The sequence below is a fragment of the Geobacillus sp. CAMR5420 genome, assembly GCF_000691465.1.
GTDB classification, from domain to species: Bacteria; Bacillota; Bacilli; order Bacillales; family Anoxybacillaceae; genus Geobacillus; species Geobacillus thermoleovorans.
The window spans coordinates 1-55126 of sequence record NZ_JHUS01000062.1 but is presented as its reverse complement, the minus strand read 5'-3'; the positions used below and the strand labels follow the sequence as shown (position 1 = coordinate 55126).

Sequence of the window (55126 nt, the reverse complement as noted above, 5' to 3'; positions counted from 1 at the left end):
ATTCGGATGAAAGCTCCAGTAATGAATATCAGTCAATGTTCCCGAGAATCCCTTGGTGGTCAAGGCATCGACAATATGAATGAGATGCTTGATGACCGGTTTGGAAAGCTGCAGCGTCAACCCCAGCGTGAAGAAAAACTTGTGGATTCCTTGGTGATGTGCTAATCTATTCATGAGACATGAACCTCCTTGTGTGAATGGGTTTTGTGCACATCTATTTTACCCAAGGAGTCCGGTTCATGTCTCCTTTTTTGTTTGGTTGTCAATTTATGTTAGTGAATTTGCTCATCTACAGTCATCAAGTTTCTTTGGGCTTTAAGGGGGCCGCAGAAGGCTTCGGTTTCTTCTCGTATCTTTTGGGAAGAGAGGGGCGAGAGTACGTGAGTTGAGGATGGTGGAAGGAAAGAGAAAAGCGGTCATGGAAATGGATCATTCCTGAAACGAGCATTCCCGTTAGGAGCTTTTCCGGGGACTTGATCAAAAAAAGCCCTCTTGGTATGATGCAGGGGTGTCAAACAATACCTACCATCATGCCAAGGAGGACTTCAGATGAATTGTACACAAAATTGTAAATTAGCACATTATTTCAGAATTCACCGAAAGTTGTACTTGACTATTTCAGAACATGCATTCTTTGTACTTATAAGGAAAAATCAGTAAATCAAATTTTACGTACACGGTGGCTCAAGAAAATCCCCTTTTAACCGAAGGCGAATAGATGGATGTGGCGGATTCGGCCGACGGAACACCAAGGAGAATCTTTATGATCAAGAGAATAAAGTTTATACTGTCCACTTTGAAGAACAAGTGCTGCGCTTTTTAGACTACAAGGCGGTCAAGCTGACGATGTTGATTTCTTTGATTACGATCATTGTCGGGGATATCATCTATCGACGCACGTAATCGGATGCGCAATGTGAACGAAAGGGGACGCCGGGCGTTGGTGCCCGGCAAGTTTGTTTAGGCGCCAGACGGCGATGAGACGATCGCTGTCTTTTTTTGGTTCACGAAGGTCGGCGGCGAGAACCGTTTTGGTGTGAAAGGAGCTTCTGGCCCAGCAAGGCGCAAACGACAACACCGCTTCCAGCGCCGTGCATCGTCTGGAAGCGGCGCTATCGCATCGGGCGCGGCCGTTGTGAACGGATGTTGGCAGCCGTCAAAGCGGCGAATGCGAAGAGTGAAGGCTGCTTGCCGCCGTTTTTCCCCTTTCGCCCGCCGCCGCGATGGCGAAGGCTATCCGTGAAAAGGCGGAAACACGTTCCAACGCAAGCCGATGACGAGCTGGCAGCACGGAAACGCGCCGGGGGGCGGCGACAACGTCAGGCGGATGCCGTCGGGATTGAAATACACATCGGTTTTCGAGCGGATGCCAAGCGAGCGGATCAGGCGCTTCACTTCATCCGTTTTTCCTTCTTGGGCGGCCGACATGACCGAGGCCGCGAACGAGCGCGATTCAGCGAGTTTTTTCAACACGGCGGCGGCGTCGTTCATGAGCGTTTGGGCGGTGGCGGCGGACTGGGAAAAGATGGCCGGGTCGATCGGGGGATATGGGCCGGCCGGCATCCGCGGGAACGGGGTGAACATGGCTGCTTGCGCCTCCTTTCCGAAAATGGAATCCGATATTACGATATGTGCAAACAGCCAAAAAGGAGCGAAGCCAAACGGCGATTTCGCTCCTTCTTTATGCATTGCGCAGGCGGGACGCTACAAATAGCACAGCCATAAATAGGCATGCGACAGGAGCAAGGCAATGAGCGTGAGCGGCGCGCCGATTTTCAAAAAATCAACGTACGTAAAGCCATGCCCTTCGCGCGATGCCATGCCGGCGACAATGACGTTCGCCGAGGCGCCGATGAGCGTTCCGTTTCCGCCGAGGCAGGCGCCAAGAGACAAGGCCCACCAAAGCACGTCAATCTGCGGGGCGTCTGGAGACAGCCCCATGCCGACTGCCATATCTTGAATGAGCGGGATCATCGTGGCGACAAACGGGATGTTGTCGATCGTCGCCGAAGCGATGCCGGACAGCCAAAGGATGAAATAGGCGGCTGTGGAAATATCGCCGCCAGTGACATCGAGCGTTTTTTCGGCCAATAATTTGATCAGGCCGATGTCAACGAGCCCACCGACCAAGACGAACAGACCGGCGAAAAAGAAAATCGTGCCCCATTCGATCGAATGAAAGACATCCTCCAGTTCGTGCTCCGGCACGGCGATGAGCATGAGCACGACCGCTCCGGTCATGGCGATGACGGCCGCATCGACATGAATGACCGAATGAAAAATAAAGCCAAGGACGGTCAGCCCGAGCACGGCGACCGATTTGCGCATCAGCTTCGCATCTTGAATATAATCGGCGTCGCGAAGCTCTATCAGCTTTTGAATCAACGCAGGATCGGTTTTCAGCTGCTTGCGGTAAACGAATGCGAGCAGCGCGACCGTCACAATGGCGATGACGATGACGATTGGCGTCAAGTTGAACAAGAAAGCGTTGAAATCGAGATGCTTGTTCGCCGAGCCGATCATAATGTTCGGCGGGTCGCCGATCAATGTCGCCGTGCCGCCGATATTGGATAAGAGCACTTCAGAAATCAAATAGGGAACGGGGTTGACTTGGAGCATCCGTGTAATTGAAAACGTCACCGGCACGACAAGCAGCACGGTGGTCACGTTGTCCAAAAACGCCGACAACAGCCCGGTCAACAGTGAAAGCATCACCAAAATGCGGACCGGGCGGCCTTTGGCGAGTTTCGCTGCTTTAATGGCCATGTATTGAAAAAAGCCGGACTTGCTCGTAATGCCGACCAAGATCATCATTCCGATCAGCAGCGTGATCGTTCCCCACTCAATATGGTGGGTGAACGCTTTTTCGATGTCAACGATGCCGAAGATGACCATGAGCGCCGCCCCGAGCAAGGCGATGACCGCGCGGTGGATTTTTTCAGAAATGATGATCGCGTATACAACCAAGAAAACGGCAATGGCAAAATAATATTGAAGATTTGACACGTGTGCGGCAGAATGATCCATTCGTACTCCTCCCTTTCCAGTTATGTCGTCATGTTGTGAAAACCGCTCCCGCACGCCGGGCATGTCCAATCACTGCGCTCGCTGGCGGCTTCACGAACATAAAACGTAAATGAACAATGCGGACAAGGGATTTCGCGCACCCGATCCATCAACATCCGCCGCCTCGGTTCGGCTGGAGCATTGGTGTCAATGATCTCGACATGGATGTCGTCGCGCGATTCGTCTTCCGCGATCACGTTTCCTTCCGCTTCATCTTTTGTGCGCCAGCGGCCGCCGAGCACATGCTGCTCAAGTTGGCTGTGCGAGGAATGTTCAAGCATTTCTTCAGCCAGTTTCATGTACTGGCGGTCCGTCAGCCCGCTGAACGGAAGGTTCTTCTTCTGTTTTTTCCAATACGCCCGCAGTTGGTCTTCGGTGAAAATCCATGTAACAATCTGATGAATCACGACATTTTTCATCCCATCCACCCTCCTTTTTCTTGATCATATCATAGAAGGCTGGTGATTTAACAGGAAATGCGGCTCAACCATAGCATTTCTTCAATGCATCAACCTTATAAATGCTGCTCTTCTCTTCACTCAAGAACCATCGGTTTAGGGGAAATGGTTGTTTTTCGCCGATCTTGTAAAGGGTGGGGGAGAAAAAACGATTGGCTTGAATGGGAAGCGTCCATCCGCCCTTCTTCTTTTTCGCCAAGGCTTTCGTTGATTCCTACGGCATCCGCCTCTTTTTCGCCATTTTCTGAAAAAAGAAATAAACAATCGCTTCTGCGTGATATAATAATAGTAAGACGGACGGCAACAGCGTGCCGGAAAGGGGGGAAGCGACGATGGACAGCCCGCAATATTTGTTTCTCGATTTTGAATTTACGATGCCGGAGACGAAAACAAACCCGAACGGGTTTTGCCCGGAAATTATTGAAGTCGGCCTTGTCGCGGTTGTTGACGATCAGATCATCGGCCAATTTTCTTCCTATGTGAAGCCGCTCCGCTTTCCGCAGCTCACGGAACGGTGCAAGTCGTTTCTCAACATCACCCAAGAACAAATCGACCGCGGAATGAGTTTTTATGAGCTGGTTTCCTTGCTTCGGCAATATGACCGCGAACGCCCGACGACAGTGATGACGTGGGGGAGCATGGATATGAAAGTGCTCCGGGAAAACTGCCAATCGGCGCAAGTGGAATTCCCATTCACGGGCGAGCATCGTGATTTAGCCATGGAGTATAAGCGGTTTTTCGGCAACAAAAACCAAACCGCGCTGCGCAAGGCGGTGCAAGAGTACGGCAATGAGGCGGTTGGAAAAGCCCATTGCGCGCTCGATGATGCGTTCACCGCGTATACGATTTTCCGGCTGGTGGAAAACGACAAAAAATATTTGGCGAAGACAAAGCCGCCGACGATTGGAGAACGGATTGATTTGACCCAGCTGCGAAAAAAATTCGCTTTATAGCCGGCTGCGTTGGCGGCGGCTTTTTTTATGTTATAATAGAAAGTGGACGATTTTTTAGGCAGAAAGGTTGTTTCCTTATGTGGCCATCGGTGCTGAATTTATTTTTGTACTTTCCAGAAGACAAACGTGAATACATTCCCGCAGCCATTTCGTTTGCTGTCTTCTTCTTGATGGCGGTGTTCACGATGCGGCTCATCATCATCATCTCCCGGCGGCAGGAGAAGGAAGCGAAGCGGCTCGAAGAACAGCTGCTTGGAAAACGAGAGGAACGGAAGGAGCCGCCCGGAGTATAAACGAGCCACCCTCCGGCAATACTGGCGGATAACAAGTGATGCTGGAGGGTGGTTCGTGTTGCGAAAAACGTACGGTGTGGTGCTGGCGGCAGCGCTCGTGTTGTCCGGCTGCGGCCAAGAGAATGGAACGAGCCGGACGGTGGAGATGATCAATGCGGATGGCGATTCGATCGGTACGATCGAGTTGACTGAACAGGCGGAAGGGGTGCGGCTGAAGCTTGACTTGGAAGGCCTCCCGCCGGGAGAGCACGCCATTCACATCCATGAAAACGGAAGCTGCAAACCGCCCGATTTCCAATCGGCCGGCGGTCATTACAATCCGGACGGGAAAAAGCACGGCCTTCTCCACCCGGAGGGGGCGCATGCCGGCGATTTGCCGAACATTATTGTGAAGGATGACGGCACGGTCAACGTCGAGTTGAAGGCGCCCAATGTGACGCTGAAAGAAGGAGAGAAAGGCTCGCTGCTTACGAAAGACGGAACATCGATCGTCATTCACGCCAAGAAAGACGACGGCATGACCCAGCCGGCGGGAGATGCCGGCGGACGGATCGCCTGCGGGGAAATCAAGTCGTCGTGAAACAGGGGCTCGCGCGCGGGCCCCTGTTTCACGTTGCCGGGGCAACGCTTCGCATGACAAATGCGAGAAAGTGACGGTTGCACAGCTTCTGCTGCACATGGATGGCGGAACGGAGCAACAGGTCCGGCGCTGCTTCTTTTCCCTTTCGCCATCCGCTTGGCCGCTCTTCTTTGGTGCAAAGCTATATAGATGCAACGAAATCGTTTAACATATCCTTGACGGAAAAGTGGCTCATCCATTTTTGACTGTCGAAGGCAAGCCGTAGGCTTGCCTCCGTCACGCTAAGGCGTGACGGAAGACCGAACAACGACTCGCTTAAAGACCCATTCATGGGTCTTTAAGCGGTGTTGTTCGGTCACTCGACAGTTGGATGAAATGACCGGTAAAAACGAAAAATGTTAAAGCTTTAAATTGCATCTATATAGCGCAGCGCCGTCGCCAGCCGCCGCAGCCCTTCCTCCAGCGTCGGGCGCGGGCAGGCGATATTCAAACGGATGAAGCCGACGCCTTCCTGGCCGAATTTGCTGCCGAACTCGACGGCGAGTTTTCCTGTTTCAAGGAGCCGACGCTTCAGCTCCGCCTCGGAAAGGCCAAGGCCGCGGCAGTCGATCCAGACAAGATACGTCGCCTGCGGCCGGACGGGGCGAAGCGGCGGCAAGTGTTCCGCTAAATAGGCAACCGTCATGTCGATGTTTTGCCGCAAGTAATCAAGCAAGGCGTCAAGCCACGGTCCGCCATGGCGGTAGGCCGCTTCCGCTCCGACGATGGCGAACGCATTCAGCGTAAAAAAGCCGTGCCGCTGCTGGACGCGGCGGAACGCCCGGCGCCGCGATTCGTCGGGAAGGATGACTTCCGCCGCCTGCAAACCGGCGAGGTTGAACGTTTTCGTCGGCGCGCGGAACGTGGCGCTTTGCGCGGCCAGCTCTGGGTGGAGGGAGGCAAACGGCGTGTGTTTGGCTGGCGGGAGCGTCAAATCGGCGTGGATTTCGTCGGAAAGGACGAAGACGCCGTGCTTAAGGCAAAGTTCTCCCAGCCGTTCGAGTTCTTCTTTTGTCCATGATTTGCCTCCCGGGTTGTGCGGATGGCAAAGGATGAGAAGTTTGGCATCGGGCAGCTTTCGCTCCAAGTCGTCCCAGTCGATCGCATAGTTGTCTTCCTCAAGGCGCAGCGGACTGAACAGAAGCGTGCGGTCATGGCGGCGGACGAGATCAAACAGCGGCCGGTAGACCGGGGAAAAAACGATGATGCGATCCCCTGGTTCGGAAAACGCTTCGATGGCGGCGGCGACCGCCGGCACGACGCCGTGGGCAAACACGAGCCAAGACGGATCGATCGTCCAGTCATGACGGCGTTCAAGCCATTGGCATACCGCTTCTTTGAGTGAATCGGGAATGACAGTGTAGCCGAACACGCCGTGCTCCACCCGTTGCCGCAGCGCTTCTTGCACTTCTTTCGGTGCGGGAAAATCCATGTCGGCGACCCACATCGGCCATACGTCTTCGCGGCCGAACACGCGATGAACGTCATCCCATTTCACCGACAGCGTGCCCCGGCGGTCGATGACGCGGTCGAACGGAAACATGATCGCGCCTTCTCCTTTCTCAGCACGCGAACGATGCGGTCCTTTCCCTTCATCGAATGGAAACATTGTTGCATCTTCTCCCTTCTTTTTTTCGAATCGATGGCTTATAATGGGTTATATCATAGCATCAAGAAAGGTGGATGGCGGCGGCATGGACGGACGACAGTTGAATCGGCTTCTTCTTGAATGGATCGGCGCCTGGGACCCGTTTGGCCTTGGAAAAGACGCCTACGACGTCGAGGCGGCCAGCGTGCTCCAGGCGGTGTATGAGACGGAAGACGCCCGCACGTTGGCCGCCCGCATTCAGTCCATATATGAATTCGCCTTTGACGAGCCGATTCCTTTTCCCGACTGCCTAAAACTCGCCCGCCGGCTGCTTGAATTAAAGCAAGCGGCGTCCTGTCCGCTCCCGTGATGACGACAGGGAGCCGGCTTGGCGAAACCGACTGATGAAATGGAGGGATGCTGCGTGAAATTGAGCGAAAAAGAGCTGGAAATTATCGAAATATTAGAAAAAGATGCACGAACGCCGATCGATGTGCTGGCGAAGATGATCGATTTGCCGGTCGAAGAAACGGAAGCGCTCGTCAAAAAGTTAGAAGAGGCGAAAGTGATCGTGCAATATACGGCGCTCATTGACTGGCGGAAGGCGGACGGACGCGAAGGGGTGACGGCGATGATCGACGTCAAGGTGACCCCGAAGCGCGGCGTCGGCTTTGACGAGGTGGCGGAACGCATTTACCGATTCCCGGAAGTGAAATCGGTGTACTTAATGTCCGGCGCCTACGACTTATCGGTCGTGATCGAAGGGCGTTCGATGGCGGAAATCGCCCAATTTGTATCGGAAAAACTGTCGACGCTCGATTCTGTCATTTCAACGACGACCCATTTCATTTTGAAAAAATACAAACACGATGGCATCGTCTTTGACCAAGGAGATCAAGATCGCCGCATCGTGGTGTCGCCATGAAGCCGCAAACGAGAAAAACGTACGTGTCCAAGACGGTTGCGGGCTTGAAGCCATCCGGCATCCGCCGCTTTTTCGACCTTGCTTCCAGCATGGACGGCGTCATTTCGCTCGGCGTCGGCGAGCCGGATTTTGTCACGTCCTGGAGCATTCGCGAAGCGAGCATTTTGTCGCTCGAGCAAGGCTATACGTCGTATACGGCCAACGCCGGGCTCTTGGAGCTCCGCCAAGAAATCGCCGCTTATTTGCGCCGCAAGTTTCATGTCGACTACTGTCCGGAGACAGAAATTTTAGTGACGGTCGGGGCGAGCCAGGCCATCGACTTGGCGCTTAGGGCGATCATCAACCCGGGCGATGAAGTGATCATCGTCGAACCGAGTTTTGTCGCCTACGAGCCGCTTGTCGTGCTCGCGGGCGGGAAGCCGGTGGCCGTTCACACGTCTGGCGAAGACAAGTTTCAGCTCAATCCGGTGCACCTTGAACGGGCGATCACCGAGCGGACGAAGGCGGTCATCATCTGCTCGCCGAACAACCCGACCGGAACGGTGCAGAGCCGCACGGAGCTTGAAGCGATCGCCCGTCTGGCTGAGGCGCACGACTTGCTCGTCATTGCCGATGAAATTTACGCCGAGCTGACGTATGAAGGAGAGTACACGAGCATGGCCGCTGTTAGCGGCATGCGCGAGCGGACGATTTTGATTTCCGGTTTTTCCAAAGGGTTTGCGATGACCGGATGGCGGCTCGGGTTTGCGGCAGCGCCTGACGAGATTTTGCAGGCGATGTTGAAAATCCATCAGTATGCCATGATGTGCGCGCCGACGATGGCGCAATATGGGGCGCTTGAGGCGCTTCGCAGCGGAGAGCGCGATGTCGCCGAGATGCGCAACAGCTACCGGCGGCGGCGCAACTATTTCGTCGCCTCGCTCAATGAAATCGGGCTGCCGTGCCATTTGCCAGGCGGCGCGTTTTACGCCTTCCCGTCCATCAAGCCGACCGGTTTGACGTCGGAGCAGTTTGCTGAGCGGCTGCTCATCGAAGAAAAAGTAGCGGTCGTCCCCGGCAACGTCTTCGGCCAAAGCGGGGAAGGCTATATCCGCTGTTCATACGCTTCATCGCTCGAACAGCTGCAAGAAGCCATTAAGCGAATGAAACGGTTTTTGGCGCGCCTGTAACTGGGGATGTTCCGCCGTCGGCGGGACATCTTTTTTTGGGGTTTGCTGTCGGTCTATGTTATAATACAGAAACATAGACGAAATTCATCAATAGGAGTGTTTCGCTTGTCAACGATCAAACGAGGAGCGATCGTGAAAGGGAAGGTGACGGGCATTCAGCCGTATGGCGCGTTCGTCCAGCTTGAGGACGGCATGCAAGGGCTGATCCATATTTCTGAAATTTCCCATCAATTTGTGAAAGATGTGCGCGATTACGTCCATGTCGGGGATGAAGTGACGGTCAAGGTGTTGGACGTCGATCGAAAGGCGAGGAGGGCGAGCCTGTCCCTAAAGGCGCTTGAACCCGCCGGGGAAAAGGAAAAACGCCATATGCGCATGAAAATGCCGCTCAAGTCGGGGTTTCGCCCGTTGAAGGAAAAACTGCGCGAATGGATTGAGCAGTCCAAGAAAGAAAATTGGCCGAAACCATAACCCTGCGCCCCAAACGGTGAGAGTCCATGACGCTTTGAGGCCGGGAGAGGCGCAAAAAAATAAGACACCCACCGTCAGGCGGTGAGTGTCCCAATGGTTTTCCGTCATGTGCGCGATGTTTTCGGTTCAGTGCGCCCAAGCTCTTCGGCCGGTTTGAACAGCAGCGCCAAGTTGATCAAGCCGGCGATGCCGACCAAGCTGTAGATGATGCGCGACCAAACGGAGTCTTGGCCGCCGAAAATGGCGGCGACTAAGTCAAATTGGAAAAAGCCGATCAGTCCCCAGTTAATGGCGCCGATAATGGTCAACAATAGCGCAATGCGCTGCAATGCTCCCATCTTGTTTGCCTCCTTTGGAAAATTTCTTTTCAACTTATAGGATGAATCGCAGTCGTGAAAAATATGCATCGTTTGCCGCCAAAGCAGTTGGCTTTACAACCGGTGGCAGGCGCTGCCATAATAGATTCAGGAAAAGGAGGGCATCCATATGCAAGAGTTTATTTTCCGCAACCCGACGAAACTGATTTTCGGAAAAGGGCAGCTCGAACGTCTCAAAGAAGAAGTGCCGCGCTACGGCAAGAAAGTGCTGCTCGTGTATGGCGGCGGCAGCATCAAACGAAACGGACTGTATGATGAAGTGATGAAGATATTGGGGAACATTGGCGCCGAGGTCATCGAACTGCCAGGCGTCGAACCGAACCCGCGCGTCTCGACCGTAAGAAAAGGGGTGGACATTTGCAAGCGGGAAGGCGTCGAGTTTTTGCTGGCGGTTGGCGGCGGCAGCGTCATCGACTGCACGAAAGCGATCGCCGCCGGGGCGAAATTCGATGGCGATCCGTGGGAGTTTATCACGAAAAAAGCGCCCGTCACCGGCGCCCTGCCGTTTGGCGTCGTCTTGACGCTGGCGGCGACCGGGTCGGAGATGAATTCTGGTTCGGTGATCACAAACTGGGAGACGAAAGAAAAATACGGCTGGGGCAGCCCGTTTACGTTCCCGCAATTTTCGATTTTGGATCCGACGTATACGATGACCGTTCCGAAAGACCATACGGTTTACGGCATTGTCGATATGATGTCGCATGTGTTTGAGCAATATTTCCACCATACGCCGAACACACCATTGCAAGACCGGATGTGTGAAGCGGTGTTGAAAACCGTGATCGAAACGGCGCCCAAACTGATCAACGATTTGGAAAACTACGAGCTGCGCGAGACGATCATGTACTCGGGCACGATCGCCTTAAACGGCTTCTTGCAAATGGGCGTCCGCGGCGACTGGGCGACGCACAATATTGAGCATGCCGTTTCCGCCGTGTATGACATCCCGCACGCCGGGGGATTGGCGATTTTGTTCCCGAACTGGATGAAGCATGTGCTCGATGAAAATGTCAGCCGTTTCGCCCAGCTCGCGGTGCGCGTCTTTGATGTCGATCCGGCGGGCAAATCGGAGCGGGATGTGGCGCTTGAAGGCATCGAGCGGCTGCGCGAGTTCTGGTCGAGCCTCGGGGCGCCGTCGCGGCTTGGGGACTATGGCATCGGCGAGGAAAACTTGGAGCTGATGGCCGATAAAGCGATGGCGTTTGGCGAGTTCGGCCGTTTCAAAACATTGAACCGCGATGATGTGCTCGCCATTTTGCGCGCTTCCCTGTAATGAGGCGATGCGGCGGTTTCGCGAATCAATCGATGATGGCGCCGGCTCGGCGACGGAATCTGCCTGAGCTGGCGCTTTTCCTATTTTCTTGGTTTGCCTGGGTGCGCTCCCAATCCCGCAGGACGGCGGAAAGGGAGGAGGGCGCGAAAAACAGCCGCCTCGCCCGAATCCATGGTTCTCGAATGAGGAAAAAGCACAACGTTGATTACGTTTCTTGAGGCAAGCAGCCTGAGCCCCTAGAAGGCTGGTGAAAAACGAGTTTTGTTCCCAAATCGGCGGCGTTTCATCAGGAAAGAAGACGAACTTCACAAGGTTTCTCTAATTGAAAAATGGTTGGGATAAGCTGTCTTTTTCGTTGCATCACCATCCCTCCAGGTGTCACGCAAGGAAATCGGCGCGGCGAACATGGCGAAAAATGAATCCGTTTCCAAAAAAGGTGGGCTGCTTGATTTCCCTTGTTTATTCCGCTAAAGTGAAAGAAGGCAATGATTCTTGAAGGGGAGGCGGAAATCGATGACCCACATTCGCTTTGACTATTCCAAAGCGCTCGCCTTTTTTGGCGAACATGAGCTTACATACTTGCGTGATGCCGTGAAAGTCGCGCATCATTCGCTTCATGAAAAAACCGGTGTTGGAAGCGACTTTTTAGGCTGGCTTGACTGGCCGGTCGACTATGACAAAGAAGAATTCGCACGCATCAAGGAGGCGGCGAAAAAAATCCAATCGGACTCTGATGTTCTTGTCGTCATCGGCATCGGCGGCTCGTACCTTGGCGCGCGGGCGGCGATCGAGATGCTGCACCATTCGTTTTACAACGCCTTGCCAAAAGAAAAGCGGAAAACGCCGCAAATCATTTTTGTCGGCAACAACATCAGCTCGACGTATATGAAAGACGTCATCGATTTCTTGGAAGGGAAAGACTTCTCGATCAACGTCATTTCCAAATCGGGGACGACGACCGAGCCGGCGATCGCCTTCCGCATTTTCCGCAAGCTGCTTGAGGAGAAATACGGCAAAGAGGAAGCGCGCCGCCGCATTTACGCGACGACGGACAGCAAGCGCGGCGCGCTTCGGACGCTCGCCAATGAGGAAGGGTACGAGACGTTTGTCATTCCGGATGACATCGGCGGCCGCTACTCGGTGCTGACGGCGGTCGGGTTGCTGCCGATTGCCGCAAGCGGCGCGGACATTAACGCCATGATGGAAGGAGCGGCCAAAGCGCGTGACGATTTCAGCTCCTCGGAGCTTGAGGAAAACGCCGCTTACCAATACGCCGCCATCCGCAACATTTTGTACAACAAAGGGAAAACGATCGAGCTGCTCGTCAACTACGAACCAGCGCTGCACTATTTCGCCGAATGGTGGAAGCAGCTGTTCGGCGAAAGCGAAGGGAAGGATCAAAAAGGCATTTACCCGGCTTCCGCTGATTTCTCGACCGATTTGCATTCGCTCGGCCAATACATTCAAGAAGGGCGCCGCGATTTGTTTGAAACAGTGTTGAAGCTGGAAGAACCGCGTCATGAGCTGATCATTGAAGCCGAAGAAAACGACCTCGACGGGCTGAACTATTTGGCGGGAAAAACGGTTGATTTCGTCAACACAAAAGCGTTCGAAGGGACGCTGCTCGCCCATACGGACGGCGGCGTGCCGAACTTGGTCATCACGTTGCCGAAGCTTGATGAATATACGTTCGGCTACCTTGTCTACTTCTTTGAAAAAGCATGCGCCATGAGCGGCTACTTGCTCGGGGTGAATCCATTTGACCAACCGGGAGTGGAAGCATACAAAAAGAATATGTTCGCCCTCCTCGGCAAACCAGGCTATGAGCAGTTGAAGGAAGAACTGGAGAAACGGTTGAAATAACAACGTGTTCCATCGCCAAGCCGCTGTTTTCTCGGGGGAGATGACTCGCGGCTCGACCCGAGTCGCGCCCAAAATGGCGGACGGAACGACGGAAAAAGCGCCTCTTCCCTTTTGCGGGGGAAGAGGTGTTTTGTTATACATGAACCGGGTCGTTCGGCCGCACAACGCCCGGGCGAGGGTTTATTGCTCCCTGCCGTTTTTCGCCAAGCGTCTGAAGCTGCCGCGGACAAATAATCCCCGCCGAACGGGAAACGATAAAAGAAAGGAGGGATTGTGCATGATTGAAATGCCATCGCGTTTGGAAGGAAAACAATTTCAACTGTACCATTTGGAAGAGCAATTAAAACCAATGGGATATACAATCGGCGGCGGGTGGGACTACGATCACGGCTATTTCGACTACAAAATCGCCGATGACGCGGGCTATCAGTTTTTGCGCGTGCCGTTTCGGGCGGTCGACGGGCAGCTTGATTCGCACGGAACGACGGTGGAGCTTGGGCGGCCGTTTTTGCTTGCGCATAAATACCAACGGGGCATCGATGATTTCGCCGATGTCGGCAACATCAGCGCCTCATTCAATCAGTTTGCCGAGCCGCAAGACCCGGATGCGACCGTACCCGAGCGATACATTTCCGTCGGAAAGGCGCTTGTCCAAGAACTGGAGCGCCGCCTGCTCGATTAAGGGGCAAGCGCGAACAGGCGGTCGCTTGGTTGAATCGGGCGGTCCGGTGCAACGGAAATCGCTCCGTGATCTCCATGGATGACGCCAAGCAGCGTCACGTTTTGCTTGAGCAGCTGCTGTTGAACGGCGGCGAATGGCTGGCCGATTTGCTGTTCGTCTGGCTCGAGAAGGCAGAGCGTCTGTCCGTCCAGGCGGTAAAGCGCCGTCTCCCACACGCTGGCGGCGCCCGGCGAGCGAAGGCTGGCGGCCATGGCGAAACTCGCCAGCAAGTTTGTCTGAATCACCTCATCCGCCCCGGCGCGGAAGGCGTTCTGGACGTTTCGGCCCGTTAGGATTTCCACGATGGCGTACACCGACGGGTTGAGGCTTTTGGCGGCAAGCAGCGTGACAATCGTATCTTTATCGGCTTCCGCTTCCGCTTTATGCGGATCGGCGGTGATGAGCAAAAAACGCGCTTCTTGAATATTGGCCTTCTCCAGCACCGCATCGTCGCTTGCCGTTCCTTTAATGAAATGAACCGGCGCGTTCAGAAGCGGGTGGGACGGAACAGTGGCGTCGATGAGAACGAAGCGCATGGAGGCGTCGTGCCGCGCGAGGCGGAGCAGCACCTCGCGCGCCCGCTCGTTCCAGCCGACGATCACCGCATGGCCGCGCTCTGTATACCGGAGCTGTCCGCTTGTAAAGGCGGTTTCCCGGGCGGCGGCCGCGGCGGAGACGGAAGCGAAATAAGCGGTGAGGATGCCGGTGCCAAGGATGATAAGCCCAATGGCCGCGAGTTTTCCGGCGACCGTTTTCGGGACGATGTCGCCGTAGCCGATTGTCGCCGACGTCACGATCGCCCACCACACGCCGTCGAACACCGTGCGGAACGTCTCTGGTTCAATGAAGCGCATCAGCGCGCCAAACAGCACGATCAACGCGCTTGCCGAGACAAACAGACGAAGCACGGGCGGCCAGCGCCAATACGATAACAGCACGTTCCTTGTTCTCATCGTCCACCCCTCTTTTGCTTTTGTCTTTTTTAGTGTGAGCCGTTTTTGCATAAACATTCCTGTTTTTTCCCATACTAGGAAACGGAACATCACAGAAAGGGGACAGTGGTCATGGATATGAACCGTGTCAAACAAATCGTTTCTTCCCCTGCCGATATCCCGGTATATTACAACGGCGTGTCGGTATGGATTGACGGGTATGATGAAGAAAAACAGACGGCGACCGTCCATTTGCGCGATGGCCGGCTTCATGAGCGCCGGGATGTGCCGGTTTCGGAATTGACGGAAGAGCGGGAGTGAAAAGGGGAGGCCGGCTGACAGTGCGGGAGCCTTCTTGCGTTTCCCGAGCGCGCTTGGTTCGAGTAAAGGAGTTTTCCGGCATGAAGCGTCCGGGCGGCCCGCAAGAAAACGGTTGTTGTTCGCCGTCTGTTTCGTGAACAAGACGGCTTTTCAGACGACAATCAGAGGGAGTCGGTGCAAGGACGTAGACATCGGATGAAACGTTGATGGAGCGAAAGACGGGGAAATCCGCCGCTTGCCGAACGACATGTCGGGCAAGCGGCTTCGTTTTGTCAGACAGCGGATTGGCGGCGCGTCCGGGCAACGCGCACCGTCAACAGCAAGGCGCAGGCGAAAAAGAGAATATCATCGATTCCGTAGACGAGATGATACCCTCCAGCGGCAAACAGCGCGCTGCCGATCATTGGTCCGAACGCCATGCCCATATAGCGGAAAAAGTTGTACACGCCGATCGCTGTCGAGCGGTTCGCTTGAAAAACGTTCGTCAGTACGGTCGTCTGCACTGGGAGCGAAAGGCCTAAAAACAAGCCGAACAAGGCGATGGCCAAAACAAGCAGCGAAAGCGATCGTTGGGCCGCGATCAAGAAAAAGAAAATGGACAGCACGGTCAAGTACGATGCCGCCAAGAGGATGCGCCGCTCCGGGAAGCGTCCTTGAAGGCGCCCGCCGAGGAAGCTGCCGATGACGATCATGGACGACATCGCCAAGTACACCGTCCCTTTTTCCTGCGCCGACAGACCGTACCGATCCGTCAAGATGCTGGGCAAAAAGACGAGAAAATTATACAGCGAGTAATATTGAACAAATCCAAGCAGAACGATCGACGACCCGGCACGGCGGCGGAGCACTGAAGCGAAGTCGGAGAGGCGAAACGGGGACGAAACGGCCGTTTCCGGTTTCGTTTCCTTCAGCAGCAGGAAATTGCCGGCACCAACTAAGCCGCCGACGGCCACAAGCGCCAAAAAGACGGTGCGAAATGGAAAATGCTCTGCCAAAAAGCCGCCGACGATCGGCCCGACGACAGGGCCAAGTGAGACCATCATTTGAAACGTCCCCATCGCCCGCCCGCGCTCTTTGCCGGTGAACAAGTCGCCGATGACCGTGGCGGCGACGACCGACCCGGCTGCGATGCCAACGGCTTGCAAGGCGCGGAAAAACAAGAGCGCATAAATGGATGTTGAGAAAAAACAGCCGAGCGAAGCGGCGATGTAGATGACGATGCCGCCAAGCAGCACCGTCCTCCGTCCTTTCCGGTCGGTGAGCGGGCCATAGACGATTTGCATCATCGCCAGGAAGAAAGTGGAAATGGAAATCGTCAAGTTGATCAAAAACGAAGAAGTCGCAAACGCCTCCCGCACTTCTGGTAAAATAGGAGTGTAAATCGTTTGCGTAAACGGGCCGAGAAACGCGGCGAGCGACACAAGATAGACGACAAGCTGGCGTTTCATCTCTTTCCCCTTTCTTTGTTTGTACATATGTATCATTATACTCTCGCTTTTTTCACTGATGGAAATAAAATGACTGTTTGCAAAAGGGGAGATGGAAAGATGGAATCATGTTTGATCCGCGATGCGGCCGCGGCGGATTTGCCGCACATCGTCCGCATTTATAATGAAACGATCCCAAGCCGGATGGTGACGGCGGACTTGGAGCCGGTGTCGGTCGAAAGCCGGCGGGCGTGGTTTGAGGCCCATGACCCGCACAATCGTCCGCTTTGGGTCGTCGAGGACGACGGCGCGGTTTGCGCCTGGCTCAGCTTTCAGTCGTTTTACGGCCGCCCGGCGTACCGCCATACGGCGGAGGTAAGCATTTATATCGCCGAAACGCACCGCGGCCGGGGGCTTGGGACGAAGCTGCTCGAGCGGGCGGTCGAACGGGCGCCCGAACTTGGGATCAAGACGCTGCTCGGCTTTATTTTTGCGCATAATGAACCAAGTTTGCGGCTTTTCTCCCGCTTCGGATTTGAACGATGGGGATATTTTCCGCGCGTGGCGGAATTGGACGGCGTGGAACGCGATTTGGTCATTGTCGGCAAACGGCTTGTATAGAATGGGGGGAGGCGGGGAAGTCATAAGTAATGAGGATGAACGGAAAGAGGGAAGGATATGAACGTCATGCCGATTCGGCTGTTTACGATCCAAGATGGGGAAGGATTTGTCGCTGACGCGTTTCAATGCCCGGTGACCGGCAATTTGATTTACAAATCGTCTGGCACGCCGTCCGTTGTCGCATATGCAGACTTGACCGACGAACAAATCATGCGCCTTGAGAAATACGGATTTCGGCGGCTCGGCGAGTCGCCGGCGCGGATGGAAAGCGGCCCGGACGGCATTGAAGAGCTGCTGCCGAGGCAATGAGGGAGAAAGAAAACGAGGTGAAAACGTTGAAGAAAAGGCCTGCCCGCTGGGGACAGGCTTTTTCTTTTCCCCAGAAGGCCGGCGAAACCCAACGGATTCGCTCGATCCGTTCGTGAGAAAGCTCAAGGGATGAAACTGCGGCGCTGCAAGGTTTTTTCAATTTGAAAAACATTGTTGCAAAGCCTGATATTCGTTCCATCACCGGCCGTTGATCATGTCAACCGGCGGATGAGCCAATAGAGCGCGGCGGCCGCCGCTAGGCCAAGCAGCGTATAAAGAACCGGACGGCCGGATCGTTCGAGCGGCGTTTTGTTCTCCAAAGCTGGCGGGTGATCGGTCTTGGCCGTCTTTTCCTTCGTCTGCGGCCGCGTTTCCGTCCCTGCCCCCTCCCTCTCTCCAGCGGCACGCTTGCCGTACATGCCCGCTCCGGTTCGTTTCGCCTCCTCGTACGCCTTGCGGACGCGCGCTTCGTATTTGTAATCGCCATAGTCATAAAAGTCTTCGACAAGTCCGGCTTTGGAGAGGTCTTCTTGCAGCAGGCGCTTGCCGACCCACACCCAGGCGAGCAGCCGCTGGTATTTGTCAAACAGCGCGTCTCCGTCGGTCTCAAGCAAAATGTTCCCTTGATGCAAGCGGGAACATGTAAACCGGCTTGCTTCTTTCCCATACGGTTCGACTTGGATCGTGCTCTCCGGCGTATCAATGAACAAAAACCTCGTCGTGTATACATGGCCGTTGACGCGGAATTTCGCCGTATCGCCGTCGATGCACTCGACCAATTCAGCCGGGTAGGTGCGGCCAAGGCGCAACGTAGAACGATCTTCTTTCTTCCCCAGTGTATGGCCGTCCAGGTCGATTCGCTCTGGGGTGAGATGCCGCTTGCATCGTTCATTGCCGTTGTATGTTTGAATAAGCTGGACAAGCTCTTGTTTCGTTTTCGCCTGCTTCGCCAGCGCAGTCGGCTCATGGAGCAAATACACGCAGTCGCTGCCGCGGAAGTGCCCGCCCAACTCATCAAGCTCGCCAGGGTGGGCAAAAGCGGAAATCGGGAACATCAACAGGAAACAAAACAAGAATATGACCATTCGTTTCAAAAACGATCCCTCCACTCGAAAAGCATTTCTTCCTCTTGAACAAAAACCGGATGTCCGCAATGGATGGGTTTCAGCACACGATCGCACATGTTATGCCGGTTTTTTCCGTTTTTCAGCGAAAAATCAAGCCAATATGGCCGTTATCGCGCTGTTAGGCGGTTTGCGTTCGTTCACGATAAAGTTTATCAAAAAAGTGGAACGATGAGGAAACATCTCGTCTGAGGGGGAGAGGATGACATGTCCAACTTGCTTTTCGATGATCAACCGTTGGTCATTTTGCCGCAACTCGCTTTGGCGATCGGGTTGAACGAAAGCATCGTTGTTCAGCAGCTGCATTATTGGCTCAAGAAAAGCGAAAACGTCCATGACGGCTATAAGTGGGTGTACAACACGTATGCAGACTGGCAGCGACAATTCCCGTTCTGGTCGGAAAGCACGATTCGCCGGATCATTCTTAAACTGGAAAAAATGGGGATCATCGTCGCGGCGAATTTCAACCGCTCCAAGATCGATAAAACGAAATGGTATCGGATCGACTATGACAAACTGGCTGAAATAACGAAAGAAATATCAGAAATGTCGGACGGACAACATGGGCAGGCGGCAGATGATGGCGTGATGACCGCGCACAATGGTGTTTCGATCGTTCAAGGTGCGGTTTCGTTCACTCAAAACGGGGTTTCGTTCGTTCACGATGAGGGTTTGACGACGCACGATGGGGATTCGATTGTGCAAGATGGCATCTCGGCCGTTCAAGGCGGCGCTTCTGTGGTTCAAGGGGGGATGTTGACGGCTCAAGATGGCATTTTGACGGTTCAAAATAGGGTTTTGCCCACTGAAGATGGGGGGTCGATGAGGCAAAGCAGCGTTTCGACGATTCAACAAGATCAGATTTCGGCCGTTTACGATGGCGTTTCGATCGGCCAAAATGAGCAGACGATGGGCGAAACAGTCCGTCCATTTGCGCAAAATGAACCATCCAGCTGGTCAAACTGGGCGGTCGAGGTGCTCAATTTGACAAGACCAATACCAGAGACGACAACAGAGATGACATCAGAGATCAAAAGAGAAGACGAAGAAGACGCGCGCGTGCGCACATACAAGGAGATCGTTCGCTTCTGTGAGGAAAACGGGTTTGGCGTGATCGGCGATTATTTGCGGGAAAAGATCAATGCATGGGTGGACGATGCGTCCGAGGAATTGGTGTTGGAAGCATTGAAAATCGCGGTGGAAAACGGCGCCAAACGGTGGGTGTACGTGGAAACGATTTTGCGCGACTGGACGGAAAAAGGGTATCGCACCGTGGACGAAGTGCGCGCCGCGCGGTTGGCGTTTCGAAAAGAGCGGATGAAGCAACGATCCGCCCCGCCTTCATCCGATGGCGGCAGAACGATGCGGAAACCGATCCGCACCGAGATCGTGCCGGATTGGCTGAAGATGGATTACAGCCAGCCGGAAGACGACGACTTTGACATCGAGCAGGCGCGCCGTGAGTTGGAGGAACGTCTGAAAAAATACAAAACCAACCCGGACGGATGAAGCCGAAGGGCGTAAGAGTCCGAGGAGTCTCATCTCATGACGGGACGTGAACCGAGCGATTTCTTGTGTGCCCCACGATTTGAGGTTCAGTCAGGTCGTTCACTGGTGCTGGCGCCCCTTCACGTTTAGATGGTGGGAGGCTTCTTTTGGGAATTTGTTCACAGGGGGATGGCTCATCGCCATCTCCCGAAACGAAAATAAAAAACCCTTGCACGGCAAGGGTTGGGCAAATGGAGCATACCGGGCTCGAACCGGTGACCTTCGCGCTGCCAGCACGACGCTCTCCCACGCTTGTCAGTTACACTGCCCAAAATCCTTGAAAAACAGCTTCGTGTTTTATTCAAGTAAAAGTATAGCAAATAGCGTTTATTATGTGAATATGACAGTCAATCCAAGAAATGATTTTTATAAAAGGATGGGGTAAAATGACGGATGGGTGTGCATTTTGTAGTTGATATTTTTATGTTTTTTATGATAATATAAGTAGTGTCCGTAATGAAAAGTGTCATAAGAATGGGGCATTAGTTCAGTGGGAGAACGCTTCGCTGGCAGCGAAGAGGTCATCGGTTCGAATCCGATATGCTCCATATACATACTAGCAAAAGCGACAGTGATGTCGCTTTTTTTTATTTTTTCACTTCGTTGTTAACGTATAATGTTGATTTTTAATTAACGGGCAGGAATGTGGAAGAAGGACATTGTATAAATATAGTGGAATTTATTAGTAAGTTTGGGAGGGGGACAATTCATGGAGTTTTTTAAAAATATTAAGTGGTTTTTTGAAGAAATGCATGAGGCAAATAAAGAATTTGTGTCTGGTGTAAGACAAGTAGCGAAGGAATCTAGAACAGGCATGAAAGATATTGTAAAAGAACATAATCCTACTATGGGTAAAGCGATTGAAGGAGCAGACAGACTTTCTCAAGCTATTGGTAACGTTATAAAGTCCAATCCTATTATCTTCGAACCAAAAAATACAATAGTGCCCGATATGAAATCTATACTTCGAGAATCAAAAGAATGGAAAGAATTAAAAAGAGATTCTGAGTTAGAGTTGGCTGATCACTTAATAGCTAAACGAATAGAGTATGGAATAGGCTATACTCATCATGGTCTGTATATTGGTAACAATCAGGTAATTCATTATTCAGAAGGTGAAGTAAGGATAGATAGCTTAGAAGATTTTAAAAAAGATTGTGAAATCAGAATTATTGATAGCGTGGCTACCTACTCTAAAGAAGAGATTATCAGTAGAGCATTTTCTAGGTTGGGTGAAAAAAGATATAATTTGGTTTTTAATAATTGTGAACATTTTGTAAACTGGTGCAGAAGTGGTGGTAAGATGACGGACAGTATATAAGGAATTTTTTGTTCAAAATAGAGCTTGGATGATACTGCATAATAAGATTAGGTGAAAGCCATTCTTTCGGGGATGGTTTTTATTTTATGTTTTAGGGGAGTGTGAGATAAAAAAGAAAAAAGGAGTTAAGTATTTTTAGAAGGTAATTTATTCGTCATAAATTTTAAAAATACTAGAAAAATATCACATTTAAGAAATATTTATTAACCTACTTCTTATTTACTGCTAAACGAAGCTATTATAAAGCAAATGAGTGATTCCGTTGCTGAAGAGTATGGTGTTTTAGAGAAATTAGAAAGTTATATGGATGATGCGATTGATCATGCACTTAACTAACTTTTAAGGGATGGATTTGAACGAAATAAGAGAGATTATCTCGGATAGTTAAGTAGTCATAAATTTAATAAACGTCTAGAAACAACTGAATTTTAAGAGTTGAATGGAAACCTAATTCATAATAATTACAACCGATTATGCGTGGTTGATTTTTAATAAGAGAGGAGGCGGTTCACCTTGAAGCCAAATCAAAAAGACTCAGTTGTTTCTACAAACACTCAGGTTCACATGACATCAGTTTATACGAGGAATAAGGGTACAAATAAGAGTGTAAAACGATCGTTTAGTCTTGTGATAAGTAATTTATTAATCAGCACTGTATTAATGGGAGCGTTAGGCATCTCAGGGGGTACGGTTGAGGCGGCTTCGTCTACTCAAACACCAACGCAAGTAGTGCAGGTGACTCAAAAATATCAAGATGATGCAACACTTTTAGCAAATGTAAACTTAGCGTTAGATGTTTTAAAGAAAAATGGTTTGACTTTGGCAACATTATCATTGTTACATTCTAGTTTGAAGGATATAGAGAATAAGATAAATGCAAATCAGTTTACTTCAACCAATAATTTATATAAAACACTTGTATTAGCAGAATCAACATTATCTGGACTTTCGTATAATATTACGTTGGATGTTGGGAATGAATTTGTAGAATCGCTTACGGTTGTAAAGAGGTTAACACCGATATCGGTGTATATAGACGGGATACCGCAGTTTTATAAACAACAGCCGATAGAGCAAAACGGCATAGTATTCGTTCCACTTAGAGATATTTATGAAAAGTTAGGGGCGAAAGTAACATCTGACACAAAGACGAACACGGTAATCATAACTAAAGGGAATACAGTGATTAAATTACCGAGAGGGAAAGATTTTGCATATGTAAATGGGAAGTCGGTAAAGTTATCGGCAAAGATGTTTATAAAGAACGGGGTAACAATGATACCAGTTGATTTCTTGAAGGTATCGTTAGGTTCTTCGGTAGAGTGGTTATCTGTACCGAAGGTAGTGGTGATCACGAGTAAAGCGCAGACGGTGAACGGGATAAAGGTATTGTACGGTGGTCACACATATGCTAGTAGGAATCAAAAAGAGTATGATACAGTGATGAAAATAGTAAGAGAGCATATATCAAAGGAATACGACAAGCTTGTTTTTGGCGAATCGAGGAACAAGTATTATTTAGAGTATTTAGATGGAGCTAGATTTAATGGTGACAAGAGAGACCGTTCAGAGCGAAATGTAGGATTGTATTTAGCACAAGGCAGTATAGGAGATTTAGTTAGTGCAGGTGTAAGTAAAGAAGGGGTAATCAGGGCATGGAAGACTGGATTTTTAGCAGGTACATTAGCAAGTGGTACAGTTGACCCAGGCGATGGGAAACCTCGTTCAGCCTATGACAATTTAGTTCGCAGAGTAAGTGATTGTGATGCAGATGCGCAAGTATATTCGGCAGTATGGGATGCGATGGGATATAACACATTAATTATTGCAGGTTCAGGTCATGCAGATATGTTAGTACAGATTGAGGGACATTGGTTCAAACCGGGCGCAGGTTCTTTCATGCGTGTAGACCTCAATAGTTCTTTAAAGAAAGGTGCTAAGATAATTTTTCAATCCACATATGGTCAAATAAAGTAAAGTAATCCAAGCATGAGGTTCGATGCATCAAAACATCGAACCTCATATTTTTTATATTTTTCAAGACATGGGTTCGATTTTAAGACTAGTTTGGGCATCTAGTTTATTTATATACGAGTACACACTAATGAATAAAAGGGAGTGAAGAACAATTATCAGTTTTACAAGCAATACAAAAAAGTTAGGAGGGATAAAAATGTTAAAAGTATCGAGTTCAGTTTTAGCATTATCATTAATATTTTCATCGGTTTCGACAGTGGCTTTAGCGAATAGCGATTCGGTTGTTACGGTGCAAGAAAACCAAGCAACTGAGCAACAGCGAACAGAGTCAGTGACAGTTGAATCTTCAGGAGTATCGACAACATCGGAAGTAAATAATCAGATTATATCGGATCAGTCAGCATCTAATGGTTTAGAAGGGGGACAGGATGCAGTTAATTCTCAAGAAGGAAATCAGCAAGTCACACCTCAGAAAGAAAATCAGCAGCCTCAACCAGAGGATCAACAAGTTACACCTCAACAAGAGAATCAACAATCTCAACCAGAAAATCAGCAAGTTACTTCTCAACCAAAGGATGAACAAGTTAAAGATCAAGTAGTAACGGACAAGTCAGGAAGAGTTGTAAAAGATGGGCTGTATGTAGACATTTACTACACACCAGAGCAATCTGAGAGCACATATATTCCAGAGTTCACATTAGAGCTTTGGTCTGTAAAGGAGAATAAATTAATTGGTACAGCGATAGCCAACAGTAAGAATTATGATCGTGAGTCAGGTGTATATCACTTAATGTTTAATCATAGGGGTTACAAATTAGGCGATGAGTTCGCTTTGATTCCTCGCAAGGCAGATAAGGTATTTAAGTACATCGAGTTTGTTGATGAAAAAGCATACAATGTGAAACCAAACACGTATTATAAATTCGGCATTAAGACTTTTGATTATTATGAAGGGGAGGAAGGTAAAGAGGTAGCAATAAGAGATTTAACTGGTACAAAATTAAGTCCAATTGGAGGAGCTCTTTACACCGACAATAATAAAGTAGGTTTAGCGTTAGTGGATGAGTCAGGCGCACCACTTAAGAAGTTTCATATTGAGATTAAGTTATCTGATAAGAAAGGGAGTTTGTCTTTAGTATCTGATGATAAAGGAATGGTGTGGGTTGACAGAGATAAATTAACACCGAAATTTTTGGTGTCATCGGAAGACAGAGTAGTAAGGGGCGGTATAAATGGTAAAGCGTTAATCGAGTTGCCTGTATCGGCAGTGACTGGTGGGCAGACTGGAGTATTAACGTATTCGGTAGTATTTGAGCATAAAAAAGAGCTTGGGGTAATTGATCTTAAACCAGAAGTGTCAGGCAACACGGATTTAAGCAAATCGTGGGCAGAAGCAGATATTAAATTAACAAATGGGAAAACAGTGATCACACAAACGGTAAATTTGAACACGCAAAAGATTTATGGTATTCCAGATGGGACATATAAAGTAGAAGTTGTTAAATCCAAATATGCAAATGTGAAATTAAGGACTTCAACAGTTACAGTAAAGGGCGGTACGGCATCTTTAGGTATAGTATTTTCACCTAAATATGTCTTAGAGGTTGATAAAGACGGTAAAGACTACAACTTTAGTGTAATCAATGTAGATAAAATCTCGAAAAAAGCATACAAGGGTAAAAGCAGTCAAGTTTTTGCGGTAGCACCCGGTGAATCGTATATGTTAAAGGATAATGACACTGGGAAAATAACGACAGTAGCGATTGATCTAAAGTCTTTTAAGACAAAGGTTGTATTAGGTGTAGGAGTTGTGTTTGGGGGTTCTGTATCAACACCTCATACAGGAGATGATATTTATATCATGTTAGTGTTATTCATTCTATCGCTAATCGGGGCTATTGGCAGTTATGTGTTTTACAGGAAAAATGGTAAAATTTCCGCACCTAAAACAAAGTTGATGAGTATTTTATTAGTTGGTGCATTATTAACATCGATTTTTTCATCTTTTGCACCATTGAGTGTAGTAGCATCGGACACTAATATCGGAGGAACACCACCTGCGAAGGGTGGAGCGACAAGTGGTACACCTGCTGGAACATTCCAGACATCGGATCGAGTAGCAGTAGTACAAGTAGGTTTTATTCCAAATAAGTTAAAGGCTAATGGTGTAGGGATATTGAATTCTGAATCGAGTAAGCAAGACCTTCAAGATCCATTCAAATTCAACTATGATCATTTGTTATTCTACATGGCACCAAACAAGGTATCAGATGGATTATTCAGAAAGACGGGTTCAGGTGTAATAACATTTGAGAATAAAGGTTCAAGTAGCAGAGTTAAGACATTATATGGTAAAAACCCTTTATATAAAGGCAGTACAGGTGGTCAAAGTCGTGAAGAGTTAATGAAAAGGACTTTATCTTATGCAGATGTATCAAAAAACAGCGACAACGCATTTGTAAGTATTGTAGGTAATGCTTTATACAATATCGACCCTAAAAATCCGAACAGAACGTTAGCAGGACCAGGAATTGTAGGAGAGTCTTTCAGGGATATGTTAGAATGGTATGTTTTATCTATGGAGGGGTACGATAATGACGCATATGCTAAAGCAGCGTCAGATATGTTTAATGGTTATTTAGAGTTAATTAAAGCCAGAGGAATCTTAAAAGGTGAGCAGTATGATAAGTTTGAGCGTATGATGCGCGAAGCATACAGAAATAAAGAGGTAGTATTCTTTGCTCAAACATTAGTAGGGATCAGTGTAAAAGATAATGAGAGTCCGTTATCAAGGGATTATGCATTTATGTCGATTCATGATGCGACAGATTGGTATTTATGGGTTAGAAAAAAGGCTAGACCTACCGATAGCAAATTAAAGAAGTTATCAGCAAATAGAGAAGCAGAAGCTGTAACAAAAGGTGGAGCCAGTACGGAGGCAGATGGACTAAGGTCACCGTATAAAGAGAATGGTAATATACCGTTTACGTTCAGAACGTATGCTAGAGATAATTATGCGAGAACGTTAAAACCAATGAGTAAAAACGTACCGTTAACAGCAGATGTATCGAAGAACCCATTTGGTGGTTGGGGGTACCAACCTTGGGGTTATATTTATCTTGAAGACCACACTAAAGCACCGAAAATAGACGTGATGTTAGATGTATCGATAGTAGATAAAACAGGCGCAAGAAAAGGTGGTTTCCGGACACCAGTAAAAGGTTGGTCAGAGAGTGATAATAAGTTTCTAGGTAAATTAACTTCTGAGGATTCCAAAATAATTAAAGGTGGTATGACATTTGTTTATAACGGTAAGACATATCAAATTCTTCAAGAAGAAAAAGCAAAATTCACGTTAGTAGATAAACGTGACAATGAAAATATCAATAAATCTACTTTAACAAAGTCATCTAAAGGTGAAGATGGATACATCTCATTGAATAATCCAAACACTTGGGAAATCATGCTTGGTTGGGACACACCAGAACCAGTTTATCTACACACATATCTTGGTGGAGATGGTGATAATATCTCATCAGTAGAGAACAAATACGAAGGTGTTAAAGAGAAAGGTAAAGATGTATTTTCAAATGCGCGATTAACGCTATATGTAAAAGCAGTTGAAGATACAAACGTATCGGCATCGAGTCATGATGTACCAGAGTGGAGATTATCGAAGTATTTCGAGGATATTTCGAAAAATAGTGTAGCAAAAGCGATTTTCTCATTAACGTTACCTTCTGAGACGTTTATAAATCCCGTTTTATCTCCTACTGGTGATGTAAACTTTAGTTTAATTGATCCAGATTTAAGCAATGTGAAATGGGCTTACAGCAAGGCAAAATTATTTAATGACACAACAATTAAATATTTATCGGCTTATGACACGGTGGCAGCATTTAATTTAGCAGGTGATTTATTAGCAGTAAAAGATAACAGTTCCGTTGGCAATGTAAAATTAGCATCTTGGGTAAATCCGTATAGTTTATTTGATGGTCGGATTGGTGTAACAGATAAAGGTGTAGCAGAAAACAAACCATCGGTAGTGAAGAATTATATGTTTAAATATGGGGTAAGAAGCCCTTATGCATCTTATGGTTATAGCGAGACACGTTATAGATGGGTGCCACCTACTTACGATAAGGATGGCAAATTAATTTCATCAGGTTATTATGTTCCTTATACGTGGAGTGGACAAGCAACAAGTAGTGCAAAGACAGCTGATTATGATGTGACAGTTAATTTCAGAAGACACATTCCGAAAGCTAATCAAGCACCTAAAAAGTTTAAAGATGTTGTAACTTCAGTGAATGGTAAATATACGGAAGTGAAACAAGATAAGCAAGTACTAAACATCAATCCAGAGATTCCGATGGTATATGATGATGTTAACGGGAACACATCAGTAGCATTTGTAGCAGGAGATAAAATGAGACAAGTGCAACCAGTTCACTACAATGTAGCACAATTCGTGAATGTAGACATCAAGCCTTCTGTAACCGGCATGTCGGTAGCAACAGATGCGAATGCAAAAGCTCTTGCAAGTAGATTAGGAGCTAATGGTAAGGGTGTCCTTTATAAAGGTTCAGCAATCGCTACAAACTTCCAAACAAAAGGTCAGTTAGAGTTAAAAACATTTGCATTAGATATCGGGGCAACATCGCTCAAAAACGCATGGAATCCGTCAACAACTTATTCGACTGATAAGATAAACGAAGAGTTCTTGAGTCGTTATGCAACGAAGAAATCGGATGGAACTTGGGAAGTAACACTCAATGCAGAAGGTAAGTTAAAAATCAACGGTGTTGAGTATGGTGGTAAGAAAAAAGCGATTAAGTTGAAACAGAAATCCCGTAATGTTGTAGAGCACACATTGCTTGTTCGAGGGGGTAAATTGGTAGCAGTTGACGGTAATTATGATTTAAACAGCTTGCCACAAGGTTTAAAAGAGGCACTAGCGAAAATGCATATTTCAACACCAGTCGGTCAAAACATTTTCAACACATTTGAAAATGGTACAGGTGCTAAATTAACGGAGCAAAAAGTGGCAGATTTGATAAACGCAGTTCGTGGCACGAATGATCTTGCAACTGGTAAGGGATGGTATGCGGAGGACACTACAATCCTCGTAGTAAGAGAATACACTAACTCGTTCGAGTTGCCTTCATATTTATACACTGATAAAGTTCCTATGCAGGTTCCTAATTTAGAAACACCGATCAATAAAAACGAGTTCTTTAGCAAAGGATACATCGGTTACACGAAATTAACATTTAGATTAGTAGATTCGTTCATGGAATACGATTCATCTCAAGTTAAACCTTTTGGCGGAAAGCATGAGAAGTCTTTCGTAGTAGGTAACGTGAGTGTGCTTGACACATTTCAGTAATCAGTTTTAATAGTTGAAAAAATTACCTTTGATAGCTCGAGAATATAGTGTATATAGCGAATTTCATTGTTGATGCTATAAGTCATGCAATGCACTAGCTTGTTAAAAGTACCATAATTAAAGTTATGAAAAGATGCCGAAAAACGGCATCTTTTTTCTTTATTAACTAATTATTCAGAGTTAAAGTAGAACGGAATAAATTTAATAATCTAATGGAACGAGGTGGTAAAATGGCTAAATTATCGAGGGAAGTGTTAATAAAGCGTTTCCCTTGGGCAGCAGAGGTAGTTCCCGAAGTGGATGAGGGTGAGGGATATTTCTATGATTTAGACCCTTGGGATTTTAGTCAAGAACAGTTTAAGTTACTGGAACAGATGTTTGAAGAGATTGAGAATTGGTTCAAACAGCGTGATTTGCCTGTAGATGTGGTAGTGTATAGAGTAGCGAATGTACTTGACAGTATTCATGTTGAGTTGTTTTCTAACGTATCAGAAGTTCATACGATAGTAAAGAAGTACAAGCAGTTTTCACGGGATTTAATAGAATAAATTTTTTGGGAGGAGGTGACGATAAAAACGTCACCTCTTTTTGTTTGGTAAATATTTTACCGGCTCTAGGAAATAAAACGAGTAATTTTAAGTTCCTTATTTAATGAAAGGGTATTTGGGACATAAAAAAACCTGTTCCTGATAAATTTTTAAAGGTTTAAAACAAATTTTAAAATTTTCATCACAAGTTCATATGAACCCTCATAAGTCATTTTAAAAATCTCTACATAAGACCAGAGAAAAAATAAATTTAACAGTTGTACTTCGAGCGAAAACATAATAAGTAGAGAAAGTCTGTTCAAAAACGATACCAAACCAAACAACAGAACAATCAATCAAAAACACAAACTCAAATCAATTCGAGCAATCTTGAACTCAGGTCAATTTGAGCATTTTGTGTTTGTGTTAAGTTTCGTTCACACATGAGTGCGAAACTCTCATGTGTGTTTTATTCGCACATTTTTCAACCCAAGTCATTTCGAGCGATTACTCGACAACGACCATTTTGAGCACATTTCCGCATCGAGCAACTTCATTAAATCCCAAATAACACATCAATTCGCTCAATCCCAGACAATAGGTTCAAACCGAGCAAACCGCGCACCCTATCCATTCAAATTGTCAGATGATTAATCAATGGCATTGAGATGAGGTCATTTTAAAAGTCAGTCACAGGACTATAACTGAAGCGAAGGGTATAGAAAATTGAAATGCAAGACAAAGAAAACAGAATGCAATACATAGCAAAATGGTGCAAGGCATAGAAAAAATTTTTTAACATATTTTCATTTTCCTCTATGAGTTGGAACGAGATTGAAGACTTGTTTCAAGAGATTCCTGATAAGTGTACTAAATCATTTTAAACAGGAGGAAGATGAAATGAAAAATATGGAAATTAAATCGGAACAAAGCAAAGAATTAATCTTACCACAGAATGATAAATCAGAAAAGGTAGCAGATTTTGTAAATCAGAATTGGAAGTTAGAGTTATTATGGGGGTGGAATTCAGAAGACGGTTGTTATCATTATGCGGTAAGATTCACAAGCAAGGCAAAGAACCCGAAGAACATCGTGCAATCGGTAGTGATCATGAAAGAAGATTTAGAGGACAAAAGATTGATGCATGAAAACTTGCGGAAGCTTGGGCGTATTGGGAAGATCGAGCAGCGTTATTTAGCGGCGATCAGTTCATTTATATCAGATGTAATTACTAAAGATGGGGTACCGATTGAGGAGGTGGAGGATATGTATGATTTTAAGAAAGCAGAGAGTCCGTTACCGCATTGGATTAATTTAGACGAGATTATATCAAAGATTGAGAGGGAAATAGAAAATAATGCATGGAGATTCCCTCTTAAGACGAGTAATGAATTTAGTAAAGAGGACAGTCACGGGGCAATATTAGACCATAAGAAACAATATAAAGGTTACAAACATCCTGTAGCGATTCAGGCGAGTGTTTTAAGGCAATGGATAAAAGAATGGGTAGGTGTGAGAGCTGATCGGTTATATAGAGAAATCCTTGAGGAGCTTATAAAGAGAGGTGTAATCGAGGGAAATATAGAAGACCGGAGATTAAGTAAGAACATTACAGTAGCAGAAAATGTAGAAATTTCGGCATATCAGTTCAATTTCCTGCCTAGGGGGTAAATGACATGGTTCTTTACGGTAGAAAAATAGTAGATCCCCTCCCTACATTGGGAGGGAAATCTCAAATCATTGATCGTATTTGCAGAATTATTGAATTTGCACATGAAGAGTTTGGGATAGTCGGCATTAGTGATCTTTTTGCAGGTGGAAACAGATTATTTTTGCACCTAGACATTGTTAAAGAGTTAGAGTTCAAGATTGCAAATGAGATAGATTTAGGTGTAGTAAACTTCTTTCGTTGTTTGCAGAATGCGTACACGATAGACGAGTTAATCAATCACATAGTGATATTGGCAGATGAGTATAATGATGAGGATTTGTTTAACATGGCGAATGACGAGAGAAGAGATAAGAACACGGATTTTATCCGTTCAGGTGCATTGACGTATATCGTGGCGAAGTACAGTAGGGCAGCAGACAGGCAGACGTTTTGTAAAGAAAAAGCAGATAGGGGTATTCCGATCAAGTCTTTGGAGAAGTTCTATTTTTTAGACGAGGTCTACAGTGAAGTACAGTTGATTTGTGGAGATTATCAGGTACCCTTCAACATGTATAAGGATCGATCAGATGTGTTAGTGTATCTAGATCCTCCATATATCACGACAGATGAAAAAGGTGAAGGAAAAAAGACAAGAAGGAGAAAAAAGATGAAAGAGCCAGAAGAGCCAAAAGAGACAAAAGAAACGACAGGCTACATCGATAAATTCACGGTCGCTGACCATGAGAAGTTAGTTGATATGGTACTTACCACTAAGAACAAGGTTATTATAAGCGGTTATAAAAATGCTATCTATGAGCGACTTGAAGCGAATGGGTTCCATCGATATTTCATGGGTGAGGTACTTGTACCGAGTTCTGGCAAAGGTAAAAAGGAGAAGGAGTACATCTGGTGCAATTTCGAGGTATCTTCATATTTGGTAGAGGAGGAGTTCGTTGAATAGGTGTAGTGTGGGGGTACTGTGTAGAAGAACAGTGTCCCTTCTTTTGTTTGTCGAAATATGCAGATAATAGTCGACTTATGATAAAAAGGTAAGAGTAGAGGCGTTCAAACTAGTAAAAACAAGTAAAGCATCGTGTTTTTGTTGTGGGGGGTTCTGGAACAACTATGCCCAAGGGCGGAATTTAAAAACCTACGCACCACAAACTAGGTCGAAACATTTGATAACTGTTTTCTATAAAATATAAATATTGTTTGTTTATCAAGAAAATTGTAAAATTTATTACAAAAAATAGGATAAATGGCTCTTCACCAAAAGTTGTGCTTGATTTTTTCATAACATGCCCCACTTACGCTTGTGAGGAAAAATCAGTAAATCAATGATTTTTGCACATCCTTGTTCAGGAGAACGTATCGCTTGTCAAGTACATGTTGTGGTGATGAACCGGATAAATTGGAGGTGTGTAAATGAAAGCAACAGGTATTGTTCGTAAATTAGATCAGATTGGTCGTATTGTAATACCTATGGAATTACGTCGTACACTTGATATTAACATCAAAGATTCGTTGGAAATCTTTTTAGACGAAGATTGTATCGTTCTACAAAAATACAAACCAGACATGGCTTGCATGGTAACGGGAGAAGTATCTAATGACAATTTCAAGTTGGCAGACGGTAAAATCATTTTAAGTCGTGAGGGTGCAGAGAAATTGTTAAAAGAGATGGAGCAATTATTAGCATTGAATTAAATCCCTACCGTTTGGCAGGGACTTTTCTTTTATTCTTATTTCTGTATTCTAGTAGCGACAATGAGAGAAATTTGAGAGTAAAAGAAAGATAGATGCATCTTTCGGCTTTTTAATCAGTTTTAAGTCCAAGTTTTTTTTTCATTATTGCTTTCAAAAATCGCCTACAATCGTTTTTAGTCGTATTCCGGTATCAACCCCTTAAAATGAAAAAATCTCGTTCAAAAGCCCCCTTACAATCGCTTGTAGGGGTATTTTTATTTCAACTCTTTTAAAAAATAAATCCTCTCGTTCAAAAATCTCCCACAATCGCTTTTAAGTGTTTGGGGGCTATTCAACCCTTCGAATGAAATTTTCTCGCTCAAAATCGGTCAAAAAATGGCTCTCGTTTGGTTTAGGGGGTCGCCTTTAAAAGTCAGTATTATCAAGGGTTTTAAGGGGATAAAAAAAATTTCTATAAAATTAATAAAAACTTTTACAAAAGTATTGCCTACGTTTGTAACGTCATGCTATACTTCAAACAACGTATAGGTAATAAATACTAAATGAGTAAAAAATTACAAAAAGAATGGGGGTTGTTAGCAATGGCAAATTTCCTATCGGCAATGTTCTATTTCTTAACAGCGGTGTCAATATTCGTAGCAATACCGTTATTGCATACTTTTTTTGATTCAGATTCTTCGCGAGTATCGAGGATCGCATCGTGTATCAGCTTAATGGCGATGTGCAGTATGCTAATTGGGTTAGGAGCAGCAGTTGGACTTTAAAAGTGAGGGGGGGCATAACGATGGGCAAGCGAGTAGGTTATATCAGGGCTAAAAAGTATCAGGAGTTATTAAACTTTGAAGGTGTAGCGTTACCAGATAAATTGTATGTCGACTTGGTAGCACCGAATGGATTCACGGATTTAAAGCAGTATGAAAAGATGATGGGTCAATTAAGAAGTGGTGACACATTAGTCATCAGTAGTTTAGGTAATATTTGCAGTTCGTTATATGAGGTTTGTGAGTTTGTTAGGTCTTTAAGAAAGAAAGGTATTGAGTTGGAGATTTTAAATAAGACGTATGATGAAGAGTCATTTACTTCTAAAGAGGGGTTGGAGATTTTAGAAAAGGCACTGAAATTCAATGATAAGTTGGTAGAAGAGGAACGTTTTCGCAAATCGAAAAGAACAGGCAGACCTAGCAGTGGTTATCCAGAAGGATTTTATGAAATGTTCCTAAAGTATAAATCGGGTGAGAAGACAGTAAAAGAGATCGCAGAAGAGTTAGATATTCAGCCACATACGTTTTATAATTACGTGAAAATATTTGATTAAAGATTGGAGGTAGAGAGAAATGTTAACATTTTCGATAAACCCTACGAGCCAAGAGATGTTTGAGGTGATGTTAGAAGTAGGAACACCGACAACTAGTAGAGAGCGTGAATGGGCAGGTGTATTTTATCTTCGTCAATTAAATACTCGTAGGGGTAATTTACCTGAGGAAAACAGTTTAGGAGCCTTTGCTTACAGTTGTGAGCGTAATACAAAAATGATGTTATCTAGGAAAAAAGAAATCTGTTTACTGATTGGTGAAGAGGAATTTGAAAGTGGCTATAAAGGAATTAGTCTAGAGTATATAGCTGATGAAAAATTGGGTTTAGATGTTGATAGTTTAATAGACGATATAGACCTTGATATGGATAGAGCTGTAAGAGAGTTTGAAGAGTTAGAGGAATTAATTGCAATAGAAAAAGGTGTAAATATTCGCAATGTAATCAGGCAAGCGTTAATGAATAACAAAGCAGCTATAAACCGTTTAGCAAAACTGAAAGATGAGTTTAATTTTGGTGATTTATTAAAGGAAATTCTAGAAAATGAAACTTTAGTAAAGGCATTAGGTCTAAAAGATAAAATCAAAGAGATTGTAATGGTAATGTGGGAACAAGACCGTAAGTTATCCGAGCCACAGTTAGAAGTATTAATGGCTCACTACGAAAATCGTTGTTGGGCGTAGCACAAAAAACTTATAGGGGTGAATATAGTATGATATACAGAGTTTTTGATTTCCCGAACGGTACAGTATATGACTTATTTGTTTCGTTTACTGATGAAGAAGTAGAAAAACATTGGAAAAAGTGGGTTCCTATTGTTGATGAGGATAGTAATGATGTAGAGATAAAGCCTTATTGGGATGACAAGCAAATAGGAGCAGGTGTGATGCGTAAAAACAAGGTAAAGGTATTTGATGGCATCCATCATACTACATTAGACGAGTATAGCATCTTTGTGAATCGGAAAACGGGTGAAGTGTATCATTATAACAATAAAGTTTATAAATATGGGGTAAAGGGCGATAGAATCTTTTTAACAAAATATCTCACTGGTGAAGAGAAGATGGTTTATGACGGTAAGAGATTTTTAACATCTTCTAGAGATTGGTTAATGGAAAATAAGCAGACTTTAAGTGATAAATCTTGTAAAGGGATTTTATATCTTAAAAACAGTTTAAGATATAGAAAAATTGCTTATAAAAACCATCAAATTATAGCAGCGTTATATTTCGGGCAATATGCGATAGAGTTAGCTTTGGGTGAGTATTCTGATTATGAAATTAATCATAGAAATCTAGACAATGATGATAATCGACCTGAGAACTTAGAAATAGTACACAAGGATGAAAATAAAGAACATGCAACTATCTTTCGTAAGCTAATTAAGCAAAAGATTCAGGAGACTTTATCATCGCTTGGTGTAGGTCATTTAGCAAATAAAGCTAAAAAGGTAAAAGCTAGTTAAAGGTTAAGTAGACAAGAAGTGGTTGTGTAAAAGGTATTCTGATGGTTAAGTGTAAAAAGTAATTAGTTAAGGGAGTATATTATGGGTAAATTTAGTAATTGGGTAAATCGAGTAGCGGTGAACGCAAAGCGAGGTGCAGATCGGTAAATCTGGAACCTCGCTTTATTGTTTAGGGTTTGGATTAAAAATTTTGGCAGTTAAGGATCGGCAGTCGTATATTTTTATCTCGTTTAGAAAGTAAAAAGTGATTTTTTCGTAATAAAAGTTGCTTTGGTGTCATTAACGAGGTAACATATCAAACACTTTAAGGGAGGAGGGGTCGTCTTGGTAAAAATCTTTCAAACGGTTGGTATAAAAGAGTTAGGATGTTACGATTGGGATTTGGTAATATCGCTTGTAATTCGGAACTTCATGGGCAGGGAAGATTTTTTAGTGTTTAAAAGAACAGAAGGTGATTTGACAATAGTAGAAGATGGGAACGGAAGGTTGCTAATGGTGATAGAAAAGGTTTTGTTTGATGAAGTTGTTTGGGCGGTGTATGAAGAACAAGATGGTATGAAATACTATACGTTCATGTTGCCGAGTGAATATTGATGTTTAAAAGTACAGATTTTGTATGATAAAAAGTATAAATTTGGTTAATAACAAACGACTTTCAGTAAAAACACCACAAAGTGTAAATAAAAGTACGTGATAGCTCTACTGGTAAATAGTAAGCGATTCCCCTCGCTATGGGGGTACGGCTTTTTACTGGCAGAGTTATTTTTGTTTCAGGGACCGTGAGGCAGTCAAACGAATTATAAAAAGCCGGATATTTTTATAAAAAATCGAACAACCGAGCAGAATGTTTTATAACGGTTCAGACATTTTTATAAAAAATCGAACTGTGGGAGAGTAGGTTTTATAAAAAGGAAGAGATTTTTATAAAAAACCGAACTGGGAGAGAGTAAGTTTTATAAAAGGGAAGACATTTTTATAAAAAATTGAACAGTCGAGTGACAAGTTTTATAAAAGTGGAGAGATTTTTATAAAAACCAAACAAGGAGGGAACAAGTTTTATAAAAGAGGCGACATTTTTATAAAAAACCGAACAGGGAGGAGACAAATTTTATAAAACTCCAGACATTTTTATAAAACGATAGTGCGTCTATGTCACCGATAATCCTTCAAAAAGCGAGAGTTCCCCTAAAAATATAAAAAACCTCTATTATGCTAAATTATCCCCTTTTAATAGAAAATGCTTGAACAGTCTTTTGATTTTAGTGGATTTTCTCATCTATTCCAACTTTTCATAACCGTATGGAGTTGAGATGGAACGTAAACGTTTAAAAACGTTGATTTAGCTTTACTTAATCTGTTTTATAAGCACAAATACATAATTTCTTTCGATATTTAGGCTTGTATAAGACTGCGCTTAATTATTAGCAGCAGTCTTAAATATTCGATTAAAAAATAATTTGAATTTTGAATGGAGAAGGTTCGAATTTCAAGAGTATGCGGTGCAGATAAAATACAGTACTTAGGATTTAATTCTGAGGATTTTGTTGAGGAAAAGGTTTGGTCTATCTTTCATTTTTTCTTAAATTTGCTTATCACTAGGTTTACGGAATTTTTGCAGGAATAAAAACAAATCAAATCCGAAGAATAAGTCACTTATTTTTCCTAAATTCCATCAATTCCTATAAAAGAGGTGAAAAGAAGTATTATTTTAGTTGTTTTAATGGGATTAAATTATTTAGCTATTTAGAGTTTTGTAATTTGCTAAGAAAGGAGTTGGTGCAGATGATGATGTTATGGCAGAAATTAGGTGCAGCGTTAAAAAAGGTGCAAGGCAGGCTTAATTCGAGTGAATTAAGTGAAGAGGTAAGAGAACTAGAATTGAGCAAGCTAAAAGCGTTAACAGAAGTATTTTATTACATCGAAAATTATTTGCTCTGGCATGAGCCTAGCGATGATTTAACGAAGAAATACAATTTATGGGCAGGTAGGTTAAAGGAACCTTTAAACATGTCTAAAGATGCAGTAAGGGCTTCTAATAACAGGTTTAATGCTGAAATAGAAAGGAAAGTAGGAGAGAGCACTATTGATTCGATTGTAAATAGTAGTTCTCATGAGGAATTGAAAGGGGTAATGGAGCAGTTCCGTATCAGTTCTGGTCTTAGGAACATTAAAAGGTCATATTTAGTGGATTTGTTAGCATTTTGTACTCAAAAGCATGGAGGGCGTGCTTTCAGTTTAAGGAACCCAATGTATCTAATTGACATCTTATCAGATTTGACAGCAAAAGTAGATTTATCTCCAGAGGAGAAGTTTTTAATCTTTCAAGCGAACCATGATAGAACGAGTGCTAAATATGGGCAAGAAGACGAGGTAAAGAGGGTAATACTACGTGGGATTTTAGAGCATGATGACGAGGCATTTTCGACTACAAAAGAGGCATTTCGTTTATATAACAGCAGTCAGATTGAGTTCGATATAGTTCTTCTTGCTATTGAATCTGATTTAGAAACTTTGGATAAAAGTAGTGAAAGGAGAGAGGGGTAATGAAGACTTTAAAGATGATTGAAGAAGCTGTTAAGGTAACGCAATCTAACTTAAATAAAAACGACATTGATGAAGAGACAAGGGAGTTAGAATTGCGGAAATTGAATGCGTTAATGGAGATTGTAAGTTATGTAAAATCTCTTGCTTGGTTAAAGCAAAGTCAAGCAAAGGAGAAAATGCGTTTCTTAATTAAAACAAAATTTAATTATGAGAGGACAAAAAAAGAATTTAATATAAGTTCGATTAATGCAGTAGAGGTTTTTGTAAGTTACGCAAACAAGAAATTATTAGAGAAAATTGGAAAGGATACGGTTGATCTTATTTTGCGCGGGGAAGTAGATTCTGCGATGGCTCAGTTTAGGGCAAACACGGGACATGATCATCAGAATTTAGATTTCTTTATACCAGGGATTGCCAAGTTTCTGCCACATCCTGAAAAACACAAGTTCATGTTACTAGCAGAGTGTGAGGAGGAGTTAATCCTTTTGGGTAATTTATCTCATTTTATGGTCAGCAGCATGTTTGAAAAGGCAGACAAAACGAAATTAGCGCACTTGCTTTACATTTTAAATAGTGGAGATAAGAAGTATGAGGCGGAAAAAGAATTAATAACTAGATTTTTGAATGGTGAGTTTGCAGAGGTAGATGGTTATAAGCTATCTATCGAATCACAGGTAGCAAGAGTGTTCAAAGAATTAGATCAGCAGAATCTATTCATTTAACGGGTGGTGATACCGTATGTTCTTAAATACGATAGAGACGTATAGACCGCCTCAAGATATTCATGTTATCAGGGGTAATTTAAAACCTTTGAGCTTTGAAGAATTGATAAGCAAATCGAAGTCACCGTATAGAGAAGAAAATTGGGCATCTATTGCTTATTCTGTTGTTAGTTCGATACTTCGACCGTATCCAGATGAGCATTTAGGCAGAATAATTAAGTCTAGACTATCGATGGAAGAGTTATCATCTGTAACGGTCGGAGCTTTGTACTTTAAGACACAAGTTGGCAATCGTTTATGTTGCGAGTTGACAAGAGAGATAAGGTATTTTACTAAAGCAGGGTTACTTGGTGGTTTTGGCATCTTTGCAGTAAAGCTAATGAGAGAGGTAGATGAGGTTTCATTATTAAGGGTAATTGGTAGTTTAATGCAGATAAAGTTTTTGAGTGATGGGATAAGCAATCGAGCGTTAATAGCGTTAATAAATCCAAATGATAGGTGGAGTTTGGTTTTTGCAGAAGTAAACATGAACATAAAGTTACCATCGAGATACATGAAATCAGCCAACCTAAACATGTATTTCTTTGAGGAGCCAGATAAATTTTTTGACACGATTCTTCGTGGTGGATCAGTAGAAATTGTAGATCATAAATGTACTACAATACAAATCAGATTAGCTTATTAATGGATATGGACAAGTAAAAGAAAACAGGAGTTTAGGATACGGTTCTAGAGTATTTTTAGGTGTGTGGTTTATAAATCTGCAAAAATAAGAGGTAGCTGATCAGAAACAGGAAGTAACAGCAGATAGTTCTTTATTTAGATGTATTCGTTTATGGGGTAAGAAATTTTTGCAAGACAAATAAAAACAAATTCAAGAGAAAAATCAAGTTCAAGAGAAGGAGGTTGAAATTGTTCATATAAAGTGAGAGAAAGACCATGATTAAAGCAAAGTTGAGCGAACACAGACAGAAATAAACAATCGAAACGTAATCAACTACAGAAGACAAATGATATTCATTATACTTTTCATTCTTTAATCGAATGTTTCGAGCACCTGATTTAGTTCAACTAGGTTTCATGAAGAACAGCCAGAACAAACCGAGCAAACCGAGCACCCTGCATAATTTGTTCATTTTAATCAATAAGTAAACTCCAACCTCGACAATCCTGAAAAACTCCTCAAAAATTTTTCAAAAAGGTATGAGAAGAGTCAATTTTAAGAGTAAAACCGAGACCTAGTTTATATAAGTTGAGCAATAAAACTAGGTGGAGGTTTTGATTAGATGGTAGTGAATCCGAGGTCGTTAACTTTTGGGGTGGAGGTAGAGTTTACGAGGGTGACGAGGAGGATAGCAGCAAATTTAGTGGCAGAATTTTTTGATACGATTCCCAAATATAGAGGGGGTACTTATGATGTGTATGAGATTCGCGACAATTGTGATCGAGTATGGAAAATAGTCAGGGATTCTTCAATAACACCAGAAATGTTGATAGGTAGAAAAGTAGATATTGGTACAGATGAATACAAATGTGAGTTAGTGAGTCCGATATTGAATTACAGCGATATAGAGTTGTTGCAGTGTTTAATCAGAGATTTAAGGGAGCGTGGTCAAGCGAAAGTAAATGAGAGTACAGGACTACATATTCATGTTGGTTCAGACAAGTTTACGGCAAACAGTTTAAGAATCTTATGCAACATCATATATTCGAAGCAAAATTTATTAAGTGCAGCATTAAGAGTAAATCACATAAGGAAAAGGTATTGCAGTGATTTGACAGAAGATTTCATTCGTAAGTTAAACAAAGTTAAGCCTAAAACGTTAGAAGAGTTTGCTGACATATGGTATGGCGATGCATCGACAAGTAGAAATGCTAGGAACAATAGATATCACCATTCGAGATATCAAGTATTAAATCTTCATAATTTATTGAGGGGTAAATACAATGCGGTGGAATTTCGTATTTTTAATGGAACATTGCATGCAGGTAAAATCAAGGCGTTTATACAATTAGTGTTATTAATCGTAGCACAGTCATTAAATCAGAAAAAAGCAAGTTATAAGGTAACGGTAACAAACAATCCTAAATACACATTTCGAGTCTGGTTATTAAAAATGGGTGGGATAGGAGATGAATTTAAGACAATGAGGTATCATTTATTAAAGCACATAGAGGGCAATTCGGCATACAAGAATAAAGTAACCAATGAGATGGTAGAGGATTACAGCCATATCTTCTAATGGGATAAGGGAGGCTTTAAAAATTAAATTTATACAGATTTTATTGATGAGAAGATGAATTAGTACAAGTGTAGATAAATAAAAATATTGCTAAAGAGGTGTTTAAACATGAGTAAGTATAGATTATATGCAGCTTACGGTTCAAATATGAATCTAGTTCAAATGGCAAACAGATGTCCGAATAGTGTAGTAGTGGGGACTGGCAAGATAGAAAATTACGAACTTGAGTTTAGGTATTATGCGAACATAGTTCCAGCTAAGGGTAAAAAGGTTCCTGTGGTAGTGTGGGCGATTACGGAGGAAGATGAAAAGCGTTTAGACCGTTATGAGGGAGTAGCGAGGGGATTATATCGAAAAGAAGAGATAAAGGTAAAGTTAGAAAACATAAATGACAATACAATAGTAGTTGGAAATAAGAACGATAACATAGAAATAAAAGCGTTAGTGTATATTATGAATACAGCTGTAAGGTCAGTGCAAGCACCGAGTGCAAAGTATTATGACACGATATTAGAGGGGTATAGGGCAAACGGTATAGACCCTTATCCATTAGCAGTAGCAGCAATCCAAACTGGTATTGAAATATAAGAACACCCCCTCGTATAGAGGGGGTTCTTAATGTACAAAAACTTGAGTTAATTTAACGATACTAGTTATTTTATGATTTTAGATTTATTTAAAATTATAGGTAAAATATACTAAATTGTTATGGTCTAACCCTAGAAAAAAATAGTATAATTTTGATGTAGACATCAAATAAAATGTAGACATCAAATAAACCACTTAATTTTTCAATGGTTGAAGGAGCAGTTATATAGTGATTGAGTTTTTAGCCGAATATTTGATGACAAATCGAATGGGAGGTAAAAAGATGAAAAAAGTTGTATCGTTAGGTTTAGCATTTTCACTGACATTAGGAGGGGTATTACCGACATTTTCATCCGAGCCTACCAAAGTAGAAGCAGCGGGGTATGAGTTTACGAAAGAACAACAAGAGGCGTTGGATTACATTAACGAGGTAAGAAAAAATATCGGATTAAAACCAGTGAAATTAAACCCATTTTTAATTAAGGCGGCAGAGAATCATGCGAATTATCTATTTTTGAATAAAACAACAGGTCATAGTGAAATAAGCGGTAACAAAGGTTTTACAGGAAAAACTCCTTCAGATAGGGTAAAAGCAGTAGGTGGTTCTAGTTTACTTGAAGGTGGTATAGGAGAGGGAGTTAGTTATGGAAAAACCAAAATTACAGACGGTATAAAATCGTTTTTAAACACAGCATATCATAGAGAACCTTTAGTTCACCCTGAATTAGAAAATGTCGGGGTAGCAATAAATAACGGTACAGTTGTAGTAGTATATGCATATTCAGCAGACAGTCAAAATAATGAGATTTCAATTTATCCTTATGATGGTCAAAAAGATGTACCGATTGGGTTTTATGGTGCAGAAAATCCAAACCCTTTGGAACAATTCAAAGTAAGTAAATCAGGTTATATAATAAGTTTTATAGCACCTTATGTATATACAGAAAGTATAGATGTTAAAATTACAGATAGTAAAGGTAAGTCATTACCATTCTTTTTAGAGGATAGAGGGTTTACTTGGTTTATATATCCAAAAAATGAGTTAGCTTACGGTGAGAAATATACTGTTTCTGTTAATTATAAAGATGATTTAGAAGAAAATGCTCCTATTCAAAACAAAACATGGTCATTTACAACAGTAAAAAGTGGTATTTCAACACCAACAACTCCACCAAAACAAACTCCACCGAAACCGAAAGTGGTGTATGCTGATTACAAAGACGGTCAATATTGGTCAGAAGCAATGTTATGGGCAATAGATAAGGGGTATATCACGGGGTATATGAATGTGAAAAACCCGAAAACGGGGAAAGTAGAAAACTTGTTAAAACCGATGGACACATTGACAGAAGGTCAGTTTTTAACGATTTTATTCCGTTATTTATATCCTAATGAGTTGAAAAATACAAAACCAAAAGACCCGAAATTTGATTTATCGGTTGTGTATCAAATGGCGGAAAAATATAAGTTGCCTACAAAAGCGAATTTTAAAAATCGTGCAGATGCGTACAAACCGATTTCACGTGGGACAATGGCTCGAATTTTAGCGTCAGCACATTATAAGAAAGTGGTAACGGAAAAAGATGCAGTAAAATTCATGTATGATGCAAAGATAACAAATGGTTATCCAGATAAAAATGGTAAATACCCTAAAACGTATGAATCTTTTGGAGTAAAAGAAAATCTATTAAGAGCACATATTGCAGTGTTCTTGAAAAATTATGATACGTACCTTCAAAACAATAAAAAGCAGGTCGTAAACGGTATTACAGTAGATTATGGAAGACACACATATGGGGTAAAGAATCAAGCTGAATATAACAAAGTAATGGAGATTGTAAGAAATGAGTTAAAGAGAGTAGATAAAGAGCCTTGGGTAGATGGTAGATTTGCGAAGTATTATGATATGTATTTAAATGGTGATAGAAAAGAAAACTATAAAGTTGGTTCTTTAGAGTACAGAGGACTTCTTCAAGCGGAGAATTCTTTAGGTGACCTTGTAAGTAAAGGTGTAAGTAAAGAAGAGATAAAGAAAGTATATAAACTTGGTATGATAGCTTCTGATTTACTTCAAGGTGCTACAGACCCAAGAAATGGAAAGCCTGCATCAGCGTATGATGCTTTGGTAAATAAAATATCAGATTGCGATTCAGATGCACAAGTATATTCTGCTGTATTTGACGCTATGGGTTATAATACAATGATTCTTGCAGGTAACAGTCATGCGGATGCTTTTGTTCAAATCGGTAATAATTGGTATGAAGCACAGTCTTTAGACATAGCAGATATGTCAAAACCTTTATCTAAAGATGGGTATGTATTAGTTCAACCTACAAATGGGGATATTTATAATAAAGATGGTACATTTACAAAGGCTAAAAAATAAATATATGTTAAGTTTTGAGATGGTGCTTTTAAATAGCATCATCTTTTTTATGTCGATACATAACAGACGATTTTAAGAGTGTATTCGTGAGCTAAATCATAGTAGACATCAAATATAAAATAAAAGGAGGCGTAATAACATGCGCGCGAATGATTTTAGGACTCCAAAAGTAAGGTTGTATAACAGGATTACTTTCGCAGTTATATTAACGTTAATAGTTTTAATAGCCTGTTTATTTTTCTTTGGAGGATTGGAATTAGGGATGTTTGTAAAATCGGAATAATAATTAAAAACGGACCGTCTTTCTTTTAAGAGAAAGGCGGTTTTTTACTGGGAAAAATAATAAAAATAGAGAACGATTAAAAACGGCAATAAAAAGAATTAGATTAACCTGTAGGATTATCGAAAGGTGGGTTCTAAACTATGTTTCGAGATTTGGATTACAGGTTGATCATTCAAGTAAGTTTAGTCATTTTCGCAGTATCTTTCATCATCGGGTTTCTGATCGGTTATTTTTTCTAGGAGTTAAAAGTTCGTTCATGATTATTTTGTGGTGTAAGAATTTTCAAGGTAGAAATTTTACATGTGTAGGAAGATAATAAGGTTTCTAGGTAAGTGTGATAATCATGTCACGGCAGTGCCATAAAGGGTACTGCTTTTTGTTATTTTTATTTTCAAAAGTAATTTAAGAAAAACGGACAGTTCTTGGAGTAAGAAAAAATTTAAAAGATGTCCAGAGATTGTAGAAATTCAAGACAAGCAGAGAGAGAAAGTTTATAAGTACCAGGAAATAAAAATTTCACCTTTTTAAAAAGAAGGGAGTTGAAAGAGATGATAAAGTTGAGGAAGAGCAGCAGACAGTTCATATCGTGCATGTTGGTAATGGGTTTATTAGTTAACTCATTGCCAATAGGGGTATTTGCAGAGGGTGTAGATGAATCAAATATTGAAATAACAGAAAGCGAGGGGATAGTAAATAATGAAGAAAGCCAAGCGAATCAAGAAATTAATGAAGGAGAGGAAAATCCAGAAAATCAGAATGAGGAAACTACTACAGGAACAGGAGAAGCGTCGGAGGCAACAAATACGGAGACACCGAATGAAGGAAGCGCAGAAGGAACAGGAGAAACAGCAGGACCAACAACAGGAGAATCAACAGGAGGAACCACAGAAGAAGCAATAGCAGGAGAAGTAACAGACGGAGCCACAGGAGAAGCGATAACAGAATCAGATACCAATGCAGAGCAATCTGCACCAAATGAGAATGCATCAGAAATGTCATACAATAGCAATAATGATTACGAGTATTTTGTGGAAAATAACGAGGTAACTATTTTCAGGTATATAGGAACGGATAAAGATGTAGTTATTCCAAGTACGATAGATGGTTATTCGGTAGTAGAGATTGCTGAAAATGCTTTTCTAAACCGTGGGATAAGATCGGTAGTTATACCAGAGAGTGTAAAACTGATAGGTGATCAGGCGTTTATGGGTAATGAGTTGACCTCGGTAGTCATACCGGGGAGTGTAACTCGGATAGGTGATTGGGCGTTTTTTGATAATGATTTAACTTCTGTAACTATTGGGAGTAGTGTAGATTATATAGGTTTAAGGGCATTTTCTCAGAACAATATAGATTCTATAAATTTACCTAGTTCAGTAAAATTGATAGGTGATCATGCTTTTTCTGTTAACAATCTTACGAGTATTGATATACCTGACAGTGTAACGGATATTGGAAAATATGCGTTTGCTGACAATCACATTGAAGTTGCGAAACTACCAGTTGGTCTTACAACTATTAGTGAAGGTTTATTTTCTCATAACAATTTAACGAGTATAGACATACCTGAGAGTGTAGTTACTATTGAGGCTGGTTCTTTCTTCGCAAATAACCTTGTTAGTGTTAGAGTGCCGGACAATGTTACTTCTATTGGTGATGGTGCTTTTTCGGCTAACCTATTAGCATCAGTAATGATAGGGGGAAAAGTTGAAACAATTGGAGAGAGAGCGTTTAGGTATAACAATTTAACAGAAGTAGTAATACCTGATTCAGTTAAATCAATTGGTCAGTATGTTTTTGCGGATAACAAATTAACAAAAGTAACATTATCGAATGCAATCACAGAAATTCCAACTGGTGCATTTATGAATAACGATTTTACAGAATTCGTTATTCCTGATGGGATTGTTGTAATTGGAGAGTCTGCTTTTGTAGGGAACGAGTTGACTTCAGTGACATTTGGTCAATCTTTAAAGCAAATTAAGGACTTTGCGTTTTACGGTAATAACTTAACATCAGTAAATCTTCCAAAAGGGGTAAATTCAATTGGTTCTTATGCATTTGGTTCTAACAAATTAACATCAATAACAGTGAATGGTTCATGGGAAAAAACATCGAATGGTTTAATTGGTGTCTATTTTGATTATTGGGCAGTAGAGGGAAATCAAACGAACCCTCGTGATTTAAAAGTATATGGGTATGCAGGAACAATGGTGGAGGAGGTAGCTAATTACCGTGGATACACGTTTATAGATATAACACCTGTTCCTGAGCCAGACCAACGACTTAAAATAAATGAAGTATTTCCTGATGAGAATTTAGCAAAGTACTTTGCGGAGTGGATGAGTGCTTTACCAAGTTGGCAAGGTAAATCAGATTCCACATTTAGTATGGCAGAGCTTGACGCAAGAATTAAACTGAATGGTGCTTTAAATTTCAATGCTAGTAATCGAGGTATCAGAAGCTTAAAAGGTATGGAGATATTTGGTGATGTAGCAACTAAGTACAGTGATATTCCAGTTAACTTTGATTTTTCGGGTAATTTACTCGAAGATGTAGATCCTTTATATAAAATAACTTCTGTTCGAACATTATTTTTAAACGATAACAAGCTAAAGGATATAAAGGGTTTAAGGAATTTAAAATATGTGACTAGGGAAACAGCTCATGGAGCGGCAAGCTTGTATTCAGATGCGGCATTAAATCTTCAAAACAACTTATTAACGGATATTTCTCCTTTAAGTAATTTAAAGAGAGTGGAATCAAAAATAGACCTTTCTAATAATAAGTTGCAAAATGTTGATGGTTTAAACGCAGAATTTATAGGGTTTTTAGATGTATCGAACAATTATCTAACTAGCTTAAATACTTCAGTTTTCGACCCAGACAAAGTGTATGCGATTAAGGTAGACCATAATTTTATTCAAAATATCACGTCAGTAATACCTTCTGAGTACGTACAAAGACTTTATGGTGAGAATGATTACAGACCACAGTATTCATTTAATTTTACTCAATCATCATCAGTTAAAGTAGAGTACAGAGTTCGGGGTACCAATGAGTTAATCAGTTACGATATCGTTAATGATGTAGGGAATTTCGAGACTAGGAAATATAAAGCGAAGAATCTTGCGGGTTACATTTTAGATGATGATTTGGAAAAGGAATTTAGTGGTATAGGTAAAGCATTTACTTCAGTGATCAAACCAGTTCTAGGTATAAAAAGTAGGGATGGTTTTACAAGTATACAGAATAGTAGCCGAAAATTTTCTTTTGTAACGCATGACAGTTATTCAAATCTTCCTAATAGTCCATATAAAACGGATGGTGCTGTATTATCTTATGATTCAGCAAGTGGAGATTTAGTTGTAGTCAGAGAAAGTAATAATCCTTTCTATGTTTATACCGATGTAGATGTGTATGAAGGTGATATTTATCTAGGAACATATTCAGTTCCAGTGTTAGGTCATGGCAGTCCAGATACAGCAGTGGTATTTTACTATAAACCTGTTGCTAAATGGACTTTAACAGTTAATATGGAAGGTCAGGGGTATGTATCACCTTATGTGGGAACATATAATTACGATAATGGAAGCAAAGTAAATTTGTACGCATCACCGAATTTTGGTTATCGATTTGATAAATGGGTAGTAAACGGAACAGAGTTTTTCTCACCTAGCATTACTATAACAATGGATAGTAATAAAACGGCAGTAGCTCATTTTGTACCACTAGAGCAATACAAGTTATCAGTAAATATAGTGGGTGAAGGCGAAGTAAATGTATTAAACGAGTTTACAATGTCAAGGCAGACGTATGGCTCAGGTGATGAAGGAACATATGATGGGGGTACGAGTTTATCTTTAACACCTGCACCAAAATTAGGTTATCGGTTTGTAAAGTGGGTAGTGGATGGAGTTGAAGTAAATGGTGATTACTTACCATTATATATGGACAGCAATAAAACGGTAGAGGCTCATTTTGAAAGTGTACCTTTAGTAAAACCATTAATAGGTCATATCATTGTAAAGTTTTTAGACATGTTGACGATGGAAAAGATTAAAGAAGATGAAGAAATTAAGGATGTACCTGTAGGTGAGTACACGTATACGGCAGAAGAAAAGGTTGGAGATTATAAAATAGTTGGTGAAGCAGTTAAAACAGTTATTATTACAATGACGGATTTCTTTAAGGAAATTATTTTCTTATATGAGAAAGAGGCATCACAACCGGAACCGAAGCCAGAACCGAATCCAGAACCGAAGCCAGAACCGAAGCCAGTGCTAAAGATACAAAAGCGTGATAAGGTAACAGTAATCGCAGTAGATAATAAAACAGGCAAGGTATTAATGCAAAAAGAATTAACGAATTTAAGTTATGGTTATAACGAGGTGAGAGCACCTAAAATTAAAGGTTATGAGGTAACAGGACCTTCATTAACGTTAGTAAGAGTGACGGATAGTGGTAAGGAAATAATAGTAAAATTCAGGTATGAAGCGAAAAAAGCATATGGAACAGTATTTGGCGTAGTTATCGATAGTGAAGGTAATCCGATTGAAGGGGTAATGGTTGAATTACACTCTAAACCAAGGGTCACCTATACAAATGAAAAAGGTGAGTATAGATTTGAAAATGCGGAATTAGGTAAACACACAGTAATCCTAAAAAATCCGTACACATTAGAAGAAATAGCAAAAATAGAGGTTATAGCTTATAAAGATGTAAATGATGTTAATTCAGGAATAAAAGAAGTAGTTCAAGTATCTAATGAGGTGCGGAAGTCAATTGAGTTAAACGAAACAGTGAATACACAACGAATTGACTTTGTAATCGAACCGATTAAACCTAAAGAAGAGCCAAAGGACGAACCAAAAGATAAGCCACAAGATGAACCGAAAGTAAAACCACAAGATAAACCTAAAGGTAAGCCATCAAAAGATTTACCGATCATCCCGATAGTTTCAGCGGTTCCTTTCATTATATTATTAGGTTATTTAAGACGTAAAAATGTCAAGGTATATAATGAAGATGGTATGGTTGTAGCGAAGTTAAGAGTAAAAGCTAGACCAGAAACAGTAATAGACCTATCTGGAATGAAAGCTGAAACATTAAATGTAGTATTTAGAAATCCAGAGAGATTTAGAAAGTTGGAGTTAATGGTCAAGTATAACGATATGAAGGTTAGAGTAGAATTAGAAGAAGGTAAGAACTATCTTGTATTTAAACCAACAGAGGAATAATGGTAATAAGGAAAATACCTCACTTATTGAGGTATTTTCTTTTTGTGTGGGAGTCATTTGCAAAAAACAGGAGTTAGTTTGTTAAGGGCTTATAAAATAATGGTTTCTGAAATAAAAGGGTTTAAATTTTAAGCGGTTATATGAGTTGAACAATCGGGTAAGAAAAATTTTCAAAATGCACTATAATTAGATGAATTTTTGGAGTGTAAATAAGAGATTTTATATAAGTTACAGGAAAGGAGGATAAAGCAATGGTAGGAGAAACACTAACATTGGATAATCGTACAGAGGACGAGCGAGTTCAGCAGAAGGAGCAACTTGCAGGTACAGTTGATTCGAGTGAAGATGATGATTTAAACTTTGATTTTTTCAATGTAGGGAACGAAGGTTTGTTAAACTTGGGACTTGGTATAAATATTGATCCTAACAAGATATTTAGTGCCGAGGGGGGTAAAGAGGGAAGCGCGAATAATGTCGAATCAGAGAAAGTCGAAGTTAACACAGATAATAGTGCAGCAGAGAAAGATTTTTCGGAGTCTGAAAGTGTAGAGCCGATATTATCAGAGGGGGTTGGTGGAGACAACAAAGAAGAAATCAAAGAAGAAAATGATTCCTCATTTACACCGGGTTTATCTTTTGTAGAAGCAGAGGAGGAATCGGTAGATAATGAACCATTAGAGGTTGCAGATGACATTGATTTTAATTTAACTTTAGAGGATTATGCTAAAAAGTTAAAAGAGATAAGGATATCGGATAAGAACATCATAAAGTCAAATATTATAGAAACGGATAGTTTAGAATTACCTAAAGTGGAGGCAGAGCAAGTAAGTGATCAGAATTTGTTATTGAGTGATATAGATAGTTTAGAGGAAGCGTATAAAGAGCAGACGTTACCAGTAAAAGAGAAGATAGTAGAGGTAGATAAAGTAACGATAGCAGATCGGGCAGGGAAAGCGGTAAATTGGTTAGCGCAGACATTTATCGTATTGCCAATAAGGGCAATCTTTAAGGCGGTATATGCGTTTTTATTCAACATATTTGGTTTCTTTGGAGGGATTTTAAAATTTATCATAGTTTCTTTAGTATTAACCACTCTTGTTGCGGTGTTTTACACATACTCGGTAAATCCAGATTTATCAGCAAAAGAGATGGTATTAGAGAGTTTGAATATAATTGTAGAGGTCGTTAGAAAAATAGGTAGCAGTATATGGGAGGCATTGAAGTCAATCTTTGTAAAAAGTAAATAATAGGGGTAATTGAAGGCTTTTTAAGCCTTTTTATTTTGTGTACATATTATGAAAAAATTTATCAAATAGTACGAAAATATTGTTTCTTTAGGTAATGATTTGATACTATAAAAATAAAATGAGGTGTAAGATTATGGATTCGTTGAAAAACAAAGATAGCGATAATAAATATCCAAAAAGTAAAGGTCAAGCTAAATCAAAAACTTATAAAACTAGATTTAAAGATGAAGGTAATCCGGAGGAAAAAGACCACTACTTTAAAATAACTAAATGGAATGAAGAAGTCCTAAATATTGGTCGTCAGATAATTGATGAGATGAGTGACGAGGAGTTCAGTCGTCTTGGTAGTAAGTCTGGCACGTTGCATTTTGTTCAATTATTGGGGTTAGCATCAAAGAAAACTACAAGAACGATATCAGCTAAGGATGGGGTTTATACATCATGGTCAACACCAGTTGGAGTTACTTTATATTCTGATGAAGATATCATGGTACCTGTTATAGACGTATTAAAGAACAAAGACACTGGTATCGATCCTGAAAAGGATATAACATATCGTGAAGTAAAAGCAGGTGAAAAATTTCACCTTACATTGTATGAATGTATGTTTTTACTCTTAAGAGATGAGTATGCAGGTTTTTGTGAAGCAAATGGCAATGAACGGGGTCTTAGATTAACGTTCAAATTATCCGCCTTTATGCGTGGCGATGCGAAGTTACCGACACCTACATTAAATTTTGAAAGGAATAGTCGTATAAAATATGCTGGTGAACCTTACCGTTCTCCTATAAAAGCGAACATAATCGATATTGATGAAAAATTACCTGACGGTAGTTGGAGAATCAGACCAGAATTCGCTGAAAAGTTTGGACCTTTATTAAAGAGCAATAAAAAGAAGAGAAGAACATCTAATACAAAATCATCTCCTACATCTCAATGAGTAACGGTAGCAAACGAAAATGAATTAAAAAAAGTAGATTTGGGCGTAATAATGTAGGTTTTAAAATCTAATTTAGTTTGTGGTATTCGAGGGCTTTTTAAGCCCTTTTTATTTTTCCTAAAATTTATCTATATTATTATAGAAGAAACTCGTCAAAAGTAACCGACCTTGGTGTCATAATAGTCTATAAAGGTACCCCTTTTCTTACTGTACTATTTCGCATCTATTTCGCGTCTATTTATTAAGAAAATTAAACTTTATAAACGTATGAAAACTAATTGACCTTTATAAACAATCACGGTATCATTAGACAATCAAAAATAACTTTCCAAATAAAGGTGGTATCGTCTAATGAATATCTCGTTCGGTTATATTCGGGTTTCTTCTAAAGAGCAAAATTTAGATCGACAATATGATGCGTTAAAAAAGTATGTTACCGATGAAAAGTATATCTATAGCGATAAGGCTAGTGGGAAAGACATGGAACGTGAAGGGTTTCAAAATATGTTAAAAGCAATGCGGTCTGGCGATACGTTGTATATTAAATCGATTGATCGGCTAGGTCGCAATAAAGCGCAAATCAAAGAGTATCTAGAGTATTTTAAACGTAACGGGATTCGGGTAAAAATTTTAGATATGCCTACAACAATGCAGGATTATCCAGAAGGTCAAGAATGGGTTTTAGATATGGTCAATTCTATATTAATCGAGGTATATACGACTTTAGCTCAACAAGAACGTGAAACTCTTTTACAGCGTCAAGCCGAAGGTATAGCAGCGGCTAAAGCTAGGGGTAAACATATGGGAAGACCAAAGTTAGAACTTCCTAAAGAATGGGATGAGTTATATAAAAAATGGAAAAAAGGCGAAATCAAAGCGGTGGAGTTCATGAATTTAGTAAACATGAAGAAGCCGACTTTTTATAAAAAGGTAAAGGAATACGAGGCATCATTATAAGGCTCTGTTTGGGGTCTTATTTTTTTTTATGCAAAAAATAATAAAAACGACAGTATAGCATTCGTGGATCGAGTGTCTTATGCTGTCTTTTTTGTTAAGTTGTAAAAATAAAACAGTTAATCGGGTAGACAAGCTGTTGATTTTAAGAGATGAGATTAGAAAAAAGTAATAATCAGTAGAAATAGTTAGTTTTAAAAGAAAGGGTTTTTAGAGCAGGGAAATAAAGTTTTAGGTTTCATCCAGAAAGGTGGTAAGCCTTAGCGTGATAAAGGTAATTTCGAGGAGTGGTGATGTTGAGTAAAGAGCAGGTTGCGTATTTAAGAGAACAATATCTGAAAGTTTTAGGCAGACTAGAGTATCTATTAAAAATAGGGGTAAATCGGGGTATTTATGATCCTTATAGTCTTACGGGGCTAAAGAATCAAATAAAAGCATTAAGAACTGAACAGGACATTGTAAATTTCAAGAAGAGCGAATACTATCAAGAATTATGTGATTTGTTGGTGTTATGTGGTTCTGTATGTTGTCGTTTTTTAATCCCTCCTGAGTCGTTATTACAGACATACTTCTGTCACCAATGTCCAATATTTGAGTTTGAGGAGCGGCTTTATAAAACTGAATGAGGTGATTAGAGATGGTTTATATTAAGAGACCTGATCATTTACTAGTGGCAGTTGTATTTGATAAATACAGCAAGTTGCATGTCAAAACGTTAATAGGTACGTATGGAGAATTTTTACCGAGAGTAGACTTGTCAAATAGGTCACAAAAGGAACGTGTTTTCATAGAGACAGATGGTCATTTGATAATTTGTTTAAATAATTGTGTAAAGCGGAAATCGGATTTACACAAAGTGTTGGATTCAATAAGGATACGTGGCTATAATATGAATATTTATCAGGTGTTAAAGGATGCTCATTATGCATTAGAGTTTTACACAAAAACAGATGTTTTTAATCAGCCGGTTTATAAAGGACCGAGTAGTGTAAAACGGGATGCCATAATGATAAAGCATTATATGAGTGCTCGTTTAAATGACATAGGCTTGTATCATGATTATATGAAGTGTGATGTACCTCCTGTTGAGTTGGGTAGTTATTTAAGGGCAGTAGTACGGTGAGAGAAAAGGAGGGGTTATAAAGGTAACCTGAAAGGCAAGCAGGTTACCTTTTAATTTTTTTAAGAGTTAACTTTTTATATGTAGTTATTCATAGGTCTGCTGTAAATAACAGTTATAATTTTTCGATAAGTTAAAGGAGATTAATATGACCAAAGACAATTTAAAGCGTTACCTGCCAGAGGAAGTACCTGACCACTTATTTACCCAAAACAAATTAAAGCGAATGGGTCTTGTACCAACAGAGGAGCACGTTGCCTTTGTTGTCTATCCAGAGCAAGGTCGAGAGTACAAGCTTTACGACATTCAAGCAACTCGAAGACCTAAAAGGCAAAAAGGTTTCTCTCTCCAGATTAGAGACTTAACGGTAGAACAGGTTTTACAGGAACGCAAGAGGGAACTAGAAGTAAGAAAAGTTCAATTAAGTAACCAAATTGAAAGATAACTCTATAATGCGGTGATGGGTAAGAGTTAAAAGGTAACCTGAAAAAGAAAAGGCAGGTTACCTTTTTAAATAATGTTCGTTATATATCAGATTAGGTATATTTTTAGCTTTGGGTAAGCAGTCAGAGTTCGTCTAGCGACCTAGATGTGGGGTAAATATTTTGTGGAGGAAAATTTTTTCTCCGTTTTAGATAAATTTTTTTTCTTTGTAGGATACTTTCATACAATATACGAAAACAGCTTTATATAACAAAAGAAATTTTTAAAAAATGTGCAATAAAAAAACAATTTCAGCATCTAAAAATTGAGTTTATTCATAATAGACAGGAGAGGAAGAAGCAAAGGCATAGAAGAAAAAACAGAGCAAAGACAGACATGATATACAAATTTCGGTTAGATCACCTCAACTCGAGCAATGAGGCATTTTTATGAGCATTTCACTACATTAGAAATGATTTCTCCCACCACTCCACCACACTTCATTTCACCTTATCCCTCATTATAAAAACGAGCAAACCGCGCACCCTCACAAGTGCGCATGAAAAAGAACCATTAGATGCAACATCTAATGGTTCTTATACATTCAACGATTTTCACTTAATACTCGATCCAACCATTCTTTGACTTCATCTACTGATTTGTTAAGATTAAATTCGCCATCAACAGTTTGAGTTAATATATCAGCATTTTCATTTTGCAACACAAGAAAGACCCGATAAACCAACACTCGTTGAGAATCCTTGCTATCATATCTACTTCTGCTTCTAATTTCATCCTCCATTAATGTTGCAATATCGATAGGCTTAGGATTTCGTCTACCACTTGTAAATTGTTCAACTGTGCAAAGAACAATATCACGGAATAAATCGATAGATAAAACGTTTGAATTAATTTTAGCAGTTCTAAGATCTTCGGTAAGGATACGCACTATACCGTTATGGTGATCGACTTCTAAAGAAGTCCGATTGACGATTAATTTAATATCTATGACTGTAGATGAGCATTTTTC

At 42.2% G+C, this 55126-nt stretch carries 47 protein-coding genes, 1 tRNA gene and 1 pseudogene; 39 read left to right on the top strand and 10 right to left on the bottom strand.

Translation table 11 applies throughout. From position 1 onward, the window contains the following. From DI44_RS18855 to DI44_RS02320, 4 genes and pseudogenes are all read right to left on the bottom strand, one after another. A pseudogene (locus tag DI44_RS18855) lies at positions 1–174 on the bottom strand (IS701 family transposase); the annotation flags it as partial. Positions 175–1233: 1059 nt separating this feature from the next. Then, positions 1234–1584, bottom strand: a complete 351-nt coding sequence (locus DI44_RS02310; protein WP_021321909.1) for a hypothetical protein — start codon at positions 1582–1584, stop codon at positions 1234–1236. A 120-nt stretch (positions 1585–1704) separates the two neighbouring features. Further along, entirely contained in the window at positions 1705–3027 is a 1323-nt protein-coding gene (locus DI44_RS02315; RefSeq protein WP_033026163.1) for an ArsB/NhaD family transporter, read from the bottom strand. A 20-nt stretch (positions 3028–3047) separates the two neighbouring features. Continuing rightward, on the bottom strand, positions 3048–3485 hold the full coding sequence (locus DI44_RS02320; RefSeq protein WP_011232406.1) for a hypothetical protein: 438 nt from the start codon (positions 3483–3485) through the stop codon (positions 3048–3050). 371 nt (positions 3486–3856) lie between these two features. Between DI44_RS02320 and kapD the strand changes: the two genes are divergently transcribed. The 3 genes from kapD (at position 3857) to DI44_RS02335 (ending at position 5350) form a co-directional block, all read left to right on the top strand. Further along, complete coding sequence (gene kapD / locus DI44_RS02325) at positions 3857–4477, top strand: 3'-5' exonuclease KapD (protein ID WP_011232405.1); 621 nt, start codon at positions 3857–3859, stop codon at positions 4475–4477. A gap of 77 nt (positions 4478–4554) precedes the next feature. Next, on the top strand, positions 4555–4770 hold the full coding sequence (locus DI44_RS02330) for a hypothetical protein (protein ID WP_011232404.1): 216 nt from the start codon (positions 4555–4557) through the stop codon (positions 4768–4770). A 55-nt stretch (positions 4771–4825) separates the two neighbouring features. Next, entirely contained in the window at positions 4826–5350 is a 525-nt protein-coding gene (locus DI44_RS02335; RefSeq protein WP_015375713.1) for a superoxide dismutase family protein, read from the top strand. A gap of 406 nt (positions 5351–5756) precedes the next feature. On the opposite strand, the gene DI44_RS02340 is transcribed toward DI44_RS02335, so the two are convergent. Next, entirely contained in the window at positions 5757–6932 is a 1176-nt protein-coding gene (locus DI44_RS02340) for a MalY/PatB family protein (protein WP_033026176.1), read from the bottom strand. Positions 6933–7083: 151 nt separating this feature from the next. On the opposite strand from DI44_RS02340, the gene DI44_RS02345 reads away from it, so the two are divergent. From DI44_RS02345 to yugI, 4 genes are all read left to right on the top strand, one after another. Next, entirely contained in the window at positions 7084–7347 is a 264-nt protein-coding gene (locus DI44_RS02345) for a DUF1871 family protein (protein ID WP_011232401.1), read from the top strand. Between the two features lie 54 nt (positions 7348–7401). After that, positions 7402–7902, top strand: a complete 501-nt coding sequence (locus DI44_RS02350; RefSeq protein ID WP_013144362.1) for an Lrp/AsnC family transcriptional regulator — start codon at positions 7402–7404, stop codon at positions 7900–7902. After that, on the top strand, positions 7899–9071 hold the full coding sequence (locus DI44_RS02355) for an aminotransferase (protein WP_011232399.1): 1173 nt from the start codon (positions 7899–7901) through the stop codon (positions 9069–9071). Before DI44_RS02350 ends, DI44_RS02355 begins: the two co-directional genes overlap by 4 nt. 105 nt (positions 9072–9176) lie before the next feature. Further along, complete coding sequence (yugI, locus tag DI44_RS02360) at positions 9177–9542, top strand: S1 domain-containing post-transcriptional regulator GSP13 (protein ID WP_013144364.1); 366 nt, start codon at positions 9177–9179, stop codon at positions 9540–9542. Positions 9543–9646: 104 nt separating this feature from the next. Here the strand turns inward: yugI and DI44_RS02365 are convergent, their stop codons facing one another. Continuing rightward, complete coding sequence (locus DI44_RS02365; RefSeq protein WP_011232397.1) at positions 9647–9880, bottom strand: DUF378 domain-containing protein; 234 nt, start codon at positions 9878–9880, stop codon at positions 9647–9649. Between the two features lie 148 nt (positions 9881–10028). On the opposite strand from DI44_RS02365, the gene DI44_RS02370 reads away from it, so the two are divergent. The 3 genes from DI44_RS02370 (at position 10029) to DI44_RS02380 (ending at position 13737) form a co-directional block, all read left to right on the top strand. After that, positions 10029–11192, top strand: a complete 1164-nt coding sequence (locus DI44_RS02370; RefSeq protein ID WP_014196641.1) for an iron-containing alcohol dehydrogenase — start codon at positions 10029–10031, stop codon at positions 11190–11192. 513 nt (positions 11193–11705) lie between these two features. Beyond that, positions 11706–13055: a glucose-6-phosphate isomerase gene (locus tag DI44_RS02375; protein WP_011232395.1), complete on the top strand. Its 1350-nt coding sequence runs from the start codon at positions 11706–11708 to the stop codon at positions 13053–13055. A 277-nt stretch (positions 13056–13332) separates the two neighbouring features. Further along, positions 13333–13737 carry a YugN-like family protein gene (locus DI44_RS02380; RefSeq protein ID WP_013144366.1) on the top strand — a complete coding sequence of 135 codons (405 nt, stop codon included), beginning with the start codon at positions 13333–13335 and terminating at the stop codon, positions 13735–13737. On the opposite strand, the gene DI44_RS02385 is transcribed toward DI44_RS02380, so the two are convergent. After that, positions 13734–14729 (bottom strand): potassium channel family protein, encoded by a 996-nt coding sequence (locus DI44_RS02385; protein WP_015375707.1) that lies wholly within the window; start codon positions 14727–14729, stop codon positions 13734–13736. The genes DI44_RS02380 and DI44_RS02385 overlap by 4 nt on opposite strands. Before the next feature lie 111 nt (positions 14730–14840). Between DI44_RS02385 and DI44_RS02390 the strand changes: the two genes are divergently transcribed. Further along, the gene (locus DI44_RS02390) at positions 14841–15029 is read left to right on the top strand and encodes an H-type small acid-soluble spore protein (RefSeq protein ID WP_013144368.1); all 189 of its coding nucleotides are present in this window, start codon (positions 14841–14843) and stop codon (positions 15027–15029) included. Between the two features lie 272 nt (positions 15030–15301). Here DI44_RS02390 and DI44_RS02395 read toward each other — a convergent pair whose 3' ends face one another. Further along, on the bottom strand, positions 15302–16477 hold the full coding sequence (locus DI44_RS02395; RefSeq protein WP_033026160.1) for an MFS transporter: 1176 nt from the start codon (positions 16475–16477) through the stop codon (positions 15302–15304). Positions 16478–16576: 99 nt separating this feature from the next. Between DI44_RS02395 and DI44_RS02400 the strand changes: the two genes are divergently transcribed. Both DI44_RS02400 and DI44_RS02405 read left to right on the top strand, forming a co-directional pair. Then, positions 16577–17077: a GNAT family N-acetyltransferase gene (locus tag DI44_RS02400; protein WP_015375705.1), complete on the top strand. Its 501-nt coding sequence runs from the start codon at positions 16577–16579 to the stop codon at positions 17075–17077. Between the two features lie 57 nt (positions 17078–17134). Next, on the top strand, positions 17135–17386 hold the full coding sequence (locus DI44_RS02405) for a hypothetical protein (protein ID WP_011232390.1): 252 nt from the start codon (positions 17135–17137) through the stop codon (positions 17384–17386). A gap of 212 nt (positions 17387–17598) precedes the next feature. On the opposite strand, the gene DI44_RS02410 is transcribed toward DI44_RS02405, so the two are convergent. Continuing rightward, positions 17599–18480 carry a thermonuclease family protein gene (locus DI44_RS02410; RefSeq protein ID WP_015375704.1) on the bottom strand — a complete coding sequence of 294 codons (882 nt, stop codon included), beginning with the start codon at positions 18478–18480 and terminating at the stop codon, positions 17599–17601. A 237-nt stretch (positions 18481–18717) separates the two neighbouring features. Here DI44_RS02410 and DI44_RS02415 point away from each other — a divergent pair, with 237 nt between their 5' ends. The 26 genes from DI44_RS02415 to DI44_RS02540 all read left to right on the top strand — a co-directional run bounded on the left by DI44_RS02415 (position 18718) and on the right by DI44_RS02540 (position 54118). Beyond that, positions 18718–20019 (top strand): DnaD domain protein, encoded by a 1302-nt coding sequence (locus tag DI44_RS02415; RefSeq protein WP_014196631.1) that lies wholly within the window; start codon positions 18718–18720, stop codon positions 20017–20019. Positions 20020–20534: 515 nt separating this feature from the next. Further along, positions 20535–20606, top strand: a tRNA-Ala gene (locus tag DI44_RS02425). 161 nt (positions 20607–20767) lie between these two features. After that, positions 20768–21379, top strand: a complete 612-nt coding sequence (locus tag DI44_RS02430; RefSeq protein WP_033026159.1) for a lecithin retinol acyltransferase family protein — start codon at positions 20768–20770, stop codon at positions 21377–21379. A gap of 513 nt (positions 21380–21892) precedes the next feature. After that, a complete protein-coding gene (locus DI44_RS02435; protein ID WP_033026157.1) occupies positions 21893–23356 on the top strand; it encodes a copper amine oxidase N-terminal domain-containing protein in 1464 nt (487 codons plus the stop codon). A gap of 196 nt (positions 23357–23552) precedes the next feature. Continuing rightward, the gene (locus DI44_RS02440) at positions 23553–28745 is read left to right on the top strand and encodes a hypothetical protein (protein ID WP_128723163.1); all 5193 of its coding nucleotides are present in this window, start codon (positions 23553–23555) and stop codon (positions 28743–28745) included. Between the two features lie 230 nt (positions 28746–28975). After that, entirely contained in the window at positions 28976–29293 is a 318-nt protein-coding gene (locus tag DI44_RS02445) for a hypothetical protein (RefSeq protein WP_033026154.1), read from the top strand. Between the two features lie 879 nt (positions 29294–30172). After that, complete coding sequence (locus DI44_RS02450) at positions 30173–30943, top strand: hypothetical protein (protein ID WP_033026152.1); 771 nt, start codon at positions 30173–30175, stop codon at positions 30941–30943. A 5-nt stretch (positions 30944–30948) separates the two neighbouring features. Further along, positions 30949–31884: a DNA adenine methylase gene (locus tag DI44_RS02455; protein WP_033026150.1), complete on the top strand. Its 936-nt coding sequence runs from the start codon at positions 30949–30951 to the stop codon at positions 31882–31884. Between the two features lie 464 nt (positions 31885–32348). Further along, positions 32349–32630, top strand: coding sequence for an AbrB/MazE/SpoVT family DNA-binding domain-containing protein (locus DI44_RS02460; protein WP_033026148.1), 282 nt, complete (start codon positions 32349–32351; stop codon positions 32628–32630). Positions 32631–33414: 784 nt separating this feature from the next. Beyond that, positions 33415–33945, top strand: a complete 531-nt coding sequence (locus DI44_RS02465) for a recombinase family protein (RefSeq protein WP_033026146.1) — start codon at positions 33415–33417, stop codon at positions 33943–33945. A 64-nt stretch (positions 33946–34009) separates the two neighbouring features. Next, on the top strand, positions 34010–34624 hold the full coding sequence (locus DI44_RS02470; RefSeq protein ID WP_128723162.1) for a hypothetical protein: 615 nt from the start codon (positions 34010–34012) through the stop codon (positions 34622–34624). Between the two features lie 29 nt (positions 34625–34653). Next, the gene (locus DI44_RS02475) at positions 34654–35406 is read left to right on the top strand and encodes an HNH endonuclease (protein ID WP_033026142.1); all 753 of its coding nucleotides are present in this window, start codon (positions 34654–34656) and stop codon (positions 35404–35406) included. Between the two features lie 324 nt (positions 35407–35730). Continuing rightward, positions 35731–36000 (top strand): hypothetical protein, encoded by a 270-nt coding sequence (locus DI44_RS02480; protein WP_033026138.1) that lies wholly within the window; start codon positions 35731–35733, stop codon positions 35998–36000. A gap of 1188 nt (positions 36001–37188) precedes the next feature. Continuing rightward, complete coding sequence (locus DI44_RS02485) at positions 37189–37950, top strand: hypothetical protein (RefSeq protein ID WP_033026136.1); 762 nt, start codon at positions 37189–37191, stop codon at positions 37948–37950. Continuing rightward, a complete protein-coding gene (locus DI44_RS02490; RefSeq protein ID WP_033026134.1) occupies positions 37950–38672 on the top strand; it encodes a hypothetical protein in 723 nt (240 codons plus the stop codon). The genes DI44_RS02485 and DI44_RS02490 overlap by 1 nt, the downstream gene beginning before the upstream one ends. Before the next feature lie 16 nt (positions 38673–38688). Then, positions 38689–39357 carry a hypothetical protein gene (locus DI44_RS02495; RefSeq protein ID WP_033026132.1) on the top strand — a complete coding sequence of 223 codons (669 nt, stop codon included), beginning with the start codon at positions 38689–38691 and terminating at the stop codon, positions 39355–39357. A gap of 601 nt (positions 39358–39958) precedes the next feature. Further along, positions 39959–40915, top strand: a complete 957-nt coding sequence (locus DI44_RS02500) for an amidoligase family protein (protein WP_050483857.1) — start codon at positions 39959–39961, stop codon at positions 40913–40915. Positions 40916–41023: 108 nt separating this feature from the next. Then, entirely contained in the window at positions 41024–41503 is a 480-nt protein-coding gene (locus DI44_RS02505) for a gamma-glutamylcyclotransferase family protein (protein ID WP_033026129.1), read from the top strand. A gap of 229 nt (positions 41504–41732) precedes the next feature. Next, positions 41733–43889: a CAP domain-containing protein gene (locus DI44_RS17615; protein WP_050483855.1), complete on the top strand. Its 2157-nt coding sequence runs from the start codon at positions 41733–41735 to the stop codon at positions 43887–43889. A gap of 882 nt (positions 43890–44771) precedes the next feature. Next, positions 44772–49412, top strand: a complete 4641-nt coding sequence (locus DI44_RS17610; RefSeq protein ID WP_157832559.1) for a leucine-rich repeat protein — start codon at positions 44772–44774, stop codon at positions 49410–49412. Positions 49413–49663: 251 nt separating this feature from the next. Then, complete coding sequence (locus DI44_RS02515) at positions 49664–50659, top strand: hypothetical protein (RefSeq protein WP_033026126.1); 996 nt, start codon at positions 49664–49666, stop codon at positions 50657–50659. A 133-nt stretch (positions 50660–50792) separates the two neighbouring features. After that, a complete protein-coding gene (locus DI44_RS02520) occupies positions 50793–51599 on the top strand; it encodes a hypothetical protein (protein ID WP_033026124.1) in 807 nt (268 codons plus the stop codon). A 351-nt stretch (positions 51600–51950) separates the two neighbouring features. Then, positions 51951–52556 carry a recombinase family protein gene (locus DI44_RS02525; protein ID WP_033026122.1) on the top strand — a complete coding sequence of 202 codons (606 nt, stop codon included), beginning with the start codon at positions 51951–51953 and terminating at the stop codon, positions 52554–52556. 293 nt (positions 52557–52849) lie between these two features. Further along, positions 52850–53179: a hypothetical protein gene (locus tag DI44_RS02530; RefSeq protein WP_128723160.1), complete on the top strand. Its 330-nt coding sequence runs from the start codon at positions 52850–52852 to the stop codon at positions 53177–53179. Positions 53180–53190: 11 nt separating this feature from the next. Beyond that, positions 53191–53676 carry a hypothetical protein gene (locus DI44_RS02535; protein WP_033026120.1) on the top strand — a complete coding sequence of 162 codons (486 nt, stop codon included), beginning with the start codon at positions 53191–53193 and terminating at the stop codon, positions 53674–53676. Positions 53677–53821: 145 nt separating this feature from the next. Beyond that, the gene (locus DI44_RS02540; protein WP_033026119.1) at positions 53822–54118 is read left to right on the top strand and encodes a hypothetical protein; all 297 of its coding nucleotides are present in this window, start codon (positions 53822–53824) and stop codon (positions 54116–54118) included. Positions 54119–54700: 582 nt separating this feature from the next. Here DI44_RS02540 and DI44_RS19015 read toward each other — a convergent pair. Further along, the coding region (locus DI44_RS19015; protein ID WP_033026118.1) for a hypothetical protein at positions 54701–55126 on the bottom strand (426 nt) is incomplete at its 5' end.

Bases quoted from the DNA above. Each gene is read 5' to 3' on its own strand.
- DI44_RS02310 (WP_021321909.1), bottom strand. From the start codon at position 1,584: ATGTTCACCCCGTTCCCGCGGATGCCGGCCGGCCCATATCCCCCGATC.
- DI44_RS02315 (WP_033026163.1), bottom strand. From the start codon at position 3,027: ATGGATCATTCTGCCGCACACGTGTCAAATCTTCAATATTATTTTGCC.
- DI44_RS02320 (WP_011232406.1), bottom strand. From the start codon at position 3,485: ATGAAAAATGTCGTGATTCATCAGATTGTTACATGGATTTTCACCGAA.
- kapD (WP_011232405.1), top strand. From the start codon at position 3,857: ATGGACAGCCCGCAATATTTGTTTCTCGATTTTGAATTTACGATGCCG.
- DI44_RS02330 (WP_011232404.1), top strand. From the start codon at position 4,555: ATGTGGCCATCGGTGCTGAATTTATTTTTGTACTTTCCAGAAGACAAA.
- DI44_RS02340 (WP_033026176.1), bottom strand. From the start codon at position 6,932: ATGTTTCCGTTCGACCGCGTCATCGACCGCCGGGGCACGCTGTCGGTG.
- DI44_RS02345 (WP_011232401.1), top strand. From the start codon at position 7,084: ATGGACGGACGACAGTTGAATCGGCTTCTTCTTGAATGGATCGGCGCC.
- DI44_RS02355 (WP_011232399.1), top strand. From the start codon at position 7,899: ATGAAGCCGCAAACGAGAAAAACGTACGTGTCCAAGACGGTTGCGGGC.
- DI44_RS02365 (WP_011232397.1), bottom strand. From the start codon at position 9,880: ATGGGAGCATTGCAGCGCATTGCGCTATTGTTGACCATTATCGGCGCC.
- DI44_RS02370 (WP_014196641.1), top strand. From the start codon at position 10,029: ATGCAAGAGTTTATTTTCCGCAACCCGACGAAACTGATTTTCGGAAAA.
- DI44_RS02375 (WP_011232395.1), top strand. From the start codon at position 11,706: ATGACCCACATTCGCTTTGACTATTCCAAAGCGCTCGCCTTTTTTGGC.
- DI44_RS02380 (WP_013144366.1), top strand. From the start codon at position 13,333: ATGATTGAAATGCCATCGCGTTTGGAAGGAAAACAATTTCAACTGTAC.
- DI44_RS02385 (WP_015375707.1), bottom strand. From the start codon at position 14,729: ATGAGAACAAGGAACGTGCTGTTATCGTATTGGCGCTGGCCGCCCGTG.
- DI44_RS02390 (WP_013144368.1), top strand. From the start codon at position 14,841: ATGGATATGAACCGTGTCAAACAAATCGTTTCTTCCCCTGCCGATATC.
- DI44_RS02395 (WP_033026160.1), bottom strand. From the start codon at position 16,477: ATGAAACGCCAGCTTGTCGTCTATCTTGTGTCGCTCGCCGCGTTTCTC.
- DI44_RS02400 (WP_015375705.1), top strand. From the start codon at position 16,577: ATGGAATCATGTTTGATCCGCGATGCGGCCGCGGCGGATTTGCCGCAC.
- DI44_RS02405 (WP_011232390.1), top strand. From the start codon at position 17,135: ATGAACGTCATGCCGATTCGGCTGTTTACGATCCAAGATGGGGAAGGA.
- DI44_RS02415 (WP_014196631.1), top strand. From the start codon at position 18,718: ATGTCCAACTTGCTTTTCGATGATCAACCGTTGGTCATTTTGCCGCAA.
- DI44_RS02430 (WP_033026159.1), top strand. From the start codon at position 20,768: ATGGAGTTTTTTAAAAATATTAAGTGGTTTTTTGAAGAAATGCATGAG.
- DI44_RS02440 (WP_128723163.1), top strand. From the start codon at position 23,553: ATGTTAAAAGTATCGAGTTCAGTTTTAGCATTATCATTAATATTTTCA.
- DI44_RS02445 (WP_033026154.1), top strand. From the start codon at position 28,976: ATGGCTAAATTATCGAGGGAAGTGTTAATAAAGCGTTTCCCTTGGGCA.
- DI44_RS02450 (WP_033026152.1), top strand. From the start codon at position 30,173: ATGAAAAATATGGAAATTAAATCGGAACAAAGCAAAGAATTAATCTTA.
- DI44_RS02455 (WP_033026150.1), top strand. From the start codon at position 30,949: ATGGTTCTTTACGGTAGAAAAATAGTAGATCCCCTCCCTACATTGGGA.
- DI44_RS02460 (WP_033026148.1), top strand. From the start codon at position 32,349: ATGAAAGCAACAGGTATTGTTCGTAAATTAGATCAGATTGGTCGTATT.
- DI44_RS02465 (WP_033026146.1), top strand. From the start codon at position 33,415: ATGGGCAAGCGAGTAGGTTATATCAGGGCTAAAAAGTATCAGGAGTTA.
- DI44_RS02475 (WP_033026142.1), top strand. From the start codon at position 34,654: ATGATATACAGAGTTTTTGATTTCCCGAACGGTACAGTATATGACTTA.
- DI44_RS02485 (WP_033026136.1), top strand. From the start codon at position 37,189: ATGATGATGTTATGGCAGAAATTAGGTGCAGCGTTAAAAAAGGTGCAA.
- DI44_RS02490 (WP_033026134.1), top strand. From the start codon at position 37,950: ATGAAGACTTTAAAGATGATTGAAGAAGCTGTTAAGGTAACGCAATCT.
- DI44_RS02495 (WP_033026132.1), top strand. From the start codon at position 38,689: ATGTTCTTAAATACGATAGAGACGTATAGACCGCCTCAAGATATTCAT.
- DI44_RS02500 (WP_050483857.1), top strand. From the start codon at position 39,959: ATGGTAGTGAATCCGAGGTCGTTAACTTTTGGGGTGGAGGTAGAGTTT.
- DI44_RS02505 (WP_033026129.1), top strand. From the start codon at position 41,024: ATGAGTAAGTATAGATTATATGCAGCTTACGGTTCAAATATGAATCTA.
- DI44_RS17610 (WP_157832559.1), top strand. From the start codon at position 44,772: ATGGGTTTATTAGTTAACTCATTGCCAATAGGGGTATTTGCAGAGGGT.
- DI44_RS02515 (WP_033026126.1), top strand. From the start codon at position 49,664: ATGGTAGGAGAAACACTAACATTGGATAATCGTACAGAGGACGAGCGA.
- DI44_RS02520 (WP_033026124.1), top strand. From the start codon at position 50,793: ATGGATTCGTTGAAAAACAAAGATAGCGATAATAAATATCCAAAAAGT.
- DI44_RS02525 (WP_033026122.1), top strand. From the start codon at position 51,951: ATGAATATCTCGTTCGGTTATATTCGGGTTTCTTCTAAAGAGCAAAAT.
- DI44_RS02535 (WP_033026120.1), top strand. From the start codon at position 53,191: ATGGTTTATATTAAGAGACCTGATCATTTACTAGTGGCAGTTGTATTT.
- DI44_RS02540 (WP_033026119.1), top strand. From the start codon at position 53,822: ATGACCAAAGACAATTTAAAGCGTTACCTGCCAGAGGAAGTACCTGAC.